Origin of the sequence: Rhodococcus sp. FH8, from assembly GCF_019266085.1 — a bacterium.
Lineage (GTDB): Bacteria > Actinomycetota > Actinomycetes > Mycobacteriales > Mycobacteriaceae > Rhodococcus_F > Rhodococcus_F qingshengii.
Genome location: NZ_LPNQ01000080.1, coordinates 1 through 57,481 on the forward strand (window position 1 = coordinate 1; position 57,481 = coordinate 57,481).

The 57,481-nt window shown below is 62.2% G+C and carries 50 protein-coding genes and 1 riboswitch (1 of these 51 cut by a window edge); of the genes, 29 read left to right on the plus strand and 21 right to left on the minus strand.

The features are described from left to right. Window positions 1–299 precede the first annotated feature (299 nt). Complete coding sequence (locus tag ATN38_RS26750) at window positions 300–1,694, minus strand: PLP-dependent aminotransferase family protein (protein ID WP_218748997.1); 1,395 nt, start codon at window positions 1,692–1,694, stop codon at window positions 300–302. A gap of 47 nt (window positions 1,695–1,741) precedes the next feature. Between ATN38_RS26750 and ATN38_RS26755 the strand changes: the two genes are divergently transcribed. The 4 genes from ATN38_RS26755 (at window position 1,742) to ATN38_RS26770 (ending at window position 5,983) form a co-directional block, all read left to right on the plus strand. Then, window positions 1,742–2,200, plus strand: a complete 459-nt coding sequence (locus ATN38_RS26755) for a carboxymuconolactone decarboxylase family protein (RefSeq protein ID WP_218748998.1) — start codon at window positions 1,742–1,744, stop codon at window positions 2,198–2,200. A 625-nt stretch (window positions 2,201–2,825) separates the two neighbouring features. Then, on the plus strand, window positions 2,826–4,280 hold the full coding sequence (locus ATN38_RS26760) for a hypothetical protein (protein WP_256932182.1): 1,455 nt from the start codon (window positions 2,826–2,828) through the stop codon (window positions 4,278–4,280). 129 nt (window positions 4,281–4,409) lie between these two features. Continuing rightward, window positions 4,410–5,108, plus strand: a complete 699-nt coding sequence (locus tag ATN38_RS26765; RefSeq protein WP_042922789.1) for a class F sortase — start codon at window positions 4,410–4,412, stop codon at window positions 5,106–5,108. Window positions 5,109–5,185: 77 nt separating this feature from the next. Continuing rightward, on the plus strand, window positions 5,186–5,983 hold the full coding sequence (locus ATN38_RS26770; RefSeq protein ID WP_075831983.1) for an SDR family NAD(P)-dependent oxidoreductase: 798 nt from the start codon (window positions 5,186–5,188) through the stop codon (window positions 5,981–5,983). A gap of 14 nt (window positions 5,984–5,997) precedes the next feature. On the opposite strand, the gene ATN38_RS26775 is transcribed toward ATN38_RS26770, so the two are convergent. Then, complete coding sequence (locus tag ATN38_RS26775; protein WP_042450505.1) at window positions 5,998–7,119, minus strand: GGDEF domain-containing protein; 1,122 nt, start codon at window positions 7,117–7,119, stop codon at window positions 5,998–6,000. A 175-nt stretch (window positions 7,120–7,294) separates the two neighbouring features. Here ATN38_RS26775 and ATN38_RS26780 point away from each other — a divergent pair, with 175 nt between their 5' ends. Together ATN38_RS26780 and ATN38_RS26785 are read left to right on the plus strand one after the other, a co-directional pair. Beyond that, a complete protein-coding gene (locus ATN38_RS26780) occupies window positions 7,295–7,939 on the plus strand; it encodes a GntR family transcriptional regulator (RefSeq protein WP_042450507.1) in 645 nt (214 codons plus the stop codon). Beyond that, complete coding sequence (locus ATN38_RS26785) at window positions 7,939–9,213, plus strand: MFS transporter (protein ID WP_052416998.1); 1,275 nt, start codon at window positions 7,939–7,941, stop codon at window positions 9,211–9,213. Before ATN38_RS26780 ends, ATN38_RS26785 begins: the two co-directional genes overlap by 1 nt. A gap of 45 nt (window positions 9,214–9,258) precedes the next feature. Here ATN38_RS26785 and ATN38_RS26790 read toward each other — a convergent pair whose 3' ends face one another. The 6 genes from ATN38_RS26790 to ATN38_RS26815 all read right to left on the minus strand — a co-directional run bounded on the left by ATN38_RS26790 (window position 9,259) and on the right by ATN38_RS26815 (window position 19,522). Beyond that, a complete protein-coding gene (locus tag ATN38_RS26790; RefSeq protein WP_050655914.1) occupies window positions 9,259–10,830 on the minus strand; it encodes a flotillin family protein in 1,572 nt (523 codons plus the stop codon). A gap of 11 nt (window positions 10,831–10,841) precedes the next feature. Next, window positions 10,842–11,357 (minus strand): hypothetical protein, encoded by a 516-nt coding sequence (locus ATN38_RS26795; RefSeq protein WP_218748999.1) that lies wholly within the window; start codon window positions 11,355–11,357, stop codon window positions 10,842–10,844. 149 nt (window positions 11,358–11,506) lie between these two features. Then, window positions 11,507–12,808: a M1 family metallopeptidase gene (locus ATN38_RS26800; protein WP_050655931.1), complete on the minus strand. Its 1,302-nt coding sequence runs from the start codon at window positions 12,806–12,808 to the stop codon at window positions 11,507–11,509. Window positions 12,809–12,819: 11 nt separating this feature from the next. Beyond that, on the minus strand, window positions 12,820–16,713 hold the full coding sequence (locus ATN38_RS26805; protein WP_218749229.1) for a Pls/PosA family non-ribosomal peptide synthetase: 3,894 nt from the start codon (window positions 16,711–16,713) through the stop codon (window positions 12,820–12,822). Between the two features lie 122 nt (window positions 16,714–16,835). Then, window positions 16,836–18,689 carry a BCCT family transporter gene (locus ATN38_RS26810; protein WP_064111476.1) on the minus strand — a complete coding sequence of 618 codons (1,854 nt, stop codon included), beginning with the start codon at window positions 18,687–18,689 and terminating at the stop codon, window positions 16,836–16,838. 428 nt (window positions 18,690–19,117) lie between these two features. Beyond that, window positions 19,118–19,522 carry a hypothetical protein gene (locus tag ATN38_RS26815; protein WP_064111474.1) on the minus strand — a complete coding sequence of 135 codons (405 nt, stop codon included), beginning with the start codon at window positions 19,520–19,522 and terminating at the stop codon, window positions 19,118–19,120. A 39-nt stretch (window positions 19,523–19,561) separates the two neighbouring features. Between ATN38_RS26815 and ATN38_RS26820 the strand changes: the two genes are divergently transcribed. Continuing rightward, a complete protein-coding gene (locus ATN38_RS26820; RefSeq protein ID WP_039972778.1) occupies window positions 19,562–19,888 on the plus strand; it encodes a hypothetical protein in 327 nt (108 codons plus the stop codon). Here the strand turns inward: ATN38_RS26820 and ATN38_RS26825 are convergent. Further along, window positions 19,876–20,016: a hypothetical protein gene (locus ATN38_RS26825; protein WP_003941170.1), complete on the minus strand. Its 141-nt coding sequence runs from the start codon at window positions 20,014–20,016 to the stop codon at window positions 19,876–19,878. The two genes, ATN38_RS26820 and ATN38_RS26825, sit on opposite strands and share 13 nt — an antisense overlap. A gap of 244 nt (window positions 20,017–20,260) precedes the next feature. Here ATN38_RS26825 and ATN38_RS26830 point away from each other — a divergent pair, with 244 nt between their 5' ends. From ATN38_RS26830 to ATN38_RS26865, 8 genes are all read left to right on the plus strand, one after another. Next, entirely contained in the window at window positions 20,261–20,992 is a 732-nt protein-coding gene (locus ATN38_RS26830) for an SDR family oxidoreductase (RefSeq protein ID WP_208689926.1), read from the plus strand. Window positions 20,993–21,143: 151 nt separating this feature from the next. Beyond that, window positions 21,144–22,511, plus strand: a complete 1,368-nt coding sequence (locus tag ATN38_RS26835; RefSeq protein ID WP_218749000.1) for a cytosine permease — start codon at window positions 21,144–21,146, stop codon at window positions 22,509–22,511. 30 nt (window positions 22,512–22,541) lie between these two features. Next, window positions 22,542–24,122, plus strand: a complete 1,581-nt coding sequence (locus ATN38_RS26840; protein ID WP_218749001.1) for a hydantoinase/oxoprolinase N-terminal domain-containing protein — start codon at window positions 22,542–22,544, stop codon at window positions 24,120–24,122. Further along, window positions 24,119–25,228 (plus strand): DUF917 domain-containing protein, encoded by a 1,110-nt coding sequence (locus ATN38_RS26845; protein ID WP_003941165.1) that lies wholly within the window; start codon window positions 24,119–24,121, stop codon window positions 25,226–25,228. Before ATN38_RS26840 ends, ATN38_RS26845 begins: the two co-directional genes overlap by 4 nt. A gap of 6 nt (window positions 25,229–25,234) precedes the next feature. Beyond that, window positions 25,235–26,293, plus strand: a complete 1,059-nt coding sequence (locus ATN38_RS26850) for a DUF917 domain-containing protein (RefSeq protein ID WP_003941148.1) — start codon at window positions 25,235–25,237, stop codon at window positions 26,291–26,293. Beyond that, window positions 26,290–27,825 carry a CdaR family transcriptional regulator gene (locus tag ATN38_RS26855; RefSeq protein ID WP_054187864.1) on the plus strand — a complete coding sequence of 512 codons (1,536 nt, stop codon included), beginning with the start codon at window positions 26,290–26,292 and terminating at the stop codon, window positions 27,823–27,825. The genes ATN38_RS26850 and ATN38_RS26855 overlap by 4 nt, the downstream gene beginning before the upstream one ends. 60 nt (window positions 27,826–27,885) lie before the next feature. After that, window positions 27,886–28,000, plus strand: a riboswitch (SAM riboswitch). Between the two features lie 53 nt (window positions 28,001–28,053). Continuing rightward, on the plus strand, window positions 28,054–29,379 hold the full coding sequence (locus tag ATN38_RS26860; RefSeq protein ID WP_050655922.1) for an aminotransferase class V-fold PLP-dependent enzyme: 1,326 nt from the start codon (window positions 28,054–28,056) through the stop codon (window positions 29,377–29,379). Window positions 29,380–29,589: 210 nt separating this feature from the next. Then, on the plus strand, window positions 29,590–30,204 hold the full coding sequence (locus ATN38_RS26865; RefSeq protein ID WP_003941149.1) for a hypothetical protein: 615 nt from the start codon (window positions 29,590–29,592) through the stop codon (window positions 30,202–30,204). On the opposite strand, the gene ATN38_RS26870 is transcribed toward ATN38_RS26865, so the two are convergent. Continuing rightward, window positions 30,183–31,061 carry a PaaX family transcriptional regulator C-terminal domain-containing protein gene (locus tag ATN38_RS26870; RefSeq protein ID WP_218749003.1) on the minus strand — a complete coding sequence of 293 codons (879 nt, stop codon included), beginning with the start codon at window positions 31,059–31,061 and terminating at the stop codon, window positions 30,183–30,185. The genes ATN38_RS26865 and ATN38_RS26870 overlap by 22 nt on opposite strands. A 143-nt stretch (window positions 31,062–31,204) precedes the next feature. Here ATN38_RS26870 and ATN38_RS26875 point away from each other — a divergent pair, with 143 nt between their 5' ends. Both ATN38_RS26875 and ATN38_RS26880 read left to right on the plus strand, forming a co-directional pair. Continuing rightward, a complete protein-coding gene (locus ATN38_RS26875) occupies window positions 31,205–32,203 on the plus strand; it encodes a S9 family peptidase (protein WP_172403419.1) in 999 nt (332 codons plus the stop codon). Beyond that, entirely contained in the window at window positions 32,196–33,407 is a 1,212-nt protein-coding gene (locus tag ATN38_RS26880) for a saccharopine dehydrogenase family protein (protein WP_218749005.1), read from the plus strand. Before ATN38_RS26875 ends, ATN38_RS26880 begins: the two co-directional genes overlap by 8 nt. Here ATN38_RS26880 and ATN38_RS26885 read toward each other — a convergent pair whose 3' ends face one another. Both ATN38_RS26885 and ATN38_RS26890 read right to left on the minus strand, forming a co-directional pair. Then, a complete protein-coding gene (locus ATN38_RS26885; protein ID WP_003941188.1) occupies window positions 33,408–33,752 on the minus strand; it encodes a hypothetical protein in 345 nt (114 codons plus the stop codon). A 93-nt stretch (window positions 33,753–33,845) separates the two neighbouring features. After that, window positions 33,846–34,223: a hypothetical protein gene (locus tag ATN38_RS26890; protein WP_064111455.1), complete on the minus strand. Its 378-nt coding sequence runs from the start codon at window positions 34,221–34,223 to the stop codon at window positions 33,846–33,848. A 63-nt stretch (window positions 34,224–34,286) separates the two neighbouring features. Here ATN38_RS26890 and ATN38_RS26895 point away from each other — a divergent pair, with 63 nt between their 5' ends. Further along, the gene (locus tag ATN38_RS26895) at window positions 34,287–34,865 is read left to right on the plus strand and encodes a CGNR zinc finger domain-containing protein (RefSeq protein ID WP_042450527.1); all 579 of its coding nucleotides are present in this window, start codon (window positions 34,287–34,289) and stop codon (window positions 34,863–34,865) included. A 134-nt stretch (window positions 34,866–34,999) separates the two neighbouring features. Next, window positions 35,000–36,607 carry an ABC transporter substrate-binding protein gene (locus ATN38_RS26900; RefSeq protein ID WP_218749007.1) on the plus strand — a complete coding sequence of 536 codons (1,608 nt, stop codon included), beginning with the start codon at window positions 35,000–35,002 and terminating at the stop codon, window positions 36,605–36,607. A gap of 355 nt (window positions 36,608–36,962) precedes the next feature. Here the strand turns inward: ATN38_RS26900 and ATN38_RS26905 are convergent, their stop codons facing one another. Beyond that, window positions 36,963–38,465 carry an MFS transporter gene (locus ATN38_RS26905; RefSeq protein ID WP_218749009.1) on the minus strand — a complete coding sequence of 501 codons (1,503 nt, stop codon included), beginning with the start codon at window positions 38,463–38,465 and terminating at the stop codon, window positions 36,963–36,965. Window positions 38,466–38,623: 158 nt separating this feature from the next. Between ATN38_RS26905 and ATN38_RS26910 the strand changes: the two genes are divergently transcribed. Further along, window positions 38,624–39,298, plus strand: a complete 675-nt coding sequence (locus ATN38_RS26910) for a TetR/AcrR family transcriptional regulator (RefSeq protein WP_007727120.1) — start codon at window positions 38,624–38,626, stop codon at window positions 39,296–39,298. On the opposite strand, the gene ATN38_RS26915 is transcribed toward ATN38_RS26910, so the two are convergent. Next, on the minus strand, window positions 39,288–40,247 hold the full coding sequence (locus ATN38_RS26915; protein WP_218749011.1) for a DMT family transporter: 960 nt from the start codon (window positions 40,245–40,247) through the stop codon (window positions 39,288–39,290). The genes ATN38_RS26910 and ATN38_RS26915 overlap by 11 nt on opposite strands. A 273-nt stretch (window positions 40,248–40,520) precedes the next feature. On the opposite strand from ATN38_RS26915, the gene ATN38_RS26920 reads away from it, so the two are divergent. Beyond that, entirely contained in the window at window positions 40,521–40,799 is a 279-nt protein-coding gene (locus ATN38_RS26920) for a YHS domain-containing protein (protein ID WP_003941173.1), read from the plus strand. A gap of 79 nt (window positions 40,800–40,878) precedes the next feature. Here ATN38_RS26920 and ATN38_RS26925 read toward each other — a convergent pair whose 3' ends face one another. The 3 genes from ATN38_RS26925 to ATN38_RS26935 all read right to left on the minus strand — a co-directional run bounded on the left by ATN38_RS26925 (window position 40,879) and on the right by ATN38_RS26935 (window position 44,216). Beyond that, the gene (locus tag ATN38_RS26925; RefSeq protein ID WP_218749013.1) at window positions 40,879–42,201 is read right to left on the minus strand and encodes an MFS transporter; all 1,323 of its coding nucleotides are present in this window, start codon (window positions 42,199–42,201) and stop codon (window positions 40,879–40,881) included. Further along, window positions 42,185–42,712 (minus strand): carboxymuconolactone decarboxylase family protein, encoded by a 528-nt coding sequence (locus tag ATN38_RS26930; RefSeq protein WP_020906029.1) that lies wholly within the window; start codon window positions 42,710–42,712, stop codon window positions 42,185–42,187. Before ATN38_RS26930 ends, ATN38_RS26925 begins: the two co-directional genes overlap by 17 nt. A 73-nt stretch (window positions 42,713–42,785) precedes the next feature. Then, a complete protein-coding gene (locus ATN38_RS26935) occupies window positions 42,786–44,216 on the minus strand; it encodes an MFS transporter (protein WP_020968303.1) in 1,431 nt (476 codons plus the stop codon). 251 nt (window positions 44,217–44,467) lie between these two features. Between ATN38_RS26935 and ATN38_RS26940 the strand changes: the two genes are divergently transcribed. The 3 genes from ATN38_RS26940 (at window position 44,468) to ATN38_RS26950 (ending at window position 46,262) form a co-directional block, all read left to right on the plus strand. Continuing rightward, window positions 44,468–45,274 (plus strand): hypothetical protein, encoded by an 807-nt coding sequence (locus ATN38_RS26940; protein WP_058227975.1) that lies wholly within the window; start codon window positions 44,468–44,470, stop codon window positions 45,272–45,274. Window positions 45,275–45,472: 198 nt separating this feature from the next. Then, complete coding sequence (locus tag ATN38_RS26945; protein WP_063892149.1) at window positions 45,473–45,850, plus strand: metal-sensitive transcriptional regulator; 378 nt, start codon at window positions 45,473–45,475, stop codon at window positions 45,848–45,850. 7 nt (window positions 45,851–45,857) lie between these two features. Next, the gene (locus tag ATN38_RS26950) at window positions 45,858–46,262 is read left to right on the plus strand and encodes a 6-carboxytetrahydropterin synthase (protein ID WP_058227974.1); all 405 of its coding nucleotides are present in this window, start codon (window positions 45,858–45,860) and stop codon (window positions 46,260–46,262) included. A 41-nt stretch (window positions 46,263–46,303) separates the two neighbouring features. Here ATN38_RS26950 and ATN38_RS26955 read toward each other — a convergent pair whose 3' ends face one another. Both ATN38_RS26955 and ATN38_RS26960 read right to left on the minus strand, forming a co-directional pair. After that, a complete protein-coding gene (locus ATN38_RS26955) occupies window positions 46,304–47,905 on the minus strand; it encodes an ABC transporter substrate-binding protein (RefSeq protein ID WP_058227973.1) in 1,602 nt (533 codons plus the stop codon). A gap of 163 nt (window positions 47,906–48,068) precedes the next feature. Further along, window positions 48,069–48,524 (minus strand): hypothetical protein, encoded by a 456-nt coding sequence (locus ATN38_RS26960; RefSeq protein ID WP_231915385.1) that lies wholly within the window; start codon window positions 48,522–48,524, stop codon window positions 48,069–48,071. 91 nt (window positions 48,525–48,615) lie between these two features. Between ATN38_RS26960 and ATN38_RS26965 the strand changes: the two genes are divergently transcribed. After that, on the plus strand, window positions 48,616–49,290 hold the full coding sequence (locus ATN38_RS26965) for a bifunctional 2-polyprenyl-6-hydroxyphenol methylase/3-demethylubiquinol 3-O-methyltransferase UbiG (protein WP_007727092.1): 675 nt from the start codon (window positions 48,616–48,618) through the stop codon (window positions 49,288–49,290). Here the strand turns inward: ATN38_RS26965 and speB are convergent. Beyond that, window positions 49,254–50,210, minus strand: coding sequence for an agmatinase (speB, locus tag ATN38_RS26970; protein ID WP_003941134.1), 957 nt, complete (start codon window positions 50,208–50,210; stop codon window positions 49,254–49,256). The two genes, ATN38_RS26965 and speB, sit on opposite strands and share 37 nt — an antisense overlap. Window positions 50,211–50,356: 146 nt before the next feature. Between speB and ATN38_RS26975 the strand changes: the two genes are divergently transcribed. From ATN38_RS26975 to ATN38_RS26990, 4 genes are all read left to right on the plus strand, one after another. Next, window positions 50,357–50,992: a helix-turn-helix domain-containing protein gene (locus tag ATN38_RS26975; RefSeq protein ID WP_037133952.1), complete on the plus strand. Its 636-nt coding sequence runs from the start codon at window positions 50,357–50,359 to the stop codon at window positions 50,990–50,992. A gap of 133 nt (window positions 50,993–51,125) precedes the next feature. Beyond that, window positions 51,126–51,971, plus strand: a complete 846-nt coding sequence (locus ATN38_RS26980) for a carbon-nitrogen hydrolase family protein (RefSeq protein ID WP_021342734.1) — start codon at window positions 51,126–51,128, stop codon at window positions 51,969–51,971. Beyond that, window positions 51,968–53,656, plus strand: a complete 1,689-nt coding sequence (locus ATN38_RS26985) for an NAD(P)/FAD-dependent oxidoreductase (RefSeq protein ID WP_218749014.1) — start codon at window positions 51,968–51,970, stop codon at window positions 53,654–53,656. The genes ATN38_RS26980 and ATN38_RS26985 overlap by 4 nt, the downstream gene beginning before the upstream one ends. Before the next feature lie 127 nt (window positions 53,657–53,783). After that, entirely contained in the window at window positions 53,784–56,975 is a 3,192-nt protein-coding gene (locus ATN38_RS26990; RefSeq protein WP_218749016.1) for an NAD-glutamate dehydrogenase domain-containing protein, read from the plus strand. Here the strand turns inward: ATN38_RS26990 and ATN38_RS26995 are convergent. Continuing rightward, window positions 56,952–57,481, minus strand: the 3' portion of a protein-coding gene (locus tag ATN38_RS26995; protein ID WP_218749018.1) for a PucR family transcriptional regulator. 988 nt of this gene lie beyond the right edge of the window; 530 of the gene's 1,518 nt are visible here — the last part of the coding sequence; its start codon lies beyond the right edge, outside the window; it ends in the stop codon at window positions 56,952–56,954. The two genes, ATN38_RS26990 and ATN38_RS26995, sit on opposite strands and share 24 nt — an antisense overlap.

The window sequence follows — 57,481 nt, forward strand, 5'->3', positions numbered from 1 at the left end:
AGAGAAGCCCCCCAACCAGTACTGGTTGGGGGGCTTTCTCGTACCCAAAACACCCCGAAACATCCCGTCGCCGGCACCCCCCGACTTCGAGCGAACGGCACTGTCGTCGCCTCAGATCGACCCAACGCACCGTTCACACCATCAAGGGCGGGCACGCCGCCGACTCACCACCCCGTCCGGGACCGAGTGAACGACACTCTCACCCTCTTAGGCGAGGGGAACGGTACGTTCACACCATCAGGGCAGGGCAGGGCAGGGCAGGGCAGGGCAGGTGAGCGGCTGGGCAAAGCCGGCAGGCGTTATGGCAGAGCTGCCTGCAGCACCTCGCAGAGCACGTCCAGCGTCCTCGAGTACTGCGACTGCATCGGCGTGCTGTAGCCGACGACGATGCCGTCACCGCCGACTGACGACACGTCGGGATGTCGGAAGACCGAAAGCCCTTCGAGCCCGAGATCGCGCGCCCGGGCCGCTGCAAGAACAGATTGTTCGGTGCCGGAGGGCAGACGGATCACAGCGTGAAGTCCCGCGGAGATCCCCTCGACCCTGACCTGGGGTACTTGCTGCGCAAGTGTCGCGACCAGTTGATCGCGTCGTCGTCGGTACGAGGTGCGCATCTTTCGAATATGGCTGTCGAATCTTCCGGATTCGATGAAGTCCGCCAAGGTCAATTGATCCGTTGAACTTACCCAGCGTTCGTAGGGTCCCTTTGTTGCGAGGACAGGTTCGATCAGCCTGTCCGGCAACACCATCCATCCGATGCGAATGGCCGGCGACAGTGTCTTGCTGACAGTGCCCAGGTACGCAACGTGCTGCGGTGCGATTCCTTGGAGTGCACCGACAGGTTTTCTGTCGTAACGGAATTCGCCGTCGTAGTCGTCCTCGATGATGACGCCACCCGTAGTCGTGGCCCATTCGAGAGCGGTCGCGCGCCTCGCCGGTGTGAGGGGACCGCCGAGAGGGAACTGATGGGTCGGCGTCAGCAGAACACTCTCAGCAGAAGTAGACGCCAATTCGTCTGTGCAAGTGCCTGATTGGTCAACCGATATGGGAACTGTCAGCAGCCCTTCGTCGGCGAGCAACTGCCGGTGCAGGTGAAGGCAGAAAGCGTCGACCGCAATCGTTCCTCCGAGTGCGCGGGCAAGGAGGGAAATCCCGTGACCCGAGCTGGCACTGATCACAATGCAGCTCGGATCGACGCGAACGCCTCTGGTGCGGCTCAGGTATGTGGTGAGGGCGTTTCGGAGTTCGACTCGGCCCCTGGGATCAGTAGTCGCGAACGCGTCGGTCGGCGCGGTGGTCAAAGCACGTCTGGCGGACGAAATCCATGCAGTGCGGGGAAACGCCGACGCGTCGGGCGATCCAGGGAGAAGGCTGTAGGTCCAGCGTCGTCGAGTCGGTGATGGCTCGACCTCGCGGGTGTGTGTGCTGGCGAGCGTGGCGACCAGGGTCCCGGAACCAGGCCGTGTGACAAGCCACCCAGCTGCGGCGAGCTCGGCATAGCAGTCCGCAACGGTGTTTCGGGCAACTCCGAGGTCGAGCGCGAGGGTGCGGGAAGGTGGGAGTCTGGTGCCGGGCTTCAACAGTCCACTGTCGATCGCGTCGCGAAGGGTCTGAAGCAGTGCAGCGCGAACCCCGATTCCCTGTGGCAGCTCGATATGTAGATCGAACCCAAGATTGGCCCACGAATTCACCACCGGATTGAACCATGTTTCCGGGTCTTTCCGGGATTACCGTTTGAGTTATGACTACAGCAACAGGACAAAGACTGGATATCGCAAAGCTGGCGCCCGAGGTCTACAAGGCGATGATTGCGTTGGATGCCGCTGCACGCAAGGGGCTGGAGCCGACGCTCGTCGAGCTGGTCCTCACGCGTGCGTCGCAGCTGAATCATTGCGCATGGTGCCTGGACATGCACACTCGCGACGCCCGAAAGGTCGGCGTCACGGAGCAGAAGCTCTACCTACTGAACGCGTGGGAAGAAGCGCGAGGGATGTACTCCGATCGTGAACGAGCCGCGCTCGCCTTGACCGAGGCCGTGACAGTCCTCACCGACGGTTTCGTTTCGGACGAGGTGTACAGCGAGGCTGCCGGCGAATTCTCGGACGTGGAACTGGCTCAGCTCATCAGCGTCATTTTGACGATCAATGCGTGGAATCGCATTGCGGTTACCACGAGGAAGGCGCCTCCGGTCCGAGACTGATCCGAGGCTCGTGCTCCGCTCTCCGGCAGGGCAGGGCAGGGTTCCGCCGTCGGAGATCTGGATAATCGACGCAAAGAGGACCAAAAGATTGGTTCAAGGTGTGAACAAAACCAACAGATTCTTTGAATGTGAGGCAAATCACATAATGTGAGTGGAGATTGTTCTGGGGCATCTACAAGTTGCCCGAATCCCGACAAAGCAGTCTCGGTCGGAAGTTTCCGGCGAAGGGGTCCGCATAGCGGGCCCCTTCTTTTGCGCGCGAGCTGAAAACGCCCCTTCCTGTGAGTTTCCCCAGAATGTCCAAGTTACCGACTGGCTAGCGTTGGCGAAATGTCGGGAACGTCGCGGTTGGATGAGCAGATTTGGGGGGGATCGCGATTGTTGTGCGGTTGGACAAAGGTTCAGTCATCTTCATGGCTAACTCGTCATCCGAATGTCCAAGCTGCGCCCTGGGTGCTCGACGATTGGGTGATCTTTCTTGAAACATGCACTACATTGCCATTCAGTAACTGGCTGATTGCCAAAAGTGATCGGCTGATCCTCTCGGAAGTGAGCGCTGGGTGGCGTGGTATTGGGAATCCAGGCAACCGTCCCGCTACCGAAATGTCTTGAAAGGGAAGCTTTGATGACTGTGTCTGGTTCACGGCGTAGGCCGCTTGTTCTCCGGCTCTCGCTAACTGCAGCTATTGCCGTAACGGTCGCCGGTAGTAGCGTTGCTTTTGCTTCGCCAGCTGTGTCCGCGCCGATGCCGGTGCGAACCGCGGCCGCTCCGGCGTTCACCGCCGGGTTGTGTGAGGGCACCGAGTACACGCCCTCGGAGCAGATGCTCGACATCTCCGGCATTCGGCTGGATCACTACAACGACGGCAACATCGTGCCGATGTACGGCACCACCGATCGGGGTACCTCGGCCGCGGTGGATGCTCCGGTCTGCGGTGTCCGCGACGTCGACGGAATTGCGAAGTCGGAATGGATGTACTGCACGGACTTCGATCTCGATCCGTGTGCCGGTGTCGACGAGAACGGTTTGCCGGTTGACAAGCACAACGACGAGATGGGTGCGACGGTGCCGTCTTCGGGCAATCCCGATCTGTCAGCCGACGATCTCGCTGTCATCAGTTGGTTGCTGCAGAATCCCGCCAAACTCGACGGTGTCGTTTCGGGAAATAGCAGCGAGGATGCACGTTCGGCGCGGCAGACGCTTGTGTGGTGTGTCTCGGACTACGACAATCCGCTGATGGCCGATTTCAAAAGCCTGTGCGACAGGAACATCGGCGACGACGAGCGAGCTCGCATCGTCGAGATCATGAACGTCACGCAGACGCTCGACCTCGTTCGCAAGACACCCGCGACGGGGACTCTGAAGGCCGGCGAGACTGCCGTTTTCACCCTGAATACGAATATGTACCGGAAGCCGATCACTGTTCAGTCCTCGGCGGGCACCGAACTGACCGTCTGTGGTGACAACGCCACGGCGACGTTGACTGCAAATCAACTGACGGTCGACGGCCGCGGCGACGCACCGACTGCTGTTGATCTTTGCCTCACCGCTGCGGCCGGCGGGGACTACTCGGTGACTGCAAGCGTCATTCCGGATTCGGTCGAGAACCTGCACTGGAACACGGCAGGCGCACAGTGCCAGATCTTCGCGTCGTTCGACACCGTTCGGCCGGCTTCGATGAATGCATCTGCCAGCGTCGGATATGCAGCAGCACCCACGACGACACCGGCAACGAGCACGCCGGCAACAACGACACCGGCAACGACCACACCGGCCACCACGACGCCTGCAACCCCGGTCGTTCCGATCGTGCCGATTGTTCCGATCGTGCCCATCGTGCCGATTGTGCCGGTCGTGCCTGTAGTTCCGGGTGCACCTGTTCCGTCGCAGCCGGTTGCAACTCCCGCAACTCCGGCGCCGTCGGCTCCGAAGCCGGCCACTGGCCCCCGCCCGGTTGCCATCGACGGTGGTGCTGCTGAACAGAATTCAGGCCGCAACGTCGCCGTCGCAGTGACGGGCCTCGGGCTTGTCGGAATGGCTGCTGCCGGAGCAGTTGCTCTCCGCCGCAAGCGATCCTGACACCAGGCACGTGTAGTAGACGTCGGCACCGATCACGATTCGTGTGATCGGTGCCGACATTGATCAGACGCAGGGGGCGTCAATTCGCACGAGGTGCCGGGGGCGCCTCATCCCGCAGGAGACAGTTCGATGACCATGTACGAGTCGGATCCCAATCCATCCAATCCATACGACGATCCCAACCACGATCAGCCCGCGAGTCCAGGCAAAGGGCGTCGTGTCGCGTTCATTCTGGCTCTCATCGCGGTGTTGGTCGCCGGTGCTTCCATGGCCTTCGTCGGCCTGCGATCCTCCGATGACGATGCTGCGATCCCGCCGAGTCCGGGAGTTGTCATGTCGCACTCCGTGAATCCGGCAACGCCTACGGATGCGTTGATGACTCCCAACACCCTTTCGCTCGACCCGGTCGGTGTTCAGGCGCCTATCGTGGACGCCACCGTGCCGGAAGGAGTTCTCACTCCGCCGGAGAACGTCAAGAACGTCGGAATCTGGCTCGACGGTGCATCTCTCGATTCCGCCACCGGCACGACCTTGATTGCCGGACACGTCAATCTGACCGGCCAGGGTAACGGCGCGCTGTTCGACCTGGGCACGATCGAGCCGGGTGAAGTGATCCGTACATCCGACGCGACGGGTAAGAGCACGTCGTGGAAGGTGACTGCGGTGACGACGCGCCCGAAGGCCGATGGTGTGGAAGAAAGCGTGCTGGCCGGCCCGGAGGGCCCTCGTAAGTTGGCAGTCGTAACCTGCGGCGGCGAACTGCAATTCGAGGACGGTGTGGGCAACTACGCCGACAACGTCTACCTGTACGCGGATCTGATGGTCTGAGACACAGGAATGATTCCGACGGTCCCCGATCCCTCTTCGTAGAGATCGGGGACCGCCTGTTGGATAGTGTCGCAGGTATGGATCTTCACTTGTCTGGAAAGCGTGCGATCGTTGCCGGTGGTAGCAAGGGGATCGGTCTGGCAATCGCCAGAGGTCTGGCCGCTGAAGGGGTCGACATCGCGATACTCGCGCGCACTGAGCGAACCGTCGTAAGCGTTGCACGAGATTTGGTTTCGGAGTTCGGAATTCGTGCGATCGGAGTCGTGACGGATACGCGAGACGACGACGCGGTTCAGGCGTCGGTGCGGCAAGTGGTAATGGAGTTCGGCGGTGTCGACATTCTGGTCAATTCGGCAGCGACGCCGTTCAGCGCCGGAAAGCCGACGGATTTCGAGGCGACCACCGACGACGTCGTGCGAGACGAAGTCGAAGTGAAAGTGCTGGGGTACCTGCGAACTGCGCGCGCTGTGGCGCCGTATCTGATCGATCAGGGTTGGGGTCGGATCATCAACATCAGCGGTTTGGGTGCCAGACAGGCAACCTCGATCGCCCACACGATCCGCAACGTCAGTGTGTCTGCGCTGACCAAGAATCTTGCAGACGAGCTGGGCCCCAAGGGAATCAACGTCACCGTCGTCCATCCGGGCGTGACGCGGACCGAGAGGTTGACCGCGCGGATTGCGCGCGAGTCGGAAGAATCCGGCCGCTCGCAGGCGGAGGTGGAGCGGGGTATCGCGACGAATTCGATACACCGGATCATCGACGCCGAAGAGGTGGCTGATGTCGTGACCTTCCTGGCATCGCCGCGAAGCATCGCGATCACCGGTGACGCGGTGGCAGCGGGTGGAGGAGTGCCGGGGCCGGTCTACTACTGAAATTGTGCGTACTGCTACCTGCCGGCGGTGGTGACGATCGTGTGAACGCGTCCGCCGCCGAGTCTCTTGCTTTCGTACATCGCCGAATCGGCGACTTTCTGCATGTCCGTGAACGCAGCTGCGCGGTCTTCTCCGGCGACGAATTTGTGGGTACGCACGGCGATTCCGATGCTCGAAGTCGACGGTATCTCGTCGGTATTCGAGTGCATTGCCGGTCCGATCGAGTTGAGCATCGGTCCGATGGCTGGCACGGAAAGTCTTTGAACGAGGATGAATTCGTCGCCGCCGACCCGCGCGACGACAGCATCGGCGTGTGCCCAGGCGGATAACCGCTGCGATACCCGGAGAATGATGCGATCGCCGACGTCGTGGCCGTGCACGTCGTTGATCGTCTTGAACCGGTCGATGTCGATCGCGATCACGAGTAGTGCCGCAGATTCTTGACGCTGGAACCCCTCGAGTACCTTCTCGACGTGGCGGTCGAGGCCACGACGGTTCAAGAGGCCGGTGAGAGGATCGAGGTCGGAACTGGAAGCATCCATGCTGAGCATCGTCAGCACGATCTGCGAGATGAATGCGCAGACCACCAACGCGGTGATGACGACCAGTACTTTCGAAACACCAAGGGCTGGATCGCGATCCGGCCCGAACAGAATTGGCTGCGCAGCCACCGCGATCACAAGAAGCGAGAAAGCTATGTGCGCGATCTGCAACTTCGGGTTGTGGAAGTAGGCGATGTAGATGCCGACCAGAGCAAAAATGACACAGGTGAGCAATCGTGCGAGCTGGGAGGAATCTCCAACGACGGAGATCGTGACCGCGATGTCGCAGAAGACCACGAAACCGAACGAGCGACGCTTTGTGGGGCCGAAGACCCACCATGAGACTCCGACTACGAAGCACGAGATCACGACAACAGTATTGAAGAACAGCGCAATCGTGCTTGTCGGACCGGCAGGGCTGAATCTGTTCAGTAGTGCGCACACTCCCAGTCCGATGACAATGATGCCAAGTAATAGCCGGGTGGCGGTCGTGAGACCGTTGTCGCGGAGATAGCGAGTGAAGCGGTCGTATTGATCGGGAAGAATCAACCACTCGCGGGTCAGCGTCCTCATCGACTTCATCTGCGATGTCATGAGTGCATCAGTCCTCGAAGGCTGGAGCGTGCGCCATTCATCGCGAACTGATTCCTCTTCTGTCTGGCACCTTGCAATGCTAACTGGATCGATGCCGCATCGGACCGAGATGTTCGGATCGGCGACCCGGATGTCTGCGTTGCGCCAGCGTGGAGTATAAATACATCTTGTGTCTATGTTGTATTCCGCTTCCGAAACCGTCTTCCGCGAAGTCAAGGAGCTGATCCTTTCCGGCGAGCTCGCCGGCGGGGAGTTGATCAGTGAGGGTGACATCGCTGCACGGACCAATGTGAGCCGAACGCCGGTGCGTGAGGCGTTTCTGCGTCTCGAGTCGGAAGGTTGGATGCGCCTCTATCCGAAGAAGGGGGCGCTGATCGTCCCGGTCGCGGATGGGGAAGCGGAACACGTAGTCAGTGCCAGACAGCTCGTCGAGACTCAGAGCGTTCGAGTGGTGTCGGTCCGACCGCACGCACGGGAAGCGCTTGTCGCAGCGTTGCGCGCGAATCTGATCGAGCAACGTGAGATTGCTGATCGCGGGGACGTGGCCGCGTTCAGCGCAATCGATGCCGACTTCCACAAGATGATCGTTGCCGCCGGTGGGAACCCTTTGCTCGACTCGTTCTACGCGAGTCTGCGCGACAGGCAACGACGGATGACAGCCCGGTCGATCTCACGCGACCCCGGCCAACTCTCGCGCATCCTTGCCGATCACACCGCGCTTACCGACCTCGTCGACACAGGCGATGCCGACGGATACAACACTGCCGCCCTCACACACATGCGCCAGGTCCACGGCCTCGGCTTCGAAGGAACTCTGTGATGAGCACCCAAACGATCGGCGCTGGGACCGCGGCCGAAACTCGTCTCGAGGGTGAACGCATCTCCGGCGGAAAGTGGCTGTGGCTGACCGTTGCCGCCAGTATGTTCGCCGCTGCCTGGGGCGGAAACGAATTCACCCCACTGCTGGTGATGTACCGACTCGACCACGGCTATTCGCCGGTGATGGTCGATTTCTTCCTCTTCGCCTACGTCGTCGGAATTGTGCCGGCCCTGCTGCTCGGCGGCCCGCTGTCCGATCGATTGGGTCGACGCCCGATCATGCTCCCCGCGCCGATCATCGCGATCGCCGGTTCGACGCTGCTCGCTTTCGGGGCGGACTCCGCCGCTGCTCTCATCCTGGGAAGAATCCTCTGTGGCATCGCCTTGGGGATCGGTATGGCCGTCGGCGGCTCCTGGGTCAAGGAGTTGTCCACGCAACCTTGGGACCCGACGGCGTCGGAAGGCGCAGGTGCTCGGCGAGCAGCGATGAGTCTGACCGCGGGCTTCGCCTTGGGAGCGGGTGCTGCGGGAATCTTGGCGCAGTGGGCGCCCATGCCGAGTGTGTTGGCGTACGTGTTGCACATCGCGATCACCGTCCTCGCCGCCATGGCGCTGTGGCGTGCGCCCGAAACACGACCGGCACAGGCGAAATCCGACCGTCGCAGGTTGATCGACGACCTCAAGATCCCCTCGGCAGGTCACCGCAGATTCCTCTACGTCGTCGTTCCGTTGGCGCCGTGGGTGTTCGGTGCCGCCAGTGTCGCGTATGCAGTTATTCCGGCGCTCATGACCGGGCACAGTGGCGATGCGCCCGTGGCCTTTTCGGCTCTGCTGTGCATGGTCGCGCTGACATGCGGATTCGCGATTCAGTCGTTGGGGCGCAAGATCGACACCGACCGCAGTGCTCGTGGCGCCGTTGTGGCTCTGGTGTTTCTGGTGGTCGGTATGGCCGGTGCTGCTCTGGTTGCGTCGACGCTGACCGTGGCGATCGCGATCGTGGCTGCAGCGATCCTCGGTTGCGGGTACGGCATGGCACTGGTGTCCGGGTTGCTGGAGATCCAGCGAATCGCGGGGCCGGACGATCTGGCAGGATTGACCGCGGTGTTCTACTCGATCACCTACATCGGGTTCGCGGTGCCTGCGTTGCTGGCGATGCTGTCGGAAAGCATTCCGGCACTGAGCTACACGGTGACTCTGCTGTTCGGATCAGCCGCCGCCGCTGCCTGCTTGATTCTGATTCTCTTCAAGTCGCGTTCACATCTTCCGAGCGCGTGAAGCCGGCCCGCCGACTCCTGCGAGAGTCGGCGGACCGGGGCGAAATCACGCGTCTACGGTTGCGGAACCGTTTTCCGAATTGTGGACCGAATTGTGTACCGAACCAGCCGGAACCGATGCGGTCTTGTTCAGGCCGTTGAGCAAACCGGTGATATCGACGCCTGAGCTTTCGAGAGTTTCGATGACACCGGCAATCACCTGGGGACTGATGCCCAGGATCGAGCCGATCGAACCCTGCGCCCCGTCGCTTCCGCCGACGATGGAGATCCGATCGATGTCGCCGACCGGCTTCGCTGCTGCTGCGGTGGCGTCGACCAGTGCTGCCAGAACGTCAGGCAGAGTGAGCAACTGCGCGGCCTGCGGGGTGTAGGAATTGAGCGCCTCGGCGATCTGACGCTTACCGGCAGCCTCGGCTTCGAGCTTGGCGCGCAAACCATCCGCTTCGGCTTGCTGTTCGGCGCGAACGGCGTCGGCCGCTACCTTGCGGCCGTCAGCTTCGGCTTCCAGACGTGCTCGAAGGCCGTCGGCATCAGCCTGCTGCTCGGAGCGAACAGCGTCGGCGACGAGCTTTCGTGCATCGGCCTGAGCCCCGCCGGCCTGCCTTGCTGACTCGGCCTGTGCCTGGGCGCGGAGGATCGCGGCCTGTCGCTCACCCTCTGCGCGTGCGATGGAGGCTTGGCGTTCGGCCTCGGCCGGTGCAATGACATCTGCCTGCAATGCCGCTTCCGATTGCTGGGCGCGACGACGCTCGACCTCGGTGCGAGCTTCGACGCGGGCCGCCTCGGCCTGCTCACGTGCGATTCCGACGGCCTTCTCGGCCGTTGCCTGCGCGAGTGGTCCGGCCTGGTCGGCTTCGGCGTTCTCGGCTTCGGTCTGTGCTCGAAGGCGAGCGAGTTCGACGTCGCGCTTCTGATTTGCACTCGCGATCGCAGTGTCGGCCTCGGCCTGTGCGACGGAGCCTGCCTGTCGCGCCTTTGCCGACTGGATCTGCGAATCACGCTCTGCTTCAGCAGTTCCGATCGCGGCATCACGTTTGACCTCGGCGATGCGGCGCTGACCGAGCGATTCGAGGTAGCCGTTGAAGTCGGAGATTCCCGCGATCTTGATGACATCGACTTCCATGCCGATGCGTGCGAGGTCGCCGCCTGCCTCCTCGACCACGCTGCGCGCGAGCGAATCGCGGTTGGAGTTCAGATCCTCGACCGTCATGGTCGCGGTGATTCCGCGCAGGCTGCCGGCGAGGATTTCGTTGATCTGCTGTTGGAGTTCGTCCAGGTCGGAGGTCAGGAATCGTTGCACCGCTGTCTGAACCGCTTCGTCGGCGGAACCGATTCGTACCAGGCCGACTGCCTCGACGTTGACCGGAACACCGTCGTTGGAGAGCGCATTCTTGAGATTGATGCTGACGTTGAACGGCTCGAGCGACATGATGTCGACGCGTTCGATTCCCGGAATCTTGAACCGGGCTCCGCCGCGGACGACTTTCGGCTTGCCTCGTCCGGTGAAGACCGCCACTTCGTTCGGCGGGACCTTGACGTAGTTCTTCACGTAGATCGCGGGGAGAACGATGAAGATGATTACTGCGACTACAACCGCAATGATGATGATTGGCAGCATGTATCGAGTCCTTAGATCGCGTCGTCAACCGTGACGACGTGAAGGTATTGATCGTCTACATCGGCGATGTAGACGGTGGTGCCGGTGGTGAGCGCCATCGGCTGTGCACTGACGGCCTTGGCCTGCACGCGATTGCCTTCGGCGTCGACGAACGAGACTTCTCCCCAACCTTCGGCTGCAATGGTGAGGGTGACCGTGCCCAATAGCCCGGAGTACGAAGCTCGTCCGATGTGCGAATTATCTTGTTGCTCAAGGAGGTAGGGGAGAAGTAGGCCGCGCGTGACGACAACGAGAACGGCGGCGAGTGCGAGTGCTGCAATCGCCGCTACCAATGTCGGAGCGTCCGCGAGAGTGGCAGCTACACCGCCGGCGCCGAAGCCGAAAAGTGCTGTGGCCAAGGTTGTCAGGCTCAGAAATGGCAGCCCGTCTGCGTGGCTGCCGCCCAGATCTGCAACCTCGCCGACGGCAAAGGCTCCGATCAGGGCCACGACCCCGATCACGAAACATATTGTGAATACAACGAACATCGATCCCCCCGATCTACCTGTCGAGGAAGCGTGCCCTGAGAATTGTGTTGTCGGGGTCGTCCCTCGGCCCACCTCTATAGTAAAGGTAAGACAAAGATAATCGGCGCATTCGGAATGTTTCGGCGTGGTGATATCGCGGTGAGAGAGCGTCAGAGACGAGGCAGGGAGCGCTGATTCAGCCATGCATCCCACAGTGGGCGCAATGGAGTGTCGGTGAAACGTGAAGCGAGATCGGTGAATTGCTCGGTACTGACCGTGCTGTGCCGATGCTTCGTGGTCCACTGACGGATCAGTTCGAAGAACTTCTCGTCTCCGAGAACGCCGCGCAGGGCGTGCAGAGTCAATGCGCCCCGCTTGTAGATTCGATCGTCGAACATCAGGGCAGGCCCGGGATTGGCGACGATCAAGTCCTGAGATTTACGCCCGAGCCCTTGATAGGCGTTTGTCGCGAGTTGGTTCGAGGACGGGCCACCGGAATTCTCGGACCAGATCCACTCCGCGTAACAGGCAAAGCCTTCGTGCAGCCAGATGTCGCACCACTGCCCGAGAGTGAGGCTGTTGCCGAACCATTGATGGGCAAGCTCGTGTGCGACAAGACGTTCGGAACCGCGCCTGCCCGTGCAATGGTTGGCTCCGAAGATCGAGAGTCCCTGCGCTTCGATGGGGATTTCGAGTTCGTCGTCGGTGACCACAGCGGTGTAGTCGGCAAAGGGATACGGTCCGAACAGCTTTCCGAAGACCTCCAACATCTGGGGTTGGCGCCCGAAGTCGACGTCGAACGCTGCTCGCAGCCGAGGTGGGTGAACGGCGAAGACCGGTACCGGCCCGGCGCTCACTTGTCGGTGCTCGTACTGACCGATCTGAATGGTTGCCAGGTAGGTTGCCATCGGTTCGGTCTGCTCGTAGACCCACGTCGTCTGACTCGCACGGGTCTGCTTGCGGATCAGCTTGCCGTTGGCGAGGGCATAGAACGGGGAATCGGTGGTGATCGAGATGCGGTACGACGCTTTGGAAATCGGATGGTCGTCGCACGGGAACCAGGACGCCGCGCCGTTGGGCTGACTTGCGACCAAAGTTCCTTCGTCGAGTTCCTCCCAGCCGACTTCGCCCCACAGGCTCTTGATCGGCTCGGGGTTGCCGCTGTACGCGATGGTGACCGACAGGGCACCGCCCGCGGGGATCTTGGTAGACGGCGTGAGGATCAGCTTGTTGTTCAAGTGCGCGTACTTGGTGCCGCGGGCACCGTTGACGGACACCTTGGACACCTGCAGGTTCTGTGCGAGGTCGAAGCTGAACTTGGATCGGCTCTCGGTGGTGACAGCGGTGATGACAGCTTTGCCGGCGAGACGGTTGCTGAAGACCTTGTAGGTCAGTTCCAGTTCGTACCGGGACACGCGGTACCCGCGGTTGCCGTTGAGCGGCAGGTACGGATCGATCGGCTCCTCGAGCATTCGGTTCGGCTTCACGACGCCACCCACGGTGCAATCGGGTTGCCCTGCCAGCGGGTGGAGGGCGGAACGGTGTCACCTCGCATCACCAGAGATGCAGGCCCTACCGTCGCTCCCGCGCCGATGCCGGCTGCGGGTAGCGCGACACAGTGCGGTCCCAGCGTTGCTCCTGCTCCCAAAGTGACGGTGTCCATGGACATGATCCGATCATGGAAGAGATGAGTTTGCACGACGCACCCCCGTTCCACTGTCGCTCCGTCGCCCAAAGTCACAAGATCTGCCTCGGGTAGCCAGTACGACTCACACCAAACGCCCTTACCGATCTTGGCCCCGAGTCCACGCAAGAAGATGTTCAGTACGGCCGTACCAGTCGCCGCGCGAGCGAACCACGGCGCCGCGACGGTCTCGACGAAGGCGTCGGCTACCTCGTTTCGCCAGACGAACGAACTCCACAGCGGATGCTCGACCTTGGCGATGCGTCCGACGACGATCCACTTGGCGGCGATGGTAATCGCGCCCGCCACTGCTCCGGCGACGAGCAGAATTACGCCGCTCAGCAGAGCCGCGAACCAGAATCCGACGGCGCCGACCAGTGCTTCGAGTGCAAACAGAACACCGAGACCGATGCCGAACGTGACCATCACGGGGATCAGTCGGCAGGTTTCGACCACTCCGCGGGCGATCTTGAGGCGCATGGGCGGATTGAACGTGCGGGCGGCGTCGGTGTCTCCGGCAGCCCTTCTCAGACGTACCGGTGGACTACCCAGCCACGATGATCCGGACTTGGCCTTGGACGGGGTAGCCGACAGAACCGCCACCAGACCGTTCTTGGGGACGCGTCGACCGGGGGCGGTCATACCGGAGTTGCCGAGGAACGCGCGCTTGCCGATCTTCGCCTGTTCGATGTGCATCCAGCCGCCGCCGAGGCCGTAGCTCGCAACCATGGTGTCGTCGGCGAGGAATGCGCCGTCGGCGACCGTCGTGAACTTGGGAAGGAGGAGCACGGTGGAGGCTTCGACGTTCTTGCCGATCTTGGCGCCGAGAAGGCGGAGCCATCCCGGTGTCAGCAGGCTCGCGTAGAGCGGGAAGAGGAAGGTTCTGGCCGAGTCGAGCAGGCGTTCGGTCGCCCACACCTGCCAGCCGATGCGGCTGCGGACAGGGTGGTAACCGGGGGTCAGCCCGATCGAGAGAAGACGAACGGCCACAAGGGTGATGACTGCGAAGACGAGCAAACTCAGGATGGTCGCGACGGGAAGCATGATCAGCGATTGGAGCACTGCGCTCGCGAGCGTGTCGGTGTCGCGAATCCACCAACCGATCAATGCGATCCCGGCCATCAGCGCGAAGATCGGCATACCGGCCAGGAAGACCGAGGTGACACCGTATACCGGCACCCAGCCGGGTGCACGCTTCGGATGTTCGGCAGGCCAAGGATGATTCGCTTTCCCGACCTTGGTGGCGGGGGAGCCGGCCCACTGCTGGTTTGCCTTCACTCGGCCGAACACCGCAGATCCGGGTTCGACGACGGCGTCGCGACCGATACGCGCGCCGGGCAGAAGCGTCGAGCGTGAACCGACGGAGGCGCCGTCGCCGATCTTGATCTCACCGATGTGGATGACGTCGCCGTCGATCCAGTGGCCCGAGAGGTCGACTTCGGGTTCGACGGAGCAGCCGTCACCGAGTTCGAGCATGCCGGTGATGGGAGGAAGGGTGTGGAGATCGACGCCGCTGCCGATGTCGGCGCCGAGGGCGCGGGCGTAGTAGAGCATCCACGGTGCGCCCGAAAGGTTGGCTGCGCCACTGGCTTCGGTGAGTCGCAGCGCTATCCACAGACGCAGGTGTTCACTACCACCTCGCGGGTACGTTCCTGGCTCCAACTTGCGTAGGAGCAGGCGCGCCCCGACGACGGCGATGGTCATACGGCCGATCGGCGTGATGAACACGATGAACGCCAACAGGATCCACCACCACGAGACCGTGGGCGCCCAGCGGACGTCGACGAACCAGCCGAGGACGTTGTTCGCGATCGCCAGCCACGTCACCCACTGCAGTCCGGTGAGCGTCGTGAGTGGAACGGTGACGGCGATCTGCGCGAGCTGAGTCTTCAAGGGTGTCGGAGCGACGATGCGCGGCTCCACAGTTTCGGTAGGTGCCAATTCGTCGAGATATTCGGCGAGCGATCCCAACCGCGGATGGTCGTAGAGTTGTGCGACGGTCACTTCTGGGAACCGCTCGCGCAGGGCGGTCACCAACTGAGCAGCAGAGAGGGATCCGCCGCCCACTTCGAAGAAGTCGTCGTCGAGTCCGGTGATCTGGGCTCCCAGGATCGATCCCCACAGGCCGGCAACCCAGGCAGCGGTGCCGTCGAGGCCCAACGCGGCCCCGGCATCTTCACCGGCGCCGGGCAACGGCCACGGCAGCGCATTGCGGTCGACCTTGCCTGACGTACGCGTCGGAAGTTCGTCCATCAACGCCAGACGCGGCACGAGGGCTGCTGGTAGCTGCTCGCTGAGCAGTGCATGAGCGGCCTTGAGATCGAAGTCGGGATCCGTGCTGGCGATGTATCCGACGAGGAGCTGGTTGCCGGCTGCCGTCTTCTTCACGGCTGCGGCAGCGCCGCTCACACCCGGCAGGTTCTGCAAGGCGTTGTCGACCTCACCGAGTTCGATGCGCCTGCCGCCGAGCTTGACCTGATCGTCTGCGCGGCCCTGGAACATCAGGCCGGTGGTTTCGAGCCGGACCAGGTCGCCGCTTCGGTAGGCGCGTTCCCACCCGAGCGAGGGCATCGACGCGTACTTCTCGGCGTCCTTCGCGGGGTCGAGGTAACGGGCGAGGCCGACGCCGCCGATCACCAGCTCGCCCACCTCACCGACCGCGACGGGATTGCTCTGGGCGTCGACGACGGCAAGGTCCCAGCCGTCGAGGGGGAGGCCGATGCTGACGGGGCTCTTGCCGTCCATCAGTGCGCCGCAGGCGACGACGGTTGCCTCGGTGGGGCCGTAAGTGTTCCAGACCTCGCGGCCCTCGACGGCCAGGCGTTCGGCCAGTTCGGGTGGGCAGGCTTCGCCGCCGAAGATCAGGAGTCGAACGGCTTCGAGGGCCTCGGCCGGCCACAGAGACGCAAGCGTCGGCACAGTGGAGACGATGCTGACGTCACGCGAGACCAGCCACGGGCCGAGGTCCATGCCGCTGCGAACCAGTGAACGAGGCGCCGGGACGAGGCAGGCGCCGTGACGCCACGCGAGCCACATCTCCTCGCAGGACGCGTCGAATGCCACGGACAGCCCCGCGAGGACGCGGTCACCAGGCCCGATGGGCTCGTCCTGGAGGAACATGCGCGCCTCGGCGTCGACGAACGCCGCGGCATTGAGGTGAGTGACCGCGACGCCTTTGGGGGTGCCGGTGGATCCTGAGGTGAAGATGATCCAGGCGTCGTCCTCGGGTTCGGGTTCGCGAACCGGTGGATGTTCGAGCCGCTTCGGCGCCGTCCCCGGCTGGATTCCGTCGCCGGTGATGATCGCCGCTACCTGCGCCTCGCCGAACACCAACTCGGCGCGCTCTTCCGGATCGTCGGCGTCGACGGGAACGTAGGCGGCGCCCGCCGCGAGGATCGACAGGATCGCCACGTACAGCGAACGCGAACCTGACGGCATCCTGATTCCGACGCGGTCACCTGCGCCGACGCCGGCATCACCGAGCCAGCGCGCACCGAGCGCGATCTCGTCGAGCAACTCCGAGTACGACAGTGTGGTGTCGCCGTCGTCGATGGCAGGTGCTTCCGGGTTGGCCTCGGCTGAGGCCCGCACGATGTCGATGAGCGTGCGCGGCGCAGGTGCATGCGCCGACCGTAGGAATACGGACGGAATCCCGAAAGATTGTTCCGTCTCCGACTGCGACTGGAGTGGCAAACCCGTTGGTCCTGTTCTACTCACGAAACTTAGAGTCCTGCGAACTGTCGAGTTGAAAGTCTCATGACAAGTTTGCGAGTTGGTGAACAGATATGCCTAATGCAACATGCCGAACGTGCCGGTCAGTCCGTACTGGCAGCTTGCGCGTGGCCTTCTGCCGAGTCGGCGAACTCGGGTGTGTCGAACACCTCTCCGCCCAGTGGATCGACGACCTTCGATTCCTCGGAGAAGTCGACGGCGCCGGTATCCGGGTCGATGTTGACCGCATGGGCGGGGACTTCGTGGACCGCGACGAGCATGTGGGCGTCGGAGGGATCCGTCATGATCCCGCTTTGTGACGGGGTGAGCCCGGCGAAGGTCGACGAGATCTTCAGATCGCGGAGCCGCTTTTCGGTGGGTTGCGGAACGTCGGTTGATGTCGAGGTATTTGTAGAAACCCGCAGGTAGCGCGGTGCCGAAGCGACCTCGTATCGGAACGCCTTCAGCATCGACAGACATGCCAGCACCATGATGACCGAGAACGGTACCGCCGTGGCGATGGCAACGGTTTGCAGCGCCGTGAGCGATCCACTGCCACCCACGATGAGGAGAACTGCGGCCGCGGCACCGGAGAGGAACGTCCAGTAGACACGCGTGATCTTGGAGGTCTCCAAGCTGCCACCGGTCGCAAGGATGTCGATGACGATCGAGCCGGAATCCGCGGACGTGACGAAGAAGAAGACGATCACGACGATCGCGAGAACACTCGAAATCGTTCCGAGCGGAAGTCCGTCGAGAAGCGTGAACAATGACGTGTTGGTGTCCACTGAGCCGGATGCGTCGAGCATCGTGCCCTCGTTGCGCTGACGCAGAATGCCGGAGTTACCGAAGATCGTGAACCACAACGAACCAACCAGCGTCGGGGCCAGCAGTACACCGAAGACGAATTCGCGGATGGTGCGGCCGCGTGAGATGCGCGCGATGAACATGCCGACGAACGGTGCCCAGCTCATCCACCAACCCCAGTAGAAGATGGTCCATGCGCCCTGCCAGCCGTCTTCGGCGAACGGGGACGTGCGCAGCATCAGTTCGGGCAAGGCCTGGACGTATCCGCCGAGGTTCTGCACCCACGACTGCATGAGGAACAGCGTCGGTCCCAGAATCAGGACGAACAGTGCCAGCGCGGCAGCGAGCATCATGTTGATGTTGGAGAGCCACTTGAGGCCCTTGGTGACGCCGGAGACGACCGAGAAGGTGGCCATGCCCGTCACGATGACGATGATGGTGATGACCAACCAGTTGTCGGTCTCCACCCAGCCGAGGTAGTCGAGGCCGGCCGAGATCTGCTGGACACCGAAGCCCAGCGACGTCGCGACACCGAACAGCGTGCCGACGATGGCGACGACGTCGATGGCGTGGCCGATCTTTCCTTCGATGCGAGCCCGTCCGAGGAGCGGCTCGAGCAACCAACGGATCGAGAGCGGACGACCCTTGCGGTAGGTCATGTACGCCAGACCAAGGCCGACGACGACGTAGATCGCCCATGCATGAAGGCCCCAGTGGAACAGCGTAAGTTCCATCGCTTGATTGGCTGCGGCGTCCGTGGATCCCGCGATCTGCCCGGCGACGGGAGGGTTCACATAGTGCGAAAGGGGTTCTGCCACTCCGTAGAACACGAGGCCGATGCCCATCCCGGCGCTGAAGAGCATCGCGAACCACGAGAGCATGCCGAACTCGGGTTGCTCGTCGTCGCGCCCCAATCGGATGTTGCCGATGCGGCTGATTCCGCAGTACAGCGCAAAGATCACGAAACCGGTAGCCGAGAGGATGTACCACCAGCCGACGCCGTCGCTGATCACGTTGTTGAGAGTTTCGAAAGCATCCGCAGCGGTTCCCGCATAGATCACGGCAAAGGCGATCAGGGCAAAGATCACTATCGACGCGGGGATGAACACGGGTTTCCGTAGTTCACGCCACGCAGTTTTGACCGCAGTCATTCCACTCCTCGAACGTTCAGGCATTCACAGCGCCCATACGGGCAGCCACGTGTCACGCGTAGGTGGGCGTTGCGCTCACACCATCGCAGGTCAAGACCGGGCTATTGCTTTGAAATTCAACGTAACGTCAAGTTTCGGTCAACTCAACTGGACGAAAGATGCTGCACTGTCGCGAAAGTTCTCACTGGATACCGTAGTTCCGGTTGTAAATCGTTGGGTAATAGTGGCATTGGGCCATGAGTGGAATGCTGAACGGCGAATTCGATTGGTACGGTGAGTTGAATCGGTCGAGTCGACGCTCACCGATTGACCACATTTGTCAAACTCGGCGAAACAGCCTGTCGGTCAGGTGGTTAACTCCTGGTGTGCTTGCCCGATCGTGGCGGTCAGGTGTCGATACCTAACTGTGATTGTGATGGTCGCAACTATCAGTGTTGCGGGCCCTGTTCGCCCCGCTGAGCGTCGATCAGATCCATCGCATCCTTCAGACCCAAGCCCGGATGCAGTTCGCGTAGTGCCTTGATTGCCGGAATACGGTCGTCAGTCGACGCGAGTGCGCTACGGACGTCGTCGGCGGGTATTTCGGTGGGGGCAGTCGTCCCTTCCCACCACACCGACTGAGGTTTGTTCCTGTTTCGCCAGGCTTGGCCTGCGTAGTACGCAGACCCGACCGTCGCGAAAAGCCAGATTGCGAGGAATGTCCAATTCCAAGCTGTGGGTTCTGTGATGACCTTGTCGATGGTGCTTGGGCCGAAGAAAACGAGAAGCCAGGCCAGCACGATCGTCTGCCACCATCGCTCGACGCGCCTGCTCGGATTCCACCACTCGGCCATCGATCGATACTCGCACAGTGCTGCGGTTTCGATGCGACGATGGAGATCATGGAGATTCGTGATGCGGTGGAGCGATTTCGAGGGGAATCAGGGACCTCGACGATCTTCGGAGAACCGCACCAGACCAGCGACGGATCGACGATCATCACGGTTTCGCGTCTACACCGGCGGTGGCGCCGCGACCCGATACCGGTGCCAGTGGGAGTGTTCTCGATCCACGAGGGTGAGCCGTCGTGGTCACCGGCCGTCGATCACACCAGGGCGGCTTTGATGGGGGAGTTCATCGGGTTGGCGGCCGCAGTGATCGCAACTCTGGCCGTTCTACGTCGTCCGCCCTGGCCTGATGTGACGATTCAGAAGGGGTGACCCAGAATTACGCCGATCAGTTGGAACGGCATCGCGAGGAACATCGATCCGACGTAGAGCGGATAGCGAATCGGATCGCCGGCGAGGTAACCCTCGGCGAGCCAGGCCATGACGTCTGCTGATCCCATAGTCGTTACTTCCCTTCGCTGTTGTGGTTCACCGACATTTTCGGTCGTGGGAGTTGTTTTGTTACAAGCGAACTCGAAGGAGGAGTACATGTGAAGGCAGTTTCGACGCAGCAAACGTCGTCAAGCGAGATCCCCGGGGGCGGTGTCCTCTAACAGCTAAGTCTCGATACTTGGCACTGTGCCGTAGTGAAATCTGTGCATTCTGCACATGTCGGGACAATTCGGTGAGCCCTACAGTCGCTGCATGACAACGACACCTTCTCCTCTCTCAGGCAAGACCGTCGTCCTGATCGGCGGCGGAACAGGCATCGGGCTGCGAGTGGCGCAGCTTGCCGTCGACGCCGGCGCGCAGGTAGTTCTCGGTGGCCGAACCGCATCCAAGCTCGAAGCAGCGGCCGCGCAGCTGGGTGAGGCTGCGCACTGGTTCACCGTCGACACCTCCGACGACGACTCGGTGAAAGAGTTCTTCACCAACATCCCCAGCGTCGATGCTCTCTTCACCACGGCTGCCGATTACCAGGTCGGCTCGTTCCGTGAACAGAGCGTCGAGGAAGCGGCGTCGCCGTTCACCTCCAAGTTCTGGGGGCAGTACCGCGTCGTGCACGCTGCGCTCGACAAGCTGACACCCACCGCATCGGTGGTCCTCATGTCCGGCGCTGCCAGTGTGCGGCCACCCGCAGCTGCCGCGGCATACGTTGCAGCCAACGCGGCAATCGAGGGGCTCGGGCGGGGGCTGGCGGTCGAACTGTCGCCGATCCGCGTCAACACTGTCGCTCCCGGAACCATCGACGGGCATCTGTGGGCTCAGCGCCCGGCGGAGGTTCGGGAGGCCGCGTTCACCTGGAGTGCCGAGAACAACGTGCTCGGCCGCGTCGGGAACGAAGGCGAGATTGCACAAGCGGTGTTCTATCTCTTCACCAACACGTACACAACGGGTTCCACGCTGTACCCCGACGGCGGGTACGCGTTGCGTTAGACCCGTGCCATTTGGCGACTGTGTGAAATGACGACTGTGCGAAATGCATTGTCGTAACACGAAGAAACGCCAATTCGCCCATAGGCGTGACCCCTGCCACATTCGTACCGTCTTCTCCGAGAACACTTCCCAACTATTCGAGGAGTCCGTCATGAAAAACACGTCAGCGACCGCCGCCGGCGGTGAAGTGTCCGACGGTGACGACTACGCGCTCACCCGCGTTCCCGACGAAGCACGGTATTCGTGGTTCTCGGTGGCAGTACAGCGATTCGGTCAGGTGTCGGCACTCGCACAGTTCTTGCTCGGTGCCACGCTCGGCTACGGTATGACGTTCTGGAATGCCTTCTGGGCATTGACAGTCGGGGCGGTGATTCTCGAGGTCGTCTGTATTTTCATCGGCATCATCGGGGTTCGTGAAGGGCTCAACACATCGGTGGTCGCACGCTGGTGTGGATTCGGGCACTCAGGTTCCGCGGTGATCGGTTTAGTGATCGGGGTCAGCCTGATCGGTTGGTTCGGCATTCAATCTGCTGTCTCTGCATCAGGTTTGCACGGAATCATGCCGTTTCTGCCGCAGTGGGCGTGGGCTTTGGCCTTCGGTCTCCTGATCACCGCGATAGTCCTTCGCGGGTTCGGATCCATGCAACTGATCGCCAACATCACCGTTCCGCTGTTCCTGATCCTGGTCGGTTGGGCCGTCATCGCCGAACTGCGTAATCACTCGCTGTCAGATCTGATGACATCTGCGCCGGCCGGGCCGGAGCTCAGCTTCCTCGCCGGAACTACCATCGTCGCAGGCGGTTTCATTGCCGGAGCAGTGATCACACCTGACATGACGCGCTTCAACCGCACGGCAGGCGATGTCGTGAAGCAGACGCTCGTCGGAATAACGTTGGGCGAATACGTGATCGGGCTGACCGGTGTTCTTCTTGCCCATGCCGTTCGCAGTTCCGACATCGCCACGATCATTCTCTCGTCGGTCGGTTGGGTCGGCGTTCTGATCATCGTTCTCGGCACCTTCAAGATCAACGACTGGAACCTGTACAGCTCGGGGCTCGGCGTCGTGAACTTCATCGACGTCGTGTTCGGTCGACGGATCAATCGCGCAGTTGTCACAGCAGTTGTCGGCATCACCGGTTCGGTCCTCGCGGCTGCCGGAATCCTCAACTCGTTCACCGACTTCCTGATCCTGTTGGGCGTCGGATTCCCGCCGATCGCCGGGATCATGGTGGCGGAATACTTCATCGTCAAGACATGGCGCAAGGATCTGGAGGAGAGTCGAGCTGCGGGTACCCTCCCGAACTCGGCACCCACTTGGGTACCGGCCACGCTGGTGATCTGGATCGTCTCGGCGCTGATCGGTCATTACAGCACCTTCGGCCTGCCGTCGATCAACGCGGTGGCCTCGGCCTTCGTTCTCTACGTCGTCGCGGGTCGACTCGGCCTGATTCGCGGAGTCGGACGCACCGCAACCGAAGCGCCGCAAGAGACTTCGGGAAAATCTGCGCTCACGCACTAGCACGGCACACACTGTAGAAGGGAGTTCGCGATGCGAATCGGAATCGACGTCGGTGGTACGAACACCGATGCGGTCCTGATGGACGGGACCACCGTCATCGGGCATGTCAAACACTCGACCAGCAAGGACATCACCGGCGGAATCGGCGGAGCTCTGACGGCGCTGCAGCAGCAGTACTCGTTCTCTCCCAGCGCTGTTCAAGCAGTGATGATCGGCACGACGCACTTTCTCAACGCTCTCATCGAGCAACGCGGACTTGCACCGACAGCGGCTCTGCGATTGGGGCTTCCGGCGACCGCGGCGCTTCCGCCGATGGTGGGGTGGCCGCGAGACCTGGTCTCCGCTGTGCAAGGAAGGCGCTACCTCGCTCACGGTGGGCACGAGTTCGACGGTCGTCGTATTTCGTCGCTGGACCCCGACGAGATTCGCCGCCATGCCGCCGATATGGCTCGCAGCGGTACTCGTTCGGTCGCAATATCTTCGGTGTTCTCTCCGGTCAATCTCGAATGCGAAGCGGCCGCCGCGGAGATCGTGCGTGAGGAACTCGGCCCGGACGTCGCAATTTCGCTCTCGCACGAGATCGGTCGAGTGGGTCTACTCCAGCGGGAGAACGCGACCATCATCAATGCTGCGCTGCGCGAGCTCGCCGATCACATCGTCGACGGTCTTGCCCGATCTTTGGTCGAGCACGGCATTGTCGCGCCGCTGTACCTGAGCCAGAACGACGGAACCTTGATGGACATCGAGTACGCGAGGCGTTATCCGGTGGCGACTTTCGCTTCGGGGCCGACCAACTCCATGCGAGGTGCCGCTGTTCTGTCCGGTCTGGCCAGCTGTGCGGTGATCGACATCGGGGGCACCACTACCGACGTGGGCGTATTGACCAACGGTTTCCCCAGAGAAGCCACCACGGAGGTGACGGTCGCGGGGGTACGGACCAATTTCCGTATGCCGGACGTCTTCTCGATCGGTATCGGTGGTGGTTCGGTGGTGGATGCAGACGGACTCACAGTCGGACCCGAATCTGTGGGATACGAATTGGGTTCACGGGCAATCGTATTCGGCGGTGACACGTTGACGGCCACCGACATAGCCGTCGCGGCAGGCTTGGTCGACGTCGGAGATCGCAGTGCGGTGGCGCACCTCGACCGCGGCCTGGTGTCGACGGCACTCGACCGGATCTCGCGCCGAGTCGCCGACGCCGTGGAACAGATGCGGACCACGTCGGATCCACTTCCCGTTGTGGCGGTTGGCGGGGGATCGGTACTGCTGGAGCGTGAACTCCCGGGCCTGGGAACGGTGATTCGTCCTGAGCGCTTCGATGTTGCCAATGCGATCGGCGCTGCGATCGCGCAGGTCAGTGGTGAGGTAGATCGAGTCGAAGCGGTGCGGGACGGGCACCGGCAGGTTTTTGCCGACGATGCTCGCCAGGAGGCGATCGATCGGGCAGTCGCCGCAGGCGCACGGCCCGAGTCGGTGCAGATCGTGGAGTTCGACGAGGTCCCGATTCCGTATCTGCCGGGCAACGCAACGCGTATTCGAGTGAAGGCAGTCGGTGACTTGGCACTGCACAGTGGTTTGGTCTCCACCGGTCAGGAGGGCTCACGATGAGTTGGACACTACGAACGGCGGACCTCGACGACCTCGCCAGGGGCGCAGCCTTGTTGGGCACCGGCGGCGGGGGAGATCCGTTCGTCGGTAAGATGTTGGTCACGCAGGCGCTCGGTGAGGCCGGTGAAATCACAATTCTCGATCCGGAGGAGCTTGACGACGACGCGTGGGTGATTCCCGTCGCGCAGATGGGTGCCCCGACCGTCGTGGTCGAAAAGATGCCGCGCGGAACCGAACCCGAGCTGGCGCTGATCACGTTGGAGAAGCACACGGGTCGAACTGCAGATGCCACGATGCCGATGGAGTGCGGCGGAATCAATTCGATGATTCCGTTGCTGGTGGCCGCACGGCGCGGCCTGCCGGTTGTCGACGCCGACGGGATGGGACGAGCCTTTCCTCAGCTCGAGATGGAAACCTTCTCGGTGTACGGGATTTCGGCGAGTCCGCTCGCCATGGCGAACGAGCACGACGAGGTGGCGATCTTCGACACCGGAAGTGACAACAGCAGATTGGAGGGCCTCGCCCGCGGGGTGACGTCGAGGTTCGGTGGGATGGCGCACATCGCGCAGTACTCGATGACGGGTGCAGATGTGAAGCGGACGGCGATCCCACGGACTCTGTCGTTGGCCATGACCATCGGCCGGTCCATCAGACTTTCACGTGAGCAGCGGGTGGACCCGGTTCAGGCGCTGGTGGACGGTCTCGCCGACACGCTCTACGGATACGGGCGAGTTCTCTTTCACGGCAAGGTTATCGATGTCGACCGGCGAACCGATGAGGGGTTCGCTCGGGGTTCGGTGCGGATCGCCGGCGTCGGAGACGAAGAGCTGGAAGTTCAGTTCCAGAACGAGAATCTGATCGCCGTGCAATCCGGAGTGATGGTGGCGATCGTGCCAGACCTTATCTGCATCGTCGAGGCCGATACCGCCGAACCCATCACCACCGAGGGCTTGCGGTACGGGCAGCGCGTTGCGGTCATCGGGATCGCGACCCCACCCATCATGAGAACCCCGGAGGCACTGGCGGTGTTCGGTCCGGCAAGTTTCGGACTCGATCGCCCGTTCCTGCCGGTGGAGACACTCGAGCAACCTGTACTGGCAGAATAGCGAGCCGTGAGCAGGCTGCACGCGGTCCGGGAGGCCGACCTCGACGCGATCGCAGCGGGGGCGGTGGTCCTGGGCTGCGGCGGGGGCGGCGATCCACGCCTGTTCGTGGAAATGCTGCGTCCACTGATGACGTCTACTTCGGTGGAGGTCATCGCGCCGGACCAGTTGCCGGAGGAGGCATTGGTGATGCCGGTGGGAATCGTCGGATCGGCCCTGGCTTTGGAGGAGCAATTGCCCTCCGGGCGTGAGTTTGCAGATACTGCAGCAGCTTTGACGCGCTGGACCGGGAAGCGTCCGACCGCGGTGATGACTTTCGAAGGCGGTGGACTCAACGCTCTCTCCGGCATTGCGGCGGCGTTGGCGTTGGGAATTCCCGTGGTCGACGCGGACCTGCTGGGTCGAGCGATGCCGCGGCTCGATCACTTCTCTCTCGCCGCAGCCGGGTTGGAATTGTGCCCGGTCACACTCGCCCAGCCCGGCGGCCTCATTACCGTCGTCGACGGAGTGGATGTGCTGGGCGCCGAGGTAGCAGTGCGGTCGTTGATCGGGAGAACCAGCGGTTGGGGCGCTCTGGCGATCGCGTCGATCGATGCGCGGACGGTGCAGGAGGCGTGCATTCCGGGAACTCTCTCCCGAGCATACGAACTGGGTCAGCACATCGGGGCACTGGGCAGTTGGCAGGAGATCGCGGAAAGCTCCGGGGCCCTGGTAATGGGGACTGGCCGGGTGCGTGCGGTCCGTCGTAGTCGTCCGGACACCGGCGATCGTCGGGGCAGCGTGATTCTCGAACACGATTCTGCGGTGATACGAGTCGAATTCGAGAGTGAGTTCCTGACCGTCGCGTTGGACGGCGAGATGATTGCAACGTGCCCGGACATCGTGACGTTGCTCGACGTGCGGACCGGCGCCTTCGTCTCGTGTGAATCCGTGCACCAGGGGCACGATGTGGCCGTGTTGGTTCTTCCCGGTCCACAGTGGTGGGCGGAAGAAGTGGGCAGATTGAAAGTTGTCGGCCCGCGGGCATTCGGGATCGACCACGACGCAGTGCTGATGGAGGCGCGATGAGCGCGAGTGTTTCGGCGTTGCTGAACAACCCGGCCTTTGTCGGGCTGTATCGACTGGCCGGGGAGGGTGATCCCGTCGTGACGACAGTGGGAGCACTCACCGGGGAATCGGCACAGTCGGCCGAGGCCGTGTCGGATGCGGCGAGTTCAGGATCAGTTCTGGTGATTCTCGATCGAATCGACATCGGGGAGTGGAGATTCGACGCTCTCCTTCGGCGCACAGCGGCGACCGGCTGCCAGGTGGTCGCTGTGCACAGCACTGCGGCGGAGGATGCGAATCTCTCGTTGCTTGCCGATCGGCTCGGACTGGTGGTGCTCGGAGTATCCGACCCGTGGCAGTTCAGCGTGGATCTTCGTGATCTTCTCTCGAATTCGCGGGCGGTGATGGCCGACGCAGTACTGCGGGCGACACACGCGGGCCAACGAGCCGGAGGAAGCGTCGAGAATCTTCTGTCGGTGCTACTGAACACCTTTCAGCGTTCATTCTTTCTCCTGGACTCGTCCGGACGTCCGATGACCGGCGCCGACCTGTTGTCAGACACTGATCGAGCAGCCGCCGGTATGTTGTCGGGTCGCGGGGCGCCCACCACGGTCGAATTGGACTCCGGCGGGGTCCTGATTGCGTGCCCGGTGATGTCCGGCGCAGCCCGAGAGCCCTGGCTGGCGGTGCTACTCCCGGTGCGTCAAAGCGTCGAAGAGGCTTCTCTCTCAGTGGTTCTCGACGTGGCCTCGTTGGCTGCCGGGCACCGACTGGCCGTTGCGCGCATGGTCGACGAGCGTGAAGCGCGCCGGCGTAGCGCGTTGCTCGGTGAACTGATCGACACGTCAGCAGACGCCACACCCGGACTGCTCCGGCGCGCACTCGACGCGGGTTGGATGCTGGACGGCTGGCACATCGGCATCAAAGTCCTGGCGGTCGGTGAGGTCGACCTGGTGGCAAGACGCAGCGAGGTTGCAGATGCTCTCGCCGCCGAGGGAATCGACGCCAATGTCGTGGAACAGGCTGACGGCTGGGCGGCGTGGACGACTCTGCCAGGTGAGCCGCGACCGGAGGCGATCACCAGGATCGCCGAGTGCATCCGTGCAGCTCAGGCCAGGTTGGAACCCACGATGGAGACCTGGGTAGGTGTGGGACGCGCACACGACGGTCCGGCTGGAATCGGTTCGTCCCTGTCGGAGGCCGGGGATGCCGCTCGGCTCGCCGGTTCCCGATCTCAAACAGGTCGATTCCTGCACGTGGACCGCCTCGGGCTGGCGCAGTTGCTGCTGGCGTGGACGCGAACCGACACCTTCCAGCCTGCGGCCGCGGCATTGCTCGCACCGCTACGCGATTCCAATGGAGAGTTGCTCGAGACTCTGTCGACGTACCTCGACGAAGAATCGTCTCTGGCTCACACCGCAACCCGAATGGGCTTGCACCGCAACACCGTATCGAGTCGGATCGATAGAATTCAGCGCCTTCTCTCGGTCGATCTGGCCGATCCGGAAACCAGGCTTGCGCTCCACCTCGCCTGCCGGACGATCGCGCCGTGACGACGGTCTTCGCAGCTTCGTCTTGACAAGCGCGGGAGGTTCCTGCCATCCTCGTTGCCAGGTCACGAGTACCAGTGTTCAGCCCCGGCTTGCTGGTCGGCAACCCTCCTCCGCGGTGGGGTGCTCCGGGTGACGACCCGGCTGCGTTCGAAAACGAATGCGGCAAGCGCGGACTCTTCCGGGGCCATCTCCCGACGAACGAGTCCTTGAACGTGAGGATTGTCTTCGATGACTGCTGTATTGAGTGCCGACACCTGCTGCACCACCGCGATTGCCAAGGTTTCGGGTGCCGACCTGCAGGTTCCATTGGTTCAGGGCGGCGAATGCTCCTACGCCAACTTCGACTACGCGGCCAGCGCGCCGGCATTGGCCCAGGTCACCGACCGTATCGCCGAATTGTTGCCCACGTACGCCAGCGTCCACCGCGGTGCCGGCTACGCGTCCCGGATCTCCACGCTCACCTACGAGAACGCTCGTGAATCCGTTGCTCGTTTCGTGAACTGTGCCGACGATCAGGTTGTCGTCTTCACCCGGAACACCACCGATTCGCTGAACCTGCTTGCGCAGTGCGTCCCCGGCAGCACCGTCGTCCTCGACGTCGAGCATCACGCAAACCTGTTGCCGTGGAACGACGCTCGTATCGTCACCGCCGCAGACACCATCGAAGAAACGATCGAGCGTCTGATCGGTGAACTGTGCACCAAGCCTGCCGCGCTGCTCGCAATCACCGGGGCCTCCAACGTGACCGGTGAGATCCTGCCGATTGCACGTTTGGCTGACATCGCTCACCGTTGCGGCGCACGTATCCTCGTCGACGCTGCTCAGTTGGCTCCCCACCGTCGCATCGACCTGCAGGAATGCGGCGTCGACTACGTAGCGTTCTCGGGCCACAAGCTGTACGCGCCCTTCGGCGCCGGCGTTCTCGTCGGCCGCCGTGACTGGCTCGACGAAGCTCAGCCGTACCTCGCCGGCGGCGGCGCCGTGCGTGAGGTGACCGTCGAATCCACCGAGTGGGCTTGCGCGCCCGCACGCCACGAGGCGGGTTCCCCCAACGTGCTCGGTGCGGCAGCCATCGCGACCGCCTGCGAAACCCTGCACGCCCTGGACTTCGACGTGATCGCCGAGCATGAGAAGGCGCTCACCGCCCAGCTCACTGACGGCTTGTCCGCCATCGAGGGCGTCTCACTCGTGCGACTGTGGAACGACGCTCCCGACGCCGTCGGAATCGTCACCTTCACCGTCGACGGATTCGAAGCGGGCGAGATCGCCGCATTCCTCTCCGCCGAGCACGGCATCGGAGTTCGCGACGGTCGCTTCTGCGCACATCCGGTTCTCGCGCGCCTCGGCCTCTCCGGCGGTGCAGTTCGCGCCAGCCTCGGCCTCGGTAGCAGCTCGGACGACGTGACGCGGTTGGTCGACGCCGTGAACATCCTGGTTTCGAATCAGCGTGATTGGAAGTACGCGAAGACGGCAGGTGCGTGGAACCCTGTGCCCGAGACCCGCCCCTTCCTCGGAGCCGCAGACGACAATGCCGGCGCAGCCGAGTGCGTCTGAGCTGAGCTCGGTCCCCGAAAACTCGAACGGACAACTAGCATGGCAGCCATGGCACCAGCGGATTTTCCCGCCACCCCTTCGAGAGTGAGCATCACTCTCGGTCAGTGGTGCCGTCGCCATGTCGATCTGTGCCGCACCTCTTCAGGAATGTGTTCGAGCTGACGATTCGTCTCGCTCATCCCATACTTTTCTGATTTTCGGAGGTCTCACATGTCTTCACTCGCTTCGCATTCTCTGCACGTAGCGGTCGAGTTGACCGGATCCGGTCACCATCCGGCCGCTGAGGGCGCACCCGGCAACCTGCCCATCATCGGCGGCGACTACTGGGTGGACCTCACCGAGGGTGAAAAGGCTCTCGATTTGGCTTCATTCCCTACCAATGTGGTTCGGATTCGCGCTGCGGATCTGCGTGAGGCACAGCTCGAACGCGCACGGATACGTGCTGCCGTCGCTGAAGAAGGACGCGATCCCGACAGCGTCGCAGTGCTGGTCGATCTCGAGATTCTGATCGCGCCGGAGGCTCGCTCCGCTCGTAAGGAGCTTGCGCAGTTGGACAGCGCGTTGACCTCGCCGCGGGTTCCCGTTTCGCTTCATTACGTCGGAACGCCTTCCGGTCTCGGCAGTTTGATCGCCGATATCCGAGCTGCGGAGGTCGCCGACGGCGTTACGTTGCTGCCTCTCGCATTGCCTCGCACGCTCGAGCATCTGGTGGACAGCACCATTCCGTGGCTTCAGGATCGCGGACTTGTCACACCGTCCACCGCAGTCGACGAGGTTCTCGGGCGTTTCGGACTGCCGCCCCGTCAGCGCACGCTTGCGTCCTGATCGTCACCGATTGCATCTGCGTACAGGTGGAACAGCGACGGTAATTCGTCGGCACCGTCCACCTGTGCCAGAAGCGTCCAGCACTGCGCAGTGATCGACCGAGCCCTCGTGCCGATCCAGTTGGTGGGCAGTAGTTCCGGCGGCAACAGCGGATCCGGTTCCATGGCGCGCGTGAATTCCGCCGCGAGTTCGATGGTCATCGTGACAGCATCGGTACCCGGACTGTTCTGCAGTTTGTGCAGGCGTGCGGTCGCTACGTCGAGTAGCCGTTCGTATCCGTCAGCGATCTGGTCCAGTGGCCACAACTGCGCGGCAATCTCCACGGGGTCTTCGAGAGTGCCCACTTTCAGATCTCGAGTGGTGAGAGAAGACAGGTGCTGTTCGACGTCGAGTTCGGCGGCCGCATCGCGAATATACGGTTCCCAGGCGTGCGGCGAGACGTACAGACCGCCCTGGACGAGCGCGCCGCCGAGGTAAACGACCCTGGTGCGCAGCGCATCTCGCGCCTTCCGTGACGACTCCGGAATTGCGAATCCGGCCAGGTGCCAATACCCGTCCCACGGCGTCACAGTGTCGCGGTCTTGTTGATAGGCCAGCCGAACGAAGTCGACGTCGGGTTCCATCTCGCGCAGGGCTTTCGGCGTTGCTCGTAGCGTGGCCTGCCGCCCGCGACCTTCCTGAGTGAACTTCCCCTCGGTGACCAACCGCTTGATGCACAGCCGAACCTGTTGATCAGTTTTGCCGAGGGCGTCGGCGGTGGCATAAAGGGTGCGTCCGTCGACAGTTCCGTCCGTGCGCAGTAGTCCCTCGATCAAGATCCTCGTGGGTACATCGACGTCCCTGTCGGTCATCGCCATGTCCTTTCCTAGCTTCTCGACATCTTCGCCCACAACTGTACTATCGAATGCAATACGATCGTTTCAAATTCGTACGTTAGGGCGGGAAGATGGCAGCGGAATCGATGAGCGAGGGCAAGAGTAAGCCTCGTTTACGCAGGTGGATGGTTACTTCCCTGGCGGTGGTCGTTGTTCTGATCGCGACTCTGGTGGGCTGGACGCTGTACCAGAACACCTATGACATCCGTGAGGAAAAAGTGACGATCACCGGGGGACCGGTGCCGCTCCAGGGAGTCCTTGCACTGCCCGAACACGGTGACGGTCCCTTCGGGCTCGTGGTTTTCGTCCACGGAGACGGCCCGGTCGATGCAACACATGAGACGTTCTATCGACCGGTGTGGGAGGCGTTCGCAAAGGCCGGGTACGCGTCACTCTCCTGGGACAAGCCGGGGGTGAATGGGGCACCGGGCAATTGGCTCGACCAGAGCATGGACGATCGCGCGGCGGAAACGGACGCGGCAATCGAGTGGGCGCGGGGACGTTCGGATATCGATCCGTCTCGGATCGGTCTGTGGGGTGCAAGCCAGGCAGGGTGGGTGATGCCCAAGGTGGTGAACCTCGACCCGGACGTAGCGTTCGTCATTGCCGTGGGTCCGGCGATCAACTGGCTCCAACAAGGTGAATTCAATACCCTTGCCGAGCTTTCAGAGAGAAATGCGTCGGCCGACGAGTTCGAGAAAGCGCGGGTCGATCGTGCGAAGAACTTGGATCAGTTGGCCCGTGATGCATCGTTCGACGATCTCGTGGCCTCCGGCGAGGCCGACGGTCTCACCGAAGACCGGTGGAACTTCATCCGAAAGAACTACCTCTCGGATGCGCGAGCCGATCTCGAAACCGTGAAGGTTCCGGTGCTCTTGATCATCGGCGGACAAGACGTCAACGTCGACGTGGCTGATACCGAAAGGGTGTACCGCGAATTACTCGACTCGCCAGGGCAACTGGTGGTCAAGAAGTACCCCGACGCCACTCACTCGATTGTGGAGAAGGACCTCGAAGACTCGGAATTGATGTCGGCTCTGGTGGCCGTTCTTGCTCCCCGTTCGATCTTCGCTCCCGGCTATCTAGCGGATCAGACTGCATTTTTGGAGGGAATTCATGGCTGACGGAATCACGGTTGTCGCACTGGGCGGTGCCGGCGCCATGGGCTCGGCAGCAGTTCGTCTGGCCGCAACATTGCCGGGAATCGGCAAGGTAGTAGTCGCGGATCGCGATATCGATGCTGCGAAGCGTCTTTCAGTTGAACTGGCGCAGGCGTCAGCGGAAGTCGAGGCGCGCCGCATCGACGTCACGGACGGTCGCACGCTACGTGAATTGCTTGACGGCGCAGACGTGGTCGTCAATACGGTCGGACCGTTCTTCCGTTTCGGCGTCGGCATTCTCCAGGCAGCGATCGAGACCGGGACTCACTATCTCGACATCTGCGACGACTGGGAGCCGGCCGTCGACATGCTGGAATTGGACTGTGCCGCGAGGGGAGCCGGAATCTGTGCGGTAGTCGGCATGGGCGCAAGTCCCGGGATGAGTAACCTCCTGGCCGCGATGGCAGTCTCGCGATTGGACGTGGTCGACGATCTGTATACAGCCTGGCCGGTTGATGTCGAGGGCGAGGACGAGTCGGTGGACACATTGAGTGCAGCCGCCGTTCACTGGATGCAGCAGATCAGCGGCCAGGTTCCGGTGGTTCGTGCGGGGCGAATCGTCAACGAAGAACCATTGCGTTCCATCGCACTCGAACTGCCCGGCGGACGTCGGGGGAACGCTTACGTGGTCGGGCATCCGGAGCCGGTGATGTTTCATCGGACCATCAAACCTGCGGGGCATTCGGCAAATCTGATGGTCATCACTCCGGAAACCGTGGCGTTTCTCGACGTTCTCCGCGCCGACATCGACAAGGGGAGAATCGATCTCGACTCGGCCGCTGAAGAATTGGGCAAGCCCTCGCTCCGGCGGATGATCCGTGCTGCGCCTCGAATGCTCACGCGCGCCGGCCACGGATCCTTGCCGTTGTTTTTCGCCTCGGCCACAGGGGCGCTCGAAGGTCGAGAGATGCGCGTCGTGGCACGGATTGCCGACGATTCGCCGGTATCGGAGTTGCTGTCGGACATGGCCGGTGCAACCGGAATCCCCTTGGCGCTCGGCCTTGCTCAGGTGGTGTCCCGGCTCGCCGACGGAACGATTTCGGATCGGATCGGTGTGCACTCACCCGAGAGCGTCGTCGACCCGGAAGTTCTGTTCACTGCGCTGGCGCGGTTGTTCGATCGAACCGACTGGAGTGAGATCGTCACCGTCGAATCCGAGTTCCGCTAGTCAGTTCGCGGCGTGTGATCCGATGCGACTGCGGATTTCGGTCTCTACGCGATCGGCGTCCTTGGGGCTGAACGAAGGCGCTCCGTGGCCGGCGAGAGTGAGTACCACCGCGGTCTCCTTCCACGGGCGTGAAAGATCCAGGCTGTACCACGAGCTGAAATCTGTTGTTCCCCAAATTCGTAAGCGTCCGCTCAGCCATGACATGACTCCGAGGTCGACGGATTCGATCTGTGAGTACGGAACGAACTTGCTGACAAACGGGAAGTAATAGTGGCGGATCGTGACGCCCTGATCGTCGATCCGGACGGTCCTGTCCTCGTAGATCGTTGATGTCCCTGTACTCACAGTGAAAACCCGGTCCCTGCTGTTCGGCGCTCTCGGCGGATGCCGAAAACCAACCATACAGTCTCTACTGGGAGCGGGTGGCCCGCCCGAGTCTCAGGCGCTGGTAGTCCTCGCGACGACGAGATCGCTCACCGCGATCTGAGCGTTGCCGATTGCCGCCTGAACCGGTTCGCAACTACTCGATGCTCTGGCGAGCGCAAGAACTGCGGTGAGTAGGGCGGCGTCGGGCTCTCCTTCGAACGGTCCGCTCTGGACGTCGAACTTTCCAGCGCGCAACTGCTTTCGGGCATTGATTCCAAGTTGTGAAATGACCTCGTCCATCGCGGTCAGGCACTGGGCGAGCGCGCCGATCGACCAGTAGAGATCGGCAGCGACGACGGGTGTCTGCGATGCCACGGTGCCGGCGCGGCGCAATCGGTGGTGAGTGTCTCGGAGTATCTCGGGCAGCCTGTGGTCTGCGCAATGTTCCATCCCGCCGCCTCCGTAAGGTGTAAAGTTAGGTTATTCAATTACGGTAGGGCAGGACGGTAAGGGATGCAAGTAGTTTTAGACGATTACGTCGCCGGTGCGTCGTTTGCGACCGACTTGGTCAATACCTCGCCCCGCGTGTGGGTGGAGGCAGGTGACGCGTTGGCTGCCCCTCAGGCGCTTCACGATCTACTGGACGAACATGGACTCTCGCCGGATGCGCTCACCAACGGACGTCGGCTTACCAGCGGTGAACTTGCTGAGGTCAAGGAACTCAGGGAGGGGATTCGTTCGATTCTCGATGCTCCGACTTCTGATGAGCTCGTTGATCGCACTCATCGACTCCTGCAGACCGTCCCGCATCACGTCCGACTCGTGCCCGATGCCCGGTCCGACTATCGATGGAATGCGGTACCGGACAGCAGAATCAATCTCACCGGCGAACTTGCGCTGTTGATCGGCTATTCGTTGCTGGGGACTCTGCGCACATTGGGGTACGAACGATTCCGCCCATGCGCGTCGCCGACGTGCAACGGGGTGTTTGTCGATACAAGCCGGGGAGGGCGACGCCGCTACTGCATGCCGGCGTTGTGCGGCAACCGAATCAACGTCGCGAATCACCGTCAACGGCAGCGTCGTACTTAGCGTCTGCGCTTGCCCGGTCGATAGTGACAATCGAACAGAGTACGGCCGACTGTATGGGGAACTTCAACGAGATACAGACCACGTCAGTCCCGCACGATTGTCGCCATGGCAACTCCTAGTAGATGGCGGCTCGTATGAAAGCCCGTTCTGTCTCCGCGACAGCAGTTATCAGCGTTGGCGTTTTCACCCTGGCCGGGTGTGGCGGCGCATCCAGTCCCGAAGGTTCGGTCGGTGAGTATGCAAAGGACGGCAGTTTCACGACTGTGATCAACGCCGATCCCGGAAATCTGCACCCTCTGATCACCAACCTTACGTCGACTCAGATCGTGAACGCGTACTCGTACGATTCGTTGATCGACATCGACGCGCAAACACGCACTGTGCGTCCCTATCTGGCGGAGAGCTGGAGTGAAGAAGGGAACACGCTGAAGTTCGTGCTCAAGAAGGGCATCACTTGTGCCGACGGCACTTCCTTCACCGCACAGACCGCGGCCGATGACATCAACTGGGTCATGGATCCTGAAAACGCTTCACCGCTACGCGGATCCACTGTGCCGATGTCGACTTCGGCCTCAGCGGACGGTGACGAACTGACGGTGACTACCGCCGAGCCAGCGCCCTTCCTGCTCTCTCGAATCGGCGCGTTGAGGCTTCCGTGCGCTGCGACGCTCGAAGACCCGGCCAGCATCCGTTCGAGTAGCAACGGAACGGGTCTGTTCAAGGTCACCGAAGTTGTTCCGAACGATCACATCACGATGGAACGCCGCGACGGTTACACCTGGAGTCCGAACGGCGAGACCACTTCCGACACTCTCGGAGTGCCGAAGACAGTGACGATCAAGATTGTCACCGATCCCAGTACGACGGCGAATCTTGTTCTCACCGGCGGAGTGAATGCCGCAGCGGTCACCGGTTCGGACGAGGAACGAGTCTTGGCCGCGGGTCTGGATTCGAAGACTTACACCACGTTGTCCGGCGAGTTCATCTTCAATCATTTCGCGGCCCTACCCACGGCAGACCGTGCTGTGCGGCAGGCCCTCGTGCAGGCAGTAGACCTGGACGACTACACCGAGATCACCACCGGCGGTAAAGGAACCCGCGCACGCGCCCTCGCGGTTTCGGAACCCCTTGCCTGCGACTACAACAGTGTCGAAGGGACGATCCCCGATTTCGACGTCGATGCAGCAAAGAAAACGCTGTCCGACGCAGGTTGGAAGGCGGGTCCCGACGGCATCCTGACGAAGGACGGTCGACCGCTTGCCCTCAACGTGATTTTCAACAACTCTCGCGATACGAACTCTGCCGCCGCGGAATACGTGGCAACACAGTGGGAAGGACTGGGCGCGAGAGTGAAACTGACCGGCGGCGACTACAGTTTTGTCATCGCCAACACATTCAGCACCACCGACCTGTCGTCGTGGGACGTTTCCATCGGTTTGACGCTGGGGAGCGATACGCCGAGTATCTTTGCGAAGTACTTCACCGGCCCACCGAAGCCTGAAGGAGTGAACTTCGCTTCCCTCGACAACAAGAAGTACATCGAATTATCTACTCAGGCTTCGCTTCTTCCCGGTGACGAGTCCTGCAAGGTCTGGGAGGAAAGTGAGCGGGCATTGTTCAAGGACGTCGACCTGCTGCCGGTATCCACGACTCCCGCTCACATGTTCTTCAACGGGGCAACGTCGATCTATCCGCCATCGAGCGGAATCCTTCCGGGCTCGGCGATCCGTGTCCTGAAGTAGGACCCTCGGCAAACGCTCACTTTCGGGTATTGATCATCCGAAGAGCAAACCGAAATACCACTGCAGCACCCGCACCTGCAGCCAGGCCGGCGACGACATCGGCAAGAAGGACACCGACGCCTATGCCCAGGACGGCAGCGGCGGCGACAGCAAGGGCTACGTCAGCACGAGGAGCGGCGATCGCGGCATCCTTTCCCCGAGTATCGAACGAGCACCCATCTCAACGGAGCATGTCACGAAACTGTCGTCCGCAGGTGTATCAACAGCAAAATGTGTGAAACGCGTCGGCCCCGACGGAGTTGGACTCCGCCGGGGCCGGGCTGTGTGTACAGCGCAGTGTGTATTGCGCGCTGGCTCAGTGTGTCGGAACGGATTCCTTCGAGGAGGTCGGGGACGTATCGGTGTGCTGGCTACCAATCTCCTTGCGGGAGTTGGAGCTGTTGAACCGAGGGAGGAAACCGGCCAGGACGAGTGCGACGACGGCGGATCCGGCAGCGAGGGCCATGACGACGCGGAAAGCGTTCTCCGACGGCAGCGTTGCCCCACCGATGGACATGGTCATCTGGGCGATGACGACACCCGCGATGGCGCTGGCGAATGATGTACCGAGGGAGCGCATCAGGGTGTTGAAGCTGTTGGCCGCACCGGTCTCGGACGGAGGAACAGCCCCCATGATGAGAGCGGGCATTGCGCCGTAAGCCATACCGGTACCGGCGCCGATGATTACTGCGATCACGATCAGTTCCCAAATCGAGTGCATGGCGAAAATGCCGATGCCGTAACCGATTGCGACCACAATGGCGCCGAGCATGAGCGTCACCTTGGGTCCGTGCGAATTGGTGATACGTGAGGACAGCGGAGAGATCAGCATCATGATGATGCCGGAGGGAGCCATGACCAGACCCGCGGTGAGCATCGAACCGCCTAGGCCGTAACCAGTGACTTCAGGCAACTGGACTACCTGGGGAAAGACCATGCTGGCGGCGAACATCGCGAACCCGAACACGATCGATGCGAGGTTGGTGAAGAGCACCTGGCGGCGGATGGATACGCGTAGATCCACCAGCGGCTTGGGGGTGCGTAGTTCCCACCAAGCCCAGAATCCGAATATCAGGATCGCGGCGCCGAACAGGGAAAGCGTGAGCGTGCTCGTCCAACCCCAGTCGCCACCCTTGGAAATGGCCAGTAGTAGAGCGATGAGGGCGGCTGAGAGCGAGATTGCCCCGCCGAAGTCGAACGTGCCACCTGTGCGAACCGTCGATTCGGGGACCAGGACGACAACAAGAACGGCCGCAAGAGCGCCGAGCACGGCTGACGCCCAGAACAGGACGTGCCAGTCGGCGTACTCGGCGATCAAAGCCGCGATCGGAAGCCCCAGAGCGCCACCGACTCCCAGCGAAGCGCTCATCATCGCAACAGCGCCGGCGAGCTTCTTGGGCGGAAGTACATCGCGCATCACACTGATACCCAGCGGAATGACGCCGGCAGCAAGGCCTTGCAGGATTCGGCCGGCAACGAGGGGGATAACGCTCGAACTGAGGGCTCCGACCACCGAACCGGTGACCAACAGCGCCATGCTGATCAGGAGTAGACGCCGTTTGCCGAACATGTCGCCCAAGCGGCCCATGGTCGGGACGGCGACGGCGGCGGCGAGCAGCGTGGCGGTCACAGCCCACGCGGTATCGGACGCCGGCGCGTTCAGGTACTCGGGCAGATGCGGGATGATCGGGATGACCAGCGTCTGCATGAGCGAGACGACGATGCCGGAAAACGCCAGAACAGCCACCACTGCGGTGGTGGCTGGCGACTTCGTTGTCTGTGGCGGCGTTGTCGGTGGTGGAGAAGTGGTTGACGACATTGCGGTAACTCCATCGGAGGAAGAACGAATAATGGTTTAAGTCAGTTGATTGAACTAAAGTTAAATCAAGTGACTGACTTAACGGAAGGGTGCGCCTCCGATCGTGACGAATATCTCCGGTGCCGAGCAGCTTCGGATGGTCGAGGATGATGGTGCCCATGACTACGAGGACTGAGGACGCGTCGGCCGACGTCGGCGGCGCCGCAAATTCCGCGCGCTCTGCTGCAACCCGAGACCGCATTCTCGCCGTCGCCGAGCAGTTGTTCGCCGAGCACGGTGTCTTCGCGGTTTCGAACCGCCAGGTGAGTGAAGCGGCGGGTCAGGGCAACAATGCAGCCGTCGGATACCACTTCGGGACCAAGACCGATCTGGTCCGCGCGATCGTGAACAAGCATTCCCAGCAGGTCGAGAAGAAGCGTGGCGAACTGCTGTGTGAGATCGAAGGGTCCACAAACGTTCGTGACTGGATTTCGTGTCTGGTTCGGGCGTCGACCGATCACTACGCCGAAATGGGTGGCCCGACTTGGTACGCGCGGTTCAGTGCACAGATTCTCACCGACCCGGTCCTGCGGAAAATCGTCTACGACGAGGTACTGGCCTCGCCCACCCTGCAGGAGACGCTTCGGGGACTCTCTGACTGTCTGGCCGACATGCCGATGAGTGTTCGACGCGCCCGCGCGGACATCGGACGCAATGCGATCGTGCACATGTTCGCCGAACGTGAGCGCACGCTTGCCGAAGAGGGGCCGGACGCGGTCACGTCATGGGAGGACTTCACGACCGACCTCGTCGACGCGCTGGTCGGACTTTGGACGGCTCCGATCAGCCGCTGACCGGCCGTTTGTCCGCGCTAGCCGCCCGGTCCGGGGCAACCCTGCGCAATGGATCTCGCGTCGGCGGAAGATCCAGGAGCAAGCCGACTCCGGCAAGAATGATGACAAGACCGCCAACGAGCGCGAAGGTAACAGGCTCGTTCAACCACAGCACTCCGATGGCTGATGCCGAAATCGGAACGAGAAGAGTGACGGCCGATGCCGCGACTGGACCCGCCTGACGAATTATCCAGAAGTAGACCAGGTAGCCACCGGCGGTAGCCCCCAGCCCCAGGGCTACCACGGCGATGAGAGGGCCGACGGTTATGGGCCCCGGAGGGGGAGCGACGGCGGACACCGGCACCAAGAGGGCGACCGCGGCAAGTTGCTGGCCGAGGGCCAGCGTCAGGGGTGGAGTGTCCTGGAACGACTTTCGTGCGTAGACACCTCCGACTGCGTACAGCAGCGCCGCGGTCAAAGATGCGCCAATGGCCAGCATTGCGCGACTGTCGATCGCTGACGGAATTCCGCCGACAAGCACCGAGACGCCGACGATGCCGATCGCGACCCCCGAGAGTTTTCGCCAGGTGATCTTTTGTCGAAGCCAGAAAGCGGCGACGAATACTGTGAACATCGGAGTCGTGGCATTCAGGATCGACGCCGTCGACGAGTTGAGGCCGACGATCGCAGTTGCGACAAGTGTCAGGGGCCCAGCGACGTTGAGGGCAGCCAGCAGTAGGAATGCAGGAAACCGATGACGGACCGCGCGCCAGGTCGATCTGCTGGAAGCAGTTATCAGCGCGAGAACCAACGCTGCAACAATGAAGCGGCCGTGCGTCGTGCCGACGGCGCCGAGAGTTGGTGCTGCCACAGCAACCAGGGGGAACGAGCTTCCCCAGAGCACGCCGACCAACAGCAAAGCTCCAACCACGGCGAATCGGCTGCTGCCGATTGCTTTCCAGTTCTTCATTGCTCCTCTTCGTCGACGACCTCGCGGACATGGATGGTCGATACCAGACCTACCCTATACCCCCAGTAGGTATAGGGTTGGCTGTGTCATGATGCTGCAGGCGAGCGGGGATCCCGCGACGGTATATTCCCTCTCCCGCACTGGTTTATACGGCGATGTGTCAACTGAACGCACCCTCAGGCTCAGTAGAATATACCTATAGGGGGTATATTGGCGGTTGTATCGGGCTCGCTTTGCGGGCCGCGTCCGTCCCGCAAAAGAACAGGAATCCCAATGAGCAGTTGTGGCTGTGGCAACACCCCGAAGTCTGACGCCAAAGGCGATGTCGGCGCTGTCGGTTCGGCGATGCCGACCGGTGGGAAAGACCTACTCACCGCTGGCAGTAGTGAACTCGTCGAATGTCGGGTCATGCCGGGCAGCGTGATCGAGAAGGTGCGTGCCGAAGCGGAAGGCCTGTTCCGTGACTTCGAAGGAAATCGGTACTGGTTCTGCTGCAAGGGATGTGGTCCTCGATTCGACGCAAATCCGAGGAAGTACGCCGACGTGAGTTGAGCCGAGAGTGGTGGTGCAGGCGATGGCTGCACCACCACTTTCGTTGTAGCGCTGTCGGGATTCGGGCGGACCGTCGACATCAGACGGGGCGAGCGCACGCGCACTGGGTAGCCGCCAAGGTGCATTCGCCTCGGGTGGTTTCGTACGCCGCCTGTACGGGCAATTCAGCAACTGTCTCCCGAGGCCAAAGTGCAAATCCTGCAACGGCTCCCACTGCGGCAAGCGCAGCGAGGATGCTCCAGGTGACCGCAAATCCCGCGCTCGAACCAACCCATCCGGCGATCGGATAGGTGACAAGCCAGGCGAGGTGCGACAGGGAGAACTGGGCTGCGAACACCTCCGGTATACCTGCGGGGTCGACGGAGCGCCGAAGCACCTTTCCAGTCGGCGTGACGATCATGGCCATCCCGGCGCCGACGAGTGCCCACACTGCGGCAGTGAGCATCCACGTGAATACACCGACCACGGCGAGGGCTGCTGCCGCGCCGGCGCTGAAGACCAGGACAACGGAACCTGCTGTCATCACAGTGCGTTCAGCAGTTCTGTCGAGAACGCGTGGAAGAAGCAGCGCGGTCATCAACGTGCCGGTGCCTGACGCGGCAAGCATCCAGGCCACGTCGGATTGAGTTCCACCGAGCTCGTCGCGGACGTAGTTGACGGTGTTGACCACCACGATCGATCCGGCTGCTGCCACCACGAGATTGAGTGCCATGATGCCGCGCAGTCGCGGCGTGGTCACGAAGATCCGCACTCCCGACGCGATCCGATCCCACGCCTTGCGGTGAGTACTTCGGCGAGCGTTGGGGATTCGGGTGGCCAGCACGAGCAGTGCCGAGACCGCAAAGCCCACGGAGGTGGCGACGAACAACAGGTTGAATGTCATGAAGGACAGTGCGACTGCGGCAAGAACAGGGCTGAGCAGGCTTTCCATCGTGTAAGCGACCTGCGATGCCGACAGTGCGCGGGTGAAATCGGCCTCGTCGGTCACGATGTCAGGGATGACCGCTTGGAACGTGGGAGTGAACGCTGCCGACGCAGCTTGGAGAACGCCCACCAGCACGTAGATGTGCCAGATCTCGCTGACGAAGGGCAATGCGATCACGACCGCTGCGCGAATGGCATCGAGGGCAACGAGGAAAGCCCGTCTCGGCAACCGGTCTACGTACGCCGCCGCGAGTGGAGCGATCACGACGTACAGGGACATCTTGATCGTCAGCGCGGTGGCCAGCACGGCTCCGGCGCTCGGTCCGGCGAGTTCGTAGGCGAGTAGACCCAGGGCAACCGTCGCCAACCCGGTGCCGAACAGCGCGATGATCTGGGCGCTGAAGAGCAGGCGATAGTCGCGAATCAAGAACAGACGCAAGCTGTTCCGTTCCGGTGCGGAGTTAGCGATCCGGTTCATTTGGTTTCACTCCCGCGACAAGATTGAAAGCTCCGGTCAGGACATTGAGGGCGACGATTCCGACTACGTCGGCGATCTCGCGATCACCGTAGCCGTGCGCTCGAAGGCCCGTGATGTGTTCGTCTGAAATCGAGGCAGGCTCCCGATAGACGCGAAGCCCGAGGTCGATCATTGCCGCGATGGCGGGATCGGCCGAGGTGCCCGCGCGGGCACGCTCGATCTCGTCCGCCTCGACGCCGTTGGCGTGCGCGGCGGCGACGTGGGCTTCGAGGCAAACAGCGCAACCTTGCTGGACCTGCACAGCGATAGAGATTCGCTCGGTGATCTTGCGGCTGAGTTTCGCTCGCTTCATTGCCCGGCTGAGTTGCAGATAGCCGCCCAGCACGGCGGGCGAATGAGCCATCGCCGCGACCATGTCACCGACCTGTCCGTGACGGTTCACGAGTTCGGCGAGAAGGTCTTTAGATGCACCGACAGCGGTGGTGGGCGTGAGAGATGCAAGGCGCGACATAACGAGTCCTAAGTGGTTCCGCCGGTGGTGGGTTCGGCTGGTGACAGCCGGCCGAACCCACCACCGGAGTTGGTCAAGAATTGACGGTGGATTGAACGGTTCGAGGATCGTCGACCTTGGTCGACCGCATCACGACCGCGGTGATTGCTGCGCCAACCACTGCGATGGCGGCTGCTCCGAGGAACACGGCGGAGAAACCGTTCGTCAACTCCGTCAGGTCACCGAGTTGATCAGCGCCGAACACTGCTGCGATCGCGGTCATCACCGCGAGGCCGACAGCCGAGCCGACCTGGTAGCTGACGTTGACGATGCCGGAAGCCAATCCGCCCTCTTCCGGGCGTGCAGCCGAAATCGCCGTACCGAGTGAGGGAATGAACGCCAGCGTCATACCTGCCGCAGCCACGAGCGATGCCGGCAGTACGTCGACCCAGAAGTTGCCTGTGGGCCGGATCAACGACATCCAACCCAAACCGATTCCCAGTACAAGCAATCCGGTCACGATCATCGCTTTTGCGCCGAAGCGCGCCATGGCCCGTGGTGCCACGACGACCATGCCGAGCATGACGAAGATCGTCATCGGCAGCAGCGCCGCACCGGCCGGGAAGGCGCTGTATCCGAGCACTTGCTGCAGGTACAGGTTCAGGAAGAACCACATCGGTATCCAGGCAGCGCCGAGGACGAGCTGAGCGATGTTCGCGGCACCGAGGTTGGGCGCCTTGAAGATTCCCAGACGCACCAGAGGTTCCCGACGCTTCGACTGGATCAATACGAATGCACCCAACAGAGCGGCCGAAACGGCGAGCGCCAGCCACGTCTGCCCGGATCCCCATCCGACATCAGGTGCTCTGACGATGCCGAAGACTCCGACAGCAAGACCTGCGGTGACAGCGAGTGCGCCGAGGAAGTCGATCGACCCGGTACGTGCCGGTGCGTTCGGCATCAGGAGGGGAGTAGCGATCAGCGCGATGACAGCGATGGGAATGTTGAGGTAGAACACCCAAGGCCAGCTGGTGTATTCGGTGATGACGCCGCCGAGGAACACGCCGGCCGTACCGCCGGCCGGGGCGGCAGCGCCGTAGATGGACAGCGCCTTGGTCATCTCTTTCTGTGTGCTGCCGAACAGCATCATCAGCAAGGTGAGCGCCGACGGCGCGATGAGTGCGGCGCCTGCGCCCTGGACTGCACGGCCCGCAAGTTCGACGGCGACGTTACCGGCGGCACCGGCGACAACGGAACCGATCAGCAGGATCAGCCAACCAGCGGAGAACACTCTGCGGGCGCCGAACAGGTCGGACAGGCGGCCGCCGAGGAGGAGTAGCCCGCCGAACGCGATGACGTACGCATTGAAGACCCAGGTCAGGCCTTCTTGGGAAAAGCCGAGATCGCTCTGCATCTGGGGGAGAGCGACGCCGATGATGGAGGTGTCCATGATGACCATGAACTGAGCGGCGGCGATCAACGCCAACGCCCACCACTTACGGGTGGATTTCGGTTGTGTGGACATTCTGAGTTCCTTACCTGTACGGGGTATAGGTGATGCTTGTGTGGTCTAGGGGTGTCGTAAGCGGGCCTGGGTGACATCGGCGCAGCGCTTCGTTGGGGTGCACGGGGAAATGCTGCTCTTGGAACTCATTCGGCCGGCGCTCTGCGTAGATGCGCATCGGATCTCCTTCGAGTGAATTCAGGGTGTTCGAGTAGTTCGTTGCATACCCTAGGGGGGTATGGTACAAATTGCAACAGGTTCGATGTCAAGGAGTGCAGAACCTGACGCAGACGGCAACGAAAGTGCTGCCGACCCAAACTTTGGAGGGCAAGATGTTCAGCGACAACGGCTACACACTGGAATTGGCAACGTCGGAGGCGGCCGTCGGCAACCATGTCCCCTTGCAGTTCCGGATCCTGGATCCGGTTGGAACTCCGTTGATCCGGTACACGGACACCCACGACAAGCAGTTGCATCTGATCGTGGTCGGTCTGGACCTGACCGGATTCCAGCACGTGCATCCCGAATTGGACGAGAACGGAAACTGGCATGTGTCAGTCGATTTCGATCATGCGGGAGACTATCGAGTATTCGCTGATTTCACTCCGGACGGTGGTGACGGAATCACGCTCAGTGCGGATGTGCGCGTCGCCGGATCCTACGATCCTCGGCCGTTGCCCGCCGCTACTGCCGCCACGACGGTCGACGGCTATACCGTCTCCCTCGAAGGCACGGCCCATGCCGGCCAGACATCGAAGCTCACGCTCTCGGTCAGTCGTGACGGAATCCCGGTCACAGACTTGCAGCCCTACCTTGCCGCATACGGGCATCTGGTCGCATTGCGTGCCTCCGACCTCGCCTATCTCCATGTCCATCCGGACGGCTACCCCGGTGACGGTGTCACGCCGGCCGGACCGGCAATCACCTTCTACGCCAACATGCCGAGCGCCGAGGATTACCGGTTGTTTTTGGACTTCAAGCACGGCGGAGTGGTGCGTACGGCGGAATTCACGCTGACGGCCGACAATGCGACCACGTCTGGGGCCGAACACTCGAGCCACGCGCACCACGGGCACTGAAACCGAATGAGTTTCGCAGCAACGGGAAAACGGGCATGGGCAATCGCCATGCATCCATCTGTTCGTGCAGTAGCGAAATGCGTGGCGATGTGCGCAGTGATTGCTCTGCAAGACAACGGAAGTCGAAGAGTCTCCGCACATCGCCCCGGTAACGAGAATTGTTGCGAAATCACGCGTTGACGAACAGGAGGACATCGAATGTCGGAAGCGACAGAAGTTGGCAGTGCGCCAAGCAGCGCTCCAAACAGTGTCCAAGGCAGTGATGCGACCGGCGATGTGTGCTGCACGGGAGATTCGCACGGCTACATCACCGCCAAGGGCGACTACCTGGCGCGTCTGCGTCGCATTGAAGGTCAAGCTCGCGGCCTGCAGCGCATGGTCGACGAGGACAAGTACTGTATCGACATCCTGACGCAGGTGTCGGCGATGACCAAGGGCCTCCAGGCGGTGGCCATGGGCCTGCTCGAGGACCACATCGGCCACTGCGTCGTCAAAGCCGCTGTTGCCGGTGGGCCCGAGGCGGACGCGAAGATCAAAGAAGCAAACGACGCGATTGCGCGATTGGTCCGCTCATAGAATTGTGATGAACATTGATACCTTGGTGCGCATGTTCAGTATCGAGATCCGTCGTACATTCGCTGTGAGGCAGGGGCTTCCGGCACCGGTGCGGGACGCGAAGAACTTGCCGCCGCTGATGCCTGCCGACGGATTTCGCGTGACGATGCGAGTGGCGTTCTCGTTCGAGGACGACCAACTCGGAGAACGTGGATGGTTTGTCGACACGGACGCTCTGGACGAGTCCGTCGATCGATGTGCCGAGCAATTGGCGAGCGGTGCCTGGCCGGAGATTTTCGATTTCCGTCCGTCATTCGAGAATGTCGCGAAGTGGGCTTTCACTGAACTTGCGTCCAGCATTCCTCAGCTGACCTACGTCGAACTCGACAACGAGACGATCGGTGTGGCAACAAGATACGTCAGATCACAATGATCTGACGTATCTCGTTGACGCACCGCGTTCGGTCGACCGGCCTACTGGTAGAGGCGCAACGCAGAACCGATGAAGGTCTTACCGAATGCGAGTCCGGCCTTGTTGAAGTAGAAGCTCAAGACCGTATCTGCAAACGGGACTGCTGACACCGTTTTGGTGATCTGCGACTCGGCGTCTGCCCACTCCGCGCACGCTGCGTCGCCGGTCAAACCGGAGGCCTTGGCAACGGCTGCTTCGTAGGCGGGGTTGTTGATCGAAGAGAAATTCTTACCTGCTGCCGGAGCAGGACCGGAGAAGAACGGGACGAACCCGCTGGGAACCGAATTGTTGATCTGGATCCACGCGATGTCCCACTGGTTGTTGTCCTTGCCACTGAGCATGACGTCGACAACCTTGGTCTGGTCGGCTCCTGTCACCTCGACGGTCGCACCGAGGTCGGACCATGCCGACTGGGTGAGCTCGGCTGCCGCGCTGCGCGCATCTTCGCCGGCAGCGTAGAAGAGGCGGAGGGTCAGCGGCTTTCCGTCCTTGCTTCGTTTGCCGTCGGAGCCGGCGATCCAACCTGCAGCGTCCAGTGTTGCCTTTGCTGCGCTGAGGTCGAAGTCCGGAATGTTGCCTGCGACAGAGTCGTACACACAGGCTCGGGGCTCGACGGAGACAAGACTTGTTGCACGGGTGCCCTGGCCGCCAGTGATGACTTCAGCGAGATCGTCGAGATTGACAGCCTGGACGAGAGCTTTTCGAACGGCGGGATCACTGGTCGGATTGTCCGCAATCTGATTGAAGTACATCTGACCGGCGGGAAGTGGGCGCTGGACCGAGTCGAAATTGGCGGCATCGATGCGATCCTTGTCCGGACCGGCGATCGGAGATGCGCTCAGTTCGCCTGAGAGAAGCTGGTTTGCTGCGGTGCTGACATTGGGTGCCATGACAGCAATGACTGTCTTGGGGACACCCGGTGTGTCGGAGGTGGTGTCGTCGGGCCCCCAGCTGTAACCGTCACGACGCTCGAACGTGTAGTGGTCATTGGCCGAGACTTCGGTGACTTCGAACATGCCGGAGCCCAGCGACTTGTTGTTCGAGGCGGTCGGATCTTCGAGACCGACATCGCACATGATCGGGAGGCGACTGATGGTGAGGAGGAGGAACGGGGTCGGCGCCGGAGTGGTTACCGTGATGGTGCGGGTGGCGAGATCGGCAGTGGCCGAAGCGCCGATGGGAACTGTGGTGCCGCGTTGTTGTGAACCCTTGGCTGGATCGGCTACGAAGTTGATGTTGTTCGCGACGGTCTGTGCAGTCAGCGTCGACCCGTCGGTACAGGTCACGCCTTCACGAATGGTGAAGGACGCGGAGGTCGGCGTTTCTTCCCACTTCTCGGCCAACCATGGTTTGAATTCACTGGTTTCAGGATCCTGGTAGACCAGGGAGTCGTACGCCAGCTTCGAAATTTCCGCGGTTGCCGCAGAGCCGGACATGATCGGGTTGAGTGCACCCGGATCGCCTTGCAACGCGTACCGGAAGGTTCCGTCAGTCAGAGGCTCACCGCCGCCGGAGCCCGAGGACGTGCCTCCCGAGCTGCAAGCCGACAATACGAGCGCGAGCCCCGCGGTCGCGGCAAGCGTCGAATAGGAGCGGTGTTTCATTGTGCCTCCGTGAAGGAGCCGGGGCCCGGGAGTGAATCGTGAGGGCGCAGTCGAGTGTGACCGCTAAATCTTGGCGTAGGACGTGACGGGCATCTCGGTCGATCCTCACGAAAATCGGGCGGATTTTTGTTCGATTTCACGAAGGTTGGAGTTCTGGTTCAGTTCACGGGGAGTCGAGGTCACTTCGTCGTGGCCACCCGGTCTCCGTGAGCACGGTTGCTGGAACTGACCTCAACGGGGAGGTGGGGCCGAGACCGTGGAGGTCTGCGTCGTCGTCGATTTCGGACCAGAATTCGTCCGCCGAAACATCAAGGCCGAGAACGATCCACGGCGGTCCGGCTTCTTGGAACGCGTATGAGACGGTTCCGGTACGCGGAACTGTCGTATCGAACAGTCGGTCTCCGACGGGATAGCCCTGCTGCTCGCCGACCAAAGTCAAGGTAGTCGGTTCGAAGGATGCATCGCGCAGAATCTTCTCGACTGCGCGGTCGAAGCTCTGCTGGACGCTGAACTCTTCGTACGAGTTCGAACCGGTGACCTCGGGGAAATGCGCACAACACAAAACGTATGGGCCTGCTGAGTTGCAGTAGAGACGAAACACGGGAAATCCAACGGCCACGACGTGACGTTAGCAGGGCGTCGAAATGGAGGAGTTGCTGTTTCAGCAAAGATGGTTGCGTGAGTTGTGGAAGGTCGTTCATCCTGGGTGCATGAGCCACGAACACCACAATCACCACGAAAACTCCGATACCACCGAGAATCCGTACGCCAAGGCGGACGCACAGTTCTGGAACTCGCTGTACGAGGAACGCCCCGCGCGCTGGAGCGGAAATCCCAACCCACAGTTGATTGCCGAAGCCTCCGACCTGGAACCGGGCACGGCACTCGACGTCGGTTGCGGCGAAGGTGCCGACGCTTTGTGGTTGGCGCGTCGCGGGTGGAAGGTCACCGGCACCGACATCTCGTCGGTTGCGCTCGGCCGCGCCCAGGCTCACGTCGAGGGCGAGGGCGTCGACATCGAATGGCTGGAAGCCGACCTGACGAAGTGGGATCCGCAGGGGCGCTCGTTCGATCTGGTGTCCGCGCAGTTCTTCCACATGCTCGAACCCGCGCGCGGGGAATTGTTCCGTGCTCTCGGAGATCTGGTCGCGCCCGGCGGGCATTTGCTGATCGTGGGCCACTCACCTCACGAGTCGCCGACCGAGCACCATCGGGCCATGCTCCATACACCCGAATACGTGGAGTCGCTGTTCACCGATGGTTGGAAGGTGTTGGTCTCGGAGTCGCGGGAACGTGATCTTCCCGCGAACCCCGAGATGCATCACACGACGGATACCGTTGTGCTGCTTCAGCGATTGAGTGCGAGCACCGACAGCAACTCGTAAGCGACGTGGGCCGCTGCGATACCGGTGATCTCGGCGTGGTCGTACGCCGGCGCTACCTCGACGATGTCGGCGCCGACCACGTTGAGTCCCACCAACCCACGCAGTGTGTTCAACAATTCGCGCGAGGTCATGCCGCCCGCTTCGGGTGTTCCGGTGCCCGGAGCGTGGGCGGGATCGAGTACGTCGATGTCGACGGAGACGTACACCGGCCCACCGTCGAGGCGCTTACGCATGCGCTCGACGATGCTGGCGACACCGTCGACCTCGTAGTCGTCACTGCGGATCACCTGGAAGCCGAGGACGCGGTCGTCTTCGAGGTCCTTCTCGCTGTAGAGCGGTCCACGGATGCCGATGTGCTGCGAACGCTCCATGTCGATCAGGCCCTCTTCACTGGCGCGGCGGAAGGGGGTGCCGTGGGTGAAAGGCTGACCGAAGTAGGTGTCCCAGGTGTCGAGATGAGCGTCGAAGTGCAGGACGGCGATCGGGCCGTGATCGCGGGCCAGTGAACGCAGGATCGGCAGTGCGATGGTGTGATCGCCGCCGAGCGTGAGCACGGAGGAACCGTCGGCGCGCAGGTCGGTGACGGCGGACTGAACCGTCGTGAGAGCTTCCTGGATGTCGAAGGGGTTGACGCCGATGTCGCCGAAATCGGCTACCTGCTGGTTGGCGAAGGGCGAGACCTTCAGCGCTGGGTTGTACGGACGCAGCAGCTTCGACGCAGCGCGGATGTGCCCCGGACCGAACCGGGCACCGGGGCGGTAGCTGACACCCGAATCGAAGGGGATACCGAGGATCGTCACGTCGGCGCGCGAGACCTCGTCCAGGCGCGGGAGACGCGCAAAGGTGGTCGGCTCGGCGTAGCGGGGGACGCGCGTGGCGTCGACGGGTCCGATGAACGATCCGGGGTTGTTGGTAGCCATGTGCAGAGGTCCCTGCTCTCGATTCGGCGCACACCGGGCGCCCTTCAGTGATGTAGCTCTCTGAGCAAGTATGGTTTCTTCAAGAGGCTCGGTTGTCAACCCCTGTTTCCTGAAAGGGACACGGTGGTCGTGAAGGAGTGGGTTCAGTGGCCAAGGCGAAGGAAGCGGTCGAGCCGGTCGGACCGCGCATCGGGGCGAGGCTCAAGGCGGCACGTCAATCGAAGCGGTTGACCCTCGACGACCTGGCCGAGGCCTGTGGTGTGACCAAGGGGTATCTCTCGAAACTCGAGCGCGATCACGTCAACGCGTCGGTGGCGACCCTGATAAAGGTGTGCGCGGTGCTCGAGATCCCCGTCGGATCCCTGTTCGAGAATGCGTCCGCCGGTGAAGTAGTCCGCGCCGACGCCATGCCGCAAATCAGCTTCGGTGGCGAAAAGATGACGGAGTACCTGCTCACGCCTACCAACGAGCGTCGAATTCAGGTGCTGCTCGGCGAGCTGGAACCAGGCGGCGGAAGTGGTCGGGAGTTCTACAGTCTGCCGATCGACGTGAACTTCGTGCACGTGCTCGAGGGCGGCTTGCGGGTCTCGTTCGAGGGTGGTCGGACGGATCCGAACGGTGAGGCCGTCGATGCCGAAGACGTCGTACTTGCGGCGGGCGATTCCTTCACATTCACGCCGACGCACAACCATAGTTTTCAGGCCGAAGGCTCGGTTCTGGCGAAGGTTCTGTGGGTCTTGAATCCGGCATTGCCGGAAGGGCCACGCGCGTCGCCTTCGTGAGACTCGAATCCGTGAATGTTGATTCTTAGGAAACAAGAGTTGACATGATTGGCGGCACCGGTCACGCTGGTAGTTGTCCCCATCACACACACCGTCGAAAATTGGCGTCACGGAACTCCTGAAGGAGCGCACCATGCATGTCGATTCAGTTCGAGTTGGCCTGTTCCAAGGTCCGCTCACCACCCCGGACACCTTTGCGTCGGTGGAGTTCAACCTCGCTGCAATCGACACTGCTGCCCGCGAGGCTGCAGCATCCGGTGCGAAGATCCTGCTGACGCCGGAGATGTCCGCAACCGGCTACGACATCGGCGAACTGGTGTCGCTACGCGCGGAACCGGCCGACGGCCCGATCTTCGATTCCGTCGCCGAGATTGCTCGAAGTGCAGGCATCGCAGTCGTCTACGGCTACCCCGAACTCGACGGGGGAGATGTCTACAACAGTGTGCAGGTGGTGGACCGCGACGGCACTTCGCTTGCGCACTACCGCAAGACGCATCTGTTCGGCACGCTCGACCGCGAACATTTCCGGCCAGGTGAGACCCTGGTGGTCGGGTTCGATTTCGAGGGCATCCGCTGCGGGTTGTTGATCTGCTACGACGTGGAATTTCCGGAAGCGGTTCGGGCCCATGCCGACGCCGGTACCGAATGGCTCATCGTGCCGACAGGGTTGATGACTCCGTACGAACACATTGCGCAGCAAGTGGTTCCGGCCCGCGCATACGAGAGTCAGATGTTTGTCACCTACGTCAATCGGTGCGGCGCCGAAACCGAGCTGACCTACTGCGGTCTCTCGTGCGCCATCGCACCCGACGGTGCCGAGTTGGCGCGGGCAGGGGGCGGCCAGGAATTGCTCTTCGCGGATATCGCCGCCGCCACCGTCTCGCAATCGCGCACCCTCAACACGCATCTCGACGATCGACGCCTCGATCTGTATCCCGACCTTTCTGTCACGACTGTCTCCAAGGAGAACCGTAGATGACCATCCCAGTAGCTCCGGACAGTTCCTCGGAACCCGGCAAGCAGCCGCCCCTCACGATGTTCGGGCCGGATTTTCCGTTCCCGTACGACGACTACGTTTCCAGTCCGGCGGGACTCGGCTCGGTGCCCGATCTGGCACTGGGTACAGAAGTTGCCGTGATCGGTGGTGGACTCTCCGGCATGATCGCGGCCTACGAGTTGCTCAAGGTCGGTCTCAAACCGATTGTCTACGAAGCTGATCAGATCGGTGGCCGGATGCGGTCGGTCGAGTTCGACGGGCACCCCGGGGTGGTCGCCGAGATGGGCGCAATGCGTTTCCCACCGTCGTCGACGACGTTGTTCCACTACCTGAACGAACTGGGTCTGCAGACCGAGGAGTTCCCGAATCCCCTTGCCGAGGTCACGCCGAGCACCGTCATCGATCTCAAGGGTGAGAGCCACTACGCGCACACTCTCGAGGATCTGCCGCCGATCTACACCGAGGTGGCGCAGGCCTGGCAGCGCACTCTCGAAGAGCATGCCGATCTGATTCCGTTGCAGCAGGCCATTCGTGACCGCGACACCGCAGAAATCAAGCGGATCTGGAACGACCTCGTGGTGCGCTACGACGACCAGACGTTCTACGGATTCCTCGCCGCGTCGAAGCACTTCAAGTCCTTCCACATGCGGGAAGTGTTCGGACAGGTCGGATTCGGTACGGGCGGTTGGGATACCGACTACCCCAACTCGATCCTCGAAATCCTTCGTGTGGTCATCACGGCCGCCGACGACGACCACCGCGGCATCGTCGGTGGATCGCAGCAGCTGCCGATGCGGTTGTGGAACCGCGCCCCGGCGCACATGGCGCATTGGCCTGCCGGTACTACGGTCGCTTCGCTCAACGACGGTGAGACGCGTCCCCGCGTCACCGAACTCCGGCGTACCGAGCCTGGCAACATCACGGTGACGGACTCCGAAGGTTTCATTCGCACGTATGCGAGTGCCGTTGTGACAGTGCAGAGTTGGATGCTGCTGAACAACATCAGGTGTGACGACGATCTGTTCCCGATCGACCACTGGACTGCGATCGAGCGAACTCACTACATGGGTTCGACCAAGGTGTTCGTTCTCGTCGACCGCCCGTTCTGGAAGGACAAGGATCCCGTGACCGGCCGTGATTCGGTGTCGATGACACTGACCGACCGTATGAGTCGCGGCACCTACCTGCTCGATCAAGGCGAGGGAAAACCTGGCCTCATCTGTTTGTCGTACACCTGGTCGGATGATTCGCTGAAGCTGCTGGCGCTCGACGCCACCGAGCGCATGAACATCATGCTGCGCTCTCTCGAAGAGATCTACCCCGGCGTTGACTTCCGCAGCCACGTCATCTCGAGCCCGGTGACGCTGTCGTGGGAAACCGAGCGCGACTTCATGGGCGCATTCAAGGCGAACCTTCCGGGGCACTACCGCTACCAGGAGCGCCTGTTCTCCCACTTCGTGCAGAATGATCTCGAACCGCGTCATCGGGGAATCTTCCTCGCCGGTGACGACGTGTCGTGGACTGCCGGCTGGGCCGAGGGCGCGATCCAGACCGCGATCAACGCGGTATGGGGCGTCGTCAACCATCTCGGCGGCGCTGCGCCTACCGAGAATCCCGGACCCGGCGACGTGTTCGAGGAGCTTGCTCCGATCAGGTTGGGCGACTGAGCTCACCGCAACTGCCGAAATGTCGTGCCCGATGGGGGTTGGTACTCCTATCGGGCACGACCTCTTTCCGGTGATCCACGCAACACTGGAAAGTGTTCGGATCCAATAATTTCCAGGAGGGTGTTCAATGGCGAGCACATCATCGGCGACCAAGACCGCAGCTGCAGAATCGAGACCGGCAGGCGGTGATCGATCCGGTGACCCGGCGCTCGAACTGGTCGCCGAATTGGCAGCAGCGGGCCAGCGACTCGTCTTCCGTCAGGGTGACAACCTGAACAGTGACGATCTGACCTGTGTGGTGCTGTGGCCGTCCGGAGAGCCCTCCCTCTCCGATCTGTGCGAGAACTTCGAGTCCCTCGGACTCCGAGTTTCGACGCACCGCCCCCTTCCGACCGTTCTGGGTTCGGCGCACTACTTCACCTTCGAGCCGAGCACCTTCGACGGCAGTGCGCTGGAGAAGATGGCGGACGCCTTCGAAGCCGTCATCGCCGGACAGACCCGGATGGACGCATTCTCCAGTCTGATCGGACGAGCAGACATCACGTGGCGCGACGCAGAGTTGCTGCGCGCTGCGTGCCGTTTCCTCGCTCAGGCTCGTATCGGGCTGTCCAAGAGCTACATCGTCGGAGTGTTGGCAGCGAAGCCACTCTTCGTACGGCAGGCAATCGAACTCTTCACTGCGCGTTTCGATCCCGCCGTAGCAGGATTGCGGGAGACAGCAGTGGCCACCGCGGCGGCGGCCATCGACGAATCAGTCGACGGTGCAGACACTCTCGACGAGGATCGCGTCTTGCGCGGCGTTCGTTCGTTCCTGCAGGCGACTCTGCGCACCAACTGGTACCTGCGTGGTGAGTCCGGCGACCCGCTGCCGTACGCGTCGTTCAAGATCGACTCGCAGTTGCTCTCCACCCCGCAGAAGACCGTTCCCTTCCGCGAGATCTACGTCAGCGCACCCAATGTCGAAGGCGTTCATTTGCGTAGTTCCTCCGTCGCCCGTGGCGGCCTGCGTTGGTCGGATCGATACGAGGACTACCGCACCGAGGCCCTGAGCCTCATGAAGACCCAGAGCGTGAAGAATTCCCCGATCGTTCCTTCGGGTGCCAAGGGCGCGTTCGTGGTTCGGGGCACGTCGTCACCGACTCCGGCGCAGGTGCAGGAGTCGTACAGCACCTTCATTCGCGGCTTGCTGGACGTGGTGGACAACATCGTCGACGGCGCTGCGGTACACCCGGCAGAAGTAATCGAGTACGACGGTGAAGACTCCTATCTCGTCGTGGCAGCAGACAAGGGGACCGCACGGTTCTCGGACGTCGCGAACGGCATCGCCGTCGAGCGTGGTTTCTGGCTCGGCGACGCTTTTGCTTCCGGCGGTTCGGCCGGCTACGACCACAAGGCGATGGGCATCACCGCTCGCGGCGCCTGGGTAGCGGTACGACGGCACTTCGCCGAGCGCGACCTCGATGTCGACACCGATCCGTTCACCGTCGCGGGTATCGGGGACATGTCCGGCGACGTGTTCGGCAACGGAATGTTGCTCTCGCACAAGATCCGTCTGGTCGCGGCATTCGATCACCGCCACATCTTCATCGACCCGAACCCCGACACCGAGACGAGCTTTGCCGAACGCGCTCGCCTCTTCACCGTGCCGCGCTCGTCCTGGGACGACTTCGACCGCACCGTGATGTCGCCTGGTGGTGGCGTCTGGCCGCGGAGCGCGAAGTCGATCCGCCTTCCGCTCGAGGCGCGGGCGGCCCTCGGAATCACCGAGGAGAAGCTGACCCCGCAGGAACTGATCCGAGCGATCCTGTGTGCTCCGGTGGACCTGTTGTGGAACGGCGGCGTCGGTACCTACGTGAAAGCGTCGACCGAAAGCAACGTCGACGCGGCCGATCCGTCCAACGACGCAGTTCGCGTCAGCGCTGACGAGTTGCGTGCGACGGTGGTCGGTGAGGGCGGCAACCTCGGCTTCACCCAGCGTGCCCGCATCGAATATGCCGCTGGCGGTGGCCGAATCAACGCCGACTTCATCGACAACGCGGCCGGCGTGGCTACCTCGGACCGTGAGGTCAACATCAAGATCGCACTCGCAGCGTTGGACTCGACCTCGCGCAATGAACTACTCGCGGCGGCCCAGGACGAGGTGGCCGCATCGGTGCTCGAGGCCAGTGAAGATCAGACCCTCGCGATCAGCCTGGCCGAGCACCGCGCACCGGCCCTGCTCGATCAGCACGAGCGGTTGATCGAGAACCTCGTCTCGGCGGGCGCCATGAAGCGACTGGAAGAATCTCTGCCCGACGCCAAGGCGCTGGCGGTCAGGGCGCGTGCCGGGCAGGGTCTCCTGCGGCCGGAACTTGCTGTGCTGGTGGCGCAGTCGAAGAACGTACTGACTGCGGAACTGGGCGCATCGACGGTCCCGGACAATCAGATCTTCGCCGATCGTCTCCCACAGTACTTCCCGCTCTCCGTCGTCGAGGCCGCACCGGACGCAGTCCGCGCACATCGGTTGGGCCGCGACATCATCATCACCTCGGTTGTCGACGAACTGGTCAACCGCGTCGGCCCCGGCGTGCTGTTCCGGCTCGAGGAACACCTCGGAGTCCACAGTCCGGAAGCGGCTCTGGCCTACGCAGTGGTCAGCGAAGTGCTCGGCACCGAGGAACTTCGGCGCGAGATCTTGAACTCGGAGCTGCGCGCCACCGAGCAGTTGCAGGCTCTCGATCGCTTGCAGCAGTTGTTGGAATCCGAGATGAGCTGGGTGTTGCGTCGCCCGGGAGCAGCCGGCCGGTTCACCGTGAACCCGCGAGCCGACATCGATCGATGGGCCGCGCCGGTGCGGGCTCTCACCGAAGGGCTGTCGGCAAGTGAGCGCATCGAGGCTTCTTTCGGGGCGCTCGCCCTGGCTGACATTGCGTTGCAGGAGAATACGACGGTTCAGGCCGCGGCTGCGATCTACCGGGAACTCTCCGACACCCTCGATCTGGGCGATGTTCTCGGGGGCGTCGACGTTGCCGTCGGTGCCTCGCATTGGGAGGTCATGGGCAGCGCTGCCGTCCACGCCAGGTTGACGGCGCGTTTCGCAGACCTCGTGTCCGGAGCGCTCGGAGAAGGTATTCCGGAGGTCGTCGAGTTGTGGACCGCCGCCAATCCGCAAGCGGTGCGCCGGTTCACGGCTTTGATGTCGAGCGTGAGCCGCAGTGGAGCGCTGGACACCGCCCGTCTCTGCACGGTCGACGCCGAACTCGAACTGCTCGTCCGCGGTGCGTCGAGCTTCGCTTCGGTGCATGCGGAGGAGCGTTCAGCGGCCCTCCCAGGCGAGTAGCGATAGCAGTAGTTCGGCTCTGACCCTGGCCTGCCCGAGGTCGCATTGCAGCAGTTCCTCTATGCGTGCGATGCGGCCTCGGAGGGTGTGCCGGTGAACACCGAGTTCGGCTGCGGCCGATTCCCATTGGCCGTTCGCCTCGAGATAGGCGCGCAGTGACGCGGCCAGTGCGGTTCCGTGTGCCTGGTCGTGTTCCGTCAGCACCGGGATGGTGTCCGCAGCCATGGCGATCAATGCGTCACGGGCAGGCTCGGATGCCAGAATCGTCGAACCACTCAGAGCGTCGAACTCGAGAATACGCGCCGTAGCCGTCGTGAGGTTGGCCGCGGCGCGGGCCTGGACGAGTGCGCGGGGTGCGTCGAGAACACGGTGAGGGGTGCTGATTCCGGCACGCACGGCTTTCGCTTCGGTGGGGGAGAGCTGCGCCAGTAGTGTTTTGGCGGTGTCGATTGTGTCGGTTCCGCGGAGGAGGACGGTCAGCGAACCGTCCTCGGATTGCGCGAACA

Excerpts from the sequence above, each read along its gene's own strand:
- ATN38_RS26835 (WP_218749000.1), top strand. The coding sequence starts at position 21,144 with ATGAAAAACACGTCAGCGACCGCCGCCGGCGGTGAAGTGTCCGACGGT.
- ATN38_RS26760 (WP_256932182.1), top strand. The coding sequence starts at position 2,826 with ATGACTGTGTCTGGTTCACGGCGTAGGCCGCTTGTTCTCCGGCTCTCG.
- ATN38_RS26935 (WP_020968303.1), bottom strand. The coding sequence starts at position 44,216 with ATGTCCACACAACCGAAATCCACCCGTAAGTGGTGGGCGTTGGCGTTG.
- ATN38_RS26755 (WP_218748998.1), top strand. The coding sequence starts at position 1,742 with ATGACTACAGCAACAGGACAAAGACTGGATATCGCAAAGCTGGCGCCC.
- ATN38_RS26900 (WP_218749007.1), top strand. The coding sequence starts at position 35,000 with ATGAAAGCCCGTTCTGTCTCCGCGACAGCAGTTATCAGCGTTGGCGTT.
- ATN38_RS26945 (WP_063892149.1), top strand. The coding sequence starts at position 45,473 with ATGTCGGAAGCGACAGAAGTTGGCAGTGCGCCAAGCAGCGCTCCAAAC.
- ATN38_RS26990 (WP_218749016.1), top strand. The coding sequence starts at position 53,784 with ATGGCGAGCACATCATCGGCGACCAAGACCGCAGCTGCAGAATCGAGA.
- ATN38_RS26950 (WP_058227974.1), top strand. The coding sequence starts at position 45,858 with ATGAACATTGATACCTTGGTGCGCATGTTCAGTATCGAGATCCGTCGT.
- ATN38_RS26840 (WP_218749001.1), top strand. The coding sequence starts at position 22,542 with ATGCGAATCGGAATCGACGTCGGTGGTACGAACACCGATGCGGTCCTG.
- ATN38_RS26845 (WP_003941165.1), top strand. The coding sequence starts at position 24,119 with ATGAGTTGGACACTACGAACGGCGGACCTCGACGACCTCGCCAGGGGC.
- ATN38_RS26880 (WP_218749005.1), top strand. The coding sequence starts at position 32,196 with ATGGCTGACGGAATCACGGTTGTCGCACTGGGCGGTGCCGGCGCCATG.
- ATN38_RS26955 (WP_058227973.1), bottom strand. The coding sequence starts at position 47,905 with ATGAAACACCGCTCCTATTCGACGCTTGCCGCGACCGCGGGGCTCGCG.
- ATN38_RS26985 (WP_218749014.1), top strand. The coding sequence starts at position 51,968 with ATGACCATCCCAGTAGCTCCGGACAGTTCCTCGGAACCCGGCAAGCAG.
- ATN38_RS26790 (WP_050655914.1), bottom strand. The coding sequence starts at position 10,830 with ATGCTGCCAATCATCATCATTGCGGTTGTAGTCGCAGTAATCATCTTC.
- ATN38_RS26775 (WP_042450505.1), bottom strand. The coding sequence starts at position 7,119 with ATGACATCGCAGATGAAGTCGATGAGGACGCTGACCCGCGAGTGGTTG.
- ATN38_RS26855 (WP_054187864.1), top strand. The coding sequence starts at position 26,290 with ATGAGCGCGAGTGTTTCGGCGTTGCTGAACAACCCGGCCTTTGTCGGG.
- ATN38_RS26865 (WP_003941149.1), top strand. The coding sequence starts at position 29,590 with ATGTCTTCACTCGCTTCGCATTCTCTGCACGTAGCGGTCGAGTTGACC.
- ATN38_RS26965 (WP_007727092.1), top strand. The coding sequence starts at position 48,616 with ATGAGCCACGAACACCACAATCACCACGAAAACTCCGATACCACCGAG.
- ATN38_RS26915 (WP_218749011.1), bottom strand. The coding sequence starts at position 40,247 with ATGAAGAACTGGAAAGCAATCGGCAGCAGCCGATTCGCCGTGGTTGGA.
- ATN38_RS26980 (WP_021342734.1), top strand. The coding sequence starts at position 51,126 with ATGCATGTCGATTCAGTTCGAGTTGGCCTGTTCCAAGGTCCGCTCACC.
- ATN38_RS26930 (WP_020906029.1), bottom strand. The coding sequence starts at position 42,712 with ATGTCGCGCCTTGCATCTCTCACGCCCACCACCGCTGTCGGTGCATCT.
- ATN38_RS26925 (WP_218749013.1), bottom strand. The coding sequence starts at position 42,201 with ATGAACCGGATCGCTAACTCCGCACCGGAACGGAACAGCTTGCGTCTG.
- ATN38_RS26910 (WP_007727120.1), top strand. The coding sequence starts at position 38,624 with ATGACTACGAGGACTGAGGACGCGTCGGCCGACGTCGGCGGCGCCGCA.
- ATN38_RS26825 (WP_003941170.1), bottom strand. The coding sequence starts at position 20,016 with ATGGGATCAGCAGACGTCATGGCCTGGCTCGCCGAGGGTTACCTCGCC.
- ATN38_RS26780 (WP_042450507.1), top strand. The coding sequence starts at position 7,295 with ATGTTGTATTCCGCTTCCGAAACCGTCTTCCGCGAAGTCAAGGAGCTG.
- ATN38_RS26765 (WP_042922789.1), top strand. The coding sequence starts at position 4,410 with ATGACCATGTACGAGTCGGATCCCAATCCATCCAATCCATACGACGAT.
- ATN38_RS26905 (WP_218749009.1), bottom strand. The coding sequence starts at position 38,465 with ATGTCGTCAACCACTTCTCCACCACCGACAACGCCGCCACAGACAACG.
- speB (WP_003941134.1), bottom strand. The coding sequence starts at position 50,210 with ATGGCTACCAACAACCCCGGATCGTTCATCGGACCCGTCGACGCCACG.
- ATN38_RS26890 (WP_064111455.1), bottom strand. The coding sequence starts at position 34,223 with ATGGAACATTGCGCAGACCACAGGCTGCCCGAGATACTCCGAGACACT.
- ATN38_RS26815 (WP_064111474.1), bottom strand. The coding sequence starts at position 19,522 with ATGGCCGAGTGGTGGAATCCGAGCAGGCGCGTCGAGCGATGGTGGCAG.
- ATN38_RS26785 (WP_052416998.1), top strand. The coding sequence starts at position 7,939 with ATGAGCACCCAAACGATCGGCGCTGGGACCGCGGCCGAAACTCGTCTC.
- ATN38_RS26795 (WP_218748999.1), bottom strand. The coding sequence starts at position 11,357 with ATGTTCGTTGTATTCACAATATGTTTCGTGATCGGGGTCGTGGCCCTG.
- ATN38_RS26895 (WP_042450527.1), top strand. The coding sequence starts at position 34,287 with ATGCAAGTAGTTTTAGACGATTACGTCGCCGGTGCGTCGTTTGCGACC.
- ATN38_RS26875 (WP_172403419.1), top strand. The coding sequence starts at position 31,205 with ATGGTTACTTCCCTGGCGGTGGTCGTTGTTCTGATCGCGACTCTGGTG.
- ATN38_RS26800 (WP_050655931.1), bottom strand. The coding sequence starts at position 12,808 with ATGCTCGAGGAGCCGATCGATCCGTACCTGCCGCTCAACGGCAACCGC.
- ATN38_RS26860 (WP_050655922.1), top strand. The coding sequence starts at position 28,054 with ATGACTGCTGTATTGAGTGCCGACACCTGCTGCACCACCGCGATTGCC.
- ATN38_RS26830 (WP_208689926.1), top strand. The coding sequence starts at position 20,261 with ATGACAACGACACCTTCTCCTCTCTCAGGCAAGACCGTCGTCCTGATC.
- ATN38_RS26870 (WP_218749003.1), bottom strand. The coding sequence starts at position 31,061 with ATGGCGATGACCGACAGGGACGTCGATGTACCCACGAGGATCTTGATC.
- ATN38_RS26820 (WP_039972778.1), top strand. The coding sequence starts at position 19,562 with ATGGAGATCATGGAGATTCGTGATGCGGTGGAGCGATTTCGAGGGGAA.
- ATN38_RS26810 (WP_064111476.1), bottom strand. The coding sequence starts at position 18,689 with ATGACTGCGGTCAAAACTGCGTGGCGTGAACTACGGAAACCCGTGTTC.
- ATN38_RS26920 (WP_003941173.1), top strand. The coding sequence starts at position 40,521 with ATGAGCAGTTGTGGCTGTGGCAACACCCCGAAGTCTGACGCCAAAGGC.
- ATN38_RS26770 (WP_075831983.1), top strand. The coding sequence starts at position 5,186 with ATGGATCTTCACTTGTCTGGAAAGCGTGCGATCGTTGCCGGTGGTAGC.